The sequence below is a fragment of the Serratia sp. KH_031 genome (assembly GCF_057839655.1).
Map to the genome: position 1 here is coordinate 1 of NZ_CM174496.1, position 57,671 is coordinate 57,671.

The window sequence follows — 57,671 nt, forward strand, 5'->3', positions numbered from 1 at the left end:
GTGTCACTTTCGCTTTGGCAGCAGTGTCTTGCCCGATTGCAGGATGAGTTACCTGCCACAGAATTTAGTATGTGGATACGCCCATTGCAGGCGGAACTGAGTGACAATACCTTGGCGCTGTATGCGCCGAACCGCTTTGTGCTGGACTGGGTTCGCGATAAATATTTAAACAATATCAATGGGCTGCTGAATGATTTCTGTGGCACCGATGCACCGTTGTTGCGATTTGAAGTGGGCAGCAAACCCATCAGCCAAGTCGTGACACAAACCGTGACCGCAAGCCGCAGTGCTGCTCCTGTCGCACCAACTACGCGTACCGCGGCACCTTCGCGCCCTAGTTGGGACAACGCGGCACCGCAACCTGAGCTGTCTTACCGTTCGAACGTAAACCCAAAGCATACTTTTGATAACTTCGTTGAAGGTAAGTCTAACCAACTGGCTCGTGCGGCAGCACGTCAAGTCGCCGATAATCCCGGCGGCGCTTACAATCCACTGTTCCTCTATGGCGGTACCGGTTTGGGTAAAACTCACCTGTTGCACGCGGTGGGGAACGGCATCATGGCGCGTAAAGCCAATGCCAAAGTGGTGTACATGCACTCCGAACGTTTTGTGCAAGACATGGTTAAAGCCTTGCAAAACAACGCCATTGAAGAGTTTAAGCGTTATTACCGTTCCGTTGATGCACTGCTGATCGATGACATCCAATTCTTTGCCAACAAAGAGCGTTCACAGGAAGAGTTTTTTCATACCTTTAACGCGCTGCTGGAAGGCAACCAACAGATCATTTTGACCTCGGATCGCTACCCGAAAGAGATCAACGGTGTGGAAGATCGTCTAAAATCTCGCTTCGGTTGGGGTTTAACGGTCGCGATCGAACCGCCAGAGCTGGAAACTCGCGTGGCGATCCTGATGAAAAAGGCCGACGAGAACGATATCCGTCTGCCGGGCGAAGTGGCGTTCTTTATTGCCAAACGCCTGCGTTCCAACGTGCGTGAGCTGGAAGGCGCACTGAACCGGGTGATCGCCAACGCCAATTTTACCGGCCGTGCCATTACTATTGATTTCGTGCGCGAAGCGCTGCGCGATCTGCTGGCATTGCAGGAAAAGCTGGTCACCATCGATAATATTCAGAAGACGGTGGCCGAGTACTATAAAATTAAAATCGCGGATCTACTGTCCAAGCGGCGTTCTCGCTCCGTAGCCCGGCCGCGCCAAATGGCGATGGCATTGGCTAAAGAGCTCACCAACCACAGCCTGCCAGAAATCGGCGATGCGTTTGGTGGCCGCGACCATACCACGGTGTTGCACGCCTGCCGGAAGATTGAGCAGTTGCGTGAGGAAAGTCACGACATCAAAGAAGATTTCTCCAATTTAATCAGAACATTATCCTCATAGCGCTATGAAATTTATCGTTGAACGTGAGCATCTGCTAAAACCGCTGCAACAGGTAAGCAGCCCGTTGGGTGGCCGCCCAACGCTGCCAATTCTGGGTAATCTGCTGTTGCAGGTAACGGAAGGTTCCCTGCTGCTGACTGGTACCGATCTGGAAATGGAGATGGTGGCGCGAGTTCCCCTGTCTCAACCTCACGAAGCGGGCGCGACTACCGTCCCCGCGCGTAAATTCTTTGATATCTGCCGTGGCCTGCCGGAAGGCGCGGAGATTGCGGTTCAGCTTGAAAGCGAGCGTATGTTGGTGCGTTCTGGCCGCAGCCGTTTCTCGCTGTCCACCTTGCCAGCGGTAGACTTCCCGAACCTCGACGATTGGCAGAGCGAAGTGGAATTCACTTTGCCGCAGGCCACGTTGAAACGTTTGATCGAAGCCACTCAGTTCTCGATGGCTCATCAGGATGTGCGTTATTACTTAAACGGCATGCTGTTCGAAACCGAAGGCGAAGAACTGCGTACCGTGGCTACTGATGGTCACCGTTTAGCGGTCTGTTCAATGCCAATCGGTACACAATTGCCATCCCATTCGGTGATCGTGCCGCGTAAAGGGGTGATGGAACTGGTGCGTCTGTTGGACGGCGGCGATAGCCTGTTGCAATTGCAGATCGGCAGTAACAACATCCGTGCCCATGTGGGTGACTTTATCTTTACTTCTAAGCTGGTCGACGGTCGTTTCCCTGATTATCGCCGCGTATTACCGAAGAATCCGGACAAAACGCTGGAAGCGGGTTGCGATCTGCTCAAACAGGCGTTTGCTCGCGCGGCTATCTTGTCGAACGAGAAGTTCCGCGGTGTGCGCCTGTACGTCAGCCAGAACCAACTCAAGATCACCGCTAACAACCCAGAGCAGGAAGAAGCGGAAGAGATCCTCGATGTCAGTTACGACGGCACCGAAATGGAGATTGGTTTTAACGTCAGCTATGTCTTGGACGTGCTGAATGCATTGAAGTGCGAAGATGTGCGTTTGTTGCTGACTGATTCCACTTCTAGCGTGCAGATCGAAGACGGTGCGAGTCAGGCTGCGGCCTATGTTGTCATGCCGATGCGTCTGTAGTTCATGGCTCTAACGCGTTTACTGATCAAAGACTTCCGCAATATCGAGTCGGCGGATTTGGCACCTGCGCCGGGGTTTAACTTTCTGGTGGGTGCCAACGGTAGCGGCAAGACCAGCGTGTTAGAGGCGGTATATACTCTTGGCCACGGGCGCGCGTTTCGCAGCTTGCAAGCCGGAAGGGTGATCCGCCACGACCAGCCGGAATTTATCCTGCATGGCCGAATCGACAGCGGCGCAGAGCGCGAACTGTCAGTAGGATTAAGTAAGAGCCGTCAGGGGGATAGCAAAGTTCGCATCGATGGTAGTGACGGTCATAAAGTGGCCGAGCTGGCGCAAATGTTACCGATGCAGCTGATTACACCTGAAGGTTTTACCCTACTTAATGGTGGGCCGAAGTTTCGGCGCGCCTTCCTGGACTGGGGATGTTTTCACAACGAACCCGGTTTTTTCACCGCCTGGAGCAACCTGAAACGCTTGCTGAAGCAGCGCAACGCCGCGCTGCGCCAGGTCAGTCGCTACGCGCAGATCCGCGTTTGGGATCAAGAGTTGATCCCATTGGCCGAGCGTATCAGCGAGTGGCGGGCAGCTTACAGCGCAGCGATCGCGGAAGATATCACCGCGACCTGTGCGCAGTTTCTGCCTGAATTTGCCCTTAGTTTCTCTTTCCAGCGCGGCTGGGACAAAGAGAGTGACTACGGCGAGCTACTTGAGCGCCAGTTTGAGCGTGACAGAGCATTAACCTATACCGCGTTAGGGCCGCATAAGGCGGATTTCCGTATTCGTGCCGAAGGTACGCCGGTAGAGGATTTATTATCGCGCGGTCAGCTTAAATTGCTGATGTGCGCATTGCGCTTGGCGCAGGGTGAGTTTCTCACCCGGCAGAGCGGGCGGCGTTGCCTGTATCTGATAGATGATTTTGCCTCTGAGCTAGACACCGACCGTCGTCGGTTGCTGGCCGATCGCCTCAAAGCCACCCAGGCTCAGGTTTTTGTCAGCGCAGTGAGCGCTGAACAAGTCACCGACATGGTGGGTGAAAAGGGCAAGATGTTCCGCGTGGAACAGGGTAAAATAGCGGTTCAACCACAGGACTAAAATGAGCGAGAAACGTTGATGTCGAATTCTTATGACTCCTCAAGTATCAAGGTATTAAAAGGGCTGGATGCGGTGCGTAAGCGCCCGGGCATGTATATCGGTGATACCGATGATGGCACCGGTCTGCACCACATGGTATTCGAGGTTGTGGACAACGCTATCGACGAAGCACTCGCTGGCCACTGTAGTGATATTCAAGTGACCATCCATGCCGATAATTCTGTTTCGGTACAGGATGATGGTCGTGGCATCCCGACCGGTATTCATGACGAGGAAGGGGTCTCTGCGGCGCAGGTCATCATGACCGTATTGCACGCAGGCGGTAAGTTCGACGATAACTCCTATAAAGTTTCTGGTGGCCTGCATGGCGTGGGTGTCTCGGTGGTTAACGCCTTGTCCGAGAAGCTGGAACTGGTGATCCGCCGTGAAGGCAAGGTGCATGAGCAGACCTACAGCCACGGCGAACCACAAGCACCACTGAAAGTGGTTGGTGAAACGGAGCAAACGGGTACCACGGTGCGTTTCTGGCCGAGCTACGCGACATTCACCAACAACACCGAATTTGAATACGATATTCTGGCAAAACGCCTGCGCGAGCTGTCTTTCCTTAACTCCGGCGTGTCCATCCGCCTGAAAGACAAACGCACCGACAAAGAAGACCACTTCCACTACGAAGGCGGTATCAAGGCGTTTGTTGAATACCTGAACAAAAACAAAACCCCGATCCACCCGAACGTGTTCTATTTCTCCACCGTGAAAGATGACATTGGTGTGGAAGTGGCGTTGCAGTGGAACGACGGTTTCCAAGAAAACATCTACTGCTTTACCAACAACATTCCACAGCGTGATGGTGGTACTCACTTGGTCGGTTTCCGTACCGCCATGACCCGTACCCTGAACAGCTACATGGAAAAAGAAGGCTACAGCAAAAAAGCCAAAATCAGTGCCACCGGTGACGATGCGCGTGAAGGTTTGATTGCCGTGGTTTCGGTGAAAGTGCCAGATCCGAAGTTCTCTTCTCAGACTAAAGACAAGTTGGTTTCCTCCGAAGTGAAAACTGCGGTCGAAACGCTGATGAACGAGAAGCTGGTGGATTACCTGTTGGAAAACCCGGGTGATGCCAAAATCGTGGTCGGTAAAATTATTGATGCTGCCCGTGCTCGTGAAGCAGCGCGTAAAGCACGTGAAATGACCCGTCGTAAAGGCGCGTTGGATCTGGCCGGTCTGCCGGGCAAACTGGCTGACTGCCAAGAACGTGATCCTGCACTTTCCGAACTGTACTTAGTGGAAGGGGACTCAGCGGGCGGCTCTGCTAAGCAGGGGCGTAACCGTAAGAACCAGGCGATCCTGCCGCTGAAAGGTAAAATCCTTAACGTGGAAAAGGCGCGTTTCGACAAGATGCTGTCTTCGCAGGAAGTCGCTACCTTGATCACCGCGCTCGGTTGCGGCATTGGCCGTGACGAATATAACCCAGACAAACTGCGTTATCACAGCATCATCATCATGACCGATGCTGACGTCGATGGCTCGCACATCCGTACGCTGCTGTTGACCTTCTTCTATCGTCAGATGCCAGAAATCATCGAACGTGGTCATGTGTTTATTGCCCAGCCACCGTTGTACAAGGTGAAGAAAGGCAAACAAGAACAGTATATTAAAGACGACGAAGCGATGGATCAGTATCAGATATCGATCGCTCTGGACGGCGCGACTCTGCATGCTAATGCCAACGCACCTGCACTGGCGGGTGAACCGCTGGAGAAACTGGTTGCTGAGCACTACAGCGTGCAGAAATTGATTGGCCGTATGGAGCGTCGTTATCCACGCGCGTTGCTCAACAACCTGATTTACCAGCCAACGCTGGCTGAAGGCGACTTGAGCGATCAAACCAAGGTGCAAACTTGGATCGAATCGCTGGTGAAAATGCTCAATGAAAACGAGCAGCACGGCAGCAGCTACGATTTCGTTATCCACGAGAACCGTGAACGTCAGATGTTTGAGCCGATTTTGCGCATCCGTACTCACGGCGTTGATACCGATTATCAGTTGGACTTCGATTTCATCCATGGCGGCGAATATCGCAAGATCTGCCAACTGGGTGAAAAACTGCGTGGCCTGATCGAAGACGACGCTTTCATCGAACGAGGTGAGCGCCGTCAACCTGTTGATAGCTTCGAGCAAGCATTGGAATGGCTGGTGAAAGAGTCACGTCGCGGCTTGGCAATCCAGCGTTATAAAGGCCTGGGTGAAATGAACCCAGAGCAGTTGTGGGAAACCACCATGGACCCTGAAAGCCGCCGCATGTTGCGCGTAATGGTGAAAGATGCCATCGCGGCTGACCAACTGTTCACCACTCTGATGGGCGATGCGGTTGAACCTCGTCGTGCCTTTATCGAAGATAACGCCCTGAAAGCGGCGAACATCGATATCTAACGGCAGCATCTGAAAATGACCAATCCGCACCGGGCAACTCGTGCGGATTTTTTTATGCTTTTTGCCAACAAACATGGCAAGCTGAATCGCGTTAGCATTAAGCAAATTACTGGGAGAAAAGCGCATGGCGATTGAATTGATTGCAATTGATATGGATGGCACGCTGTTAAACCCGCAGCATCAAATCACCCCGGCAGTAAAACAGGCACTTACCGCAGCACGCGCCAAAGGGGTGCATGTGGTGTTGGCGACCGGACGGCCCTACGTCGGTGTGCAGGACTATCTGCGTCAGTTGGATATTCAGGGCGATGGCGATTTCTGCATTACCTATAACGGTGCGCTGGTATTGAAGGCGGCAGACGGTGCTTGCGTGTTGCAGGAAACTCTCGATATTGAAGATTATCTCTACTTCGAAAAATTGGCGCGCGAGTTTGGTGTTCACTTCCAGGCGTTTGATTTCGATACGCTTTACACCCCGAATAAAGACATCGGTAAATACACTATTCATGAAGCCTCTATGACCGGCATCCCGCTGAAATACCGCAGTGTGGAAGAGATGGATCGCAGCATGCGTTTCCCGAAAGTGATGATGGTTGACGAGCCGGAACTGCTCGATAGCGCAATTGCTCGCCTACCTGCAGAAGCGCGTGAGCGTTACACCATCATGAAAAGTGCACCATATTATTTGGAAATTCTGCATCAGCGCGTCGATAAAGGCGCTGGCGTGAAAATGCTGGCCGATCACCTCAACATTCCACGGGAAAACGTAATGGCGCTGGGCGATCAGGCTAACGATACCGCGATGATTGAATATGCTGGCGTTGGTGTGGCGATGGGCAACGCCATTCCAGAGTTGAAGGCTGTGGCGCAGCATATCACGACCACCAATACTGAAGACGGCGTGGCACGAGCGATTGAGAGGTTTGTGCTGAGTGCTTAAAAAATGGAACCCGCGTCATATGACGCGGGTTCACGGCTTAAAACGAGTGCGATAAATTTACATTCCACTCACTGCTATTCAAACCATTCTGCCCAATACTGGTATATCCCCCTCGTACCGATAACATAAAGTTGTATGGCAGTAAGGCACGTACCCCAACTTTGGCGGTGCCATAAACTGCACCTGTATCAACTTGAGTTAGGCTTCCAGAGAGCATTTTGCCGTCATTAGGACGTTCGAAAGCATAGTTTATACCTAACTCGGCATAAGGCATGATCGTTAAATTGTCGTTTAACCCAAATATTCTACTGACTTCGATTGAACTATCAATTTCACCATAATTATAGCTGTTAGCATTTTGATCCAGATTTATGGTTTTACCGCTGTAATCACCGGACATTTGATAGCTTTGATCGCGATAGTGGCTGTAACTGATAGAAACCCGTGGACGAATGAAGGTTTCTTGGTACTGATAACTGCCACTGGTACCTAAACTGGTCGCGTAGGAGTCCGAATGATAATCGCTGGATAAAAACAACAGATCTTGTCGATTACGGCTGCGACCATAAGAAAGAGAACCATCGACTGACCAATGGTCGGAATACTGATAAACCACATAAGGACCTAGGCTGTAACCCTTCGATTTGAATCTCATATCATCGTTGAAAGCCGAACTTCTGCTGTGTTGCAAACTGTATGAAAAGCCTAATAGCAGACCATTATCCAGTGTTTTATCAAGCCCAGTGGTTAAAGAATTACTGGTGCCGGTTAAATCCATGTTATTTCGATGATCACTGATGTCGTAAAACGTCTCATCTACCCAGATATTCCAAGTTTTCTCTTTTATCTGAGAGGCTCGTAATTGATTGCAAATATCATCTAGTTGAGTGGTCTTTTTATTCTTTTCTGCATCCTGACAAAAAGCGATCAAATCTTGTTGATTATATGTGGCCGTTTTTCCAGCAGTTACTGCACCAGTATCCATCGGTAATTGCGTTGATGGTGTAGTTGGGGAATAACCCGGCGGTAATACCCATGTTCCTTGCGGTGGCACAATGCCCGGTAAAGTTTGTGTACCTTGTGGTGGCACAATGCCCGGTAAAGTTTGTGTGCCTTGTGGTGGCACAACGCCCGGTAAAGTTTGTGTGCCTTGTGGTGGTATAACGCCCGGTAAAGTTTGTGTGCCTTGTGGTGGCACAATGCCCGGTAAAGTTTGTGTACCTTGTGGTGGTATAACGCCCGGTAAAGTTTGTGTGCCTTGTGGTGGCACAACGCCCGGTAAAGTTTGTGTGCCTTGTGGTGGCACAATGCCCGGTAAAGTTTGTGTACCTTGTGGTGGTATAACGCCCGGTAAAGTTTGTGTGCCTTGTGGTGGTATAACGCCCGGTAAAGTTTGTGTGCCTTGTGGTGGCACAATGCCCGGTAAAGTTTGTGTGCCTTGTGGTGGCACAACGCCCGGTAAAGTTTGTGTGCCTTGCGGGAATATAGATCTTATGATGGATAACGGGGGAACGCCGCCGCCAGTACCCCCTTGGTTCCCGCCACCATTGCCACTGTTCCCGCCGCCATGATGATGGCCGTTATCACCGCCGCCAGTCCCCCCTTGGTTACCTACGCCATTACCACTGTTTCCACCCCCATGATGATGACCGTTGTCACTACCAGAGCGACCAGATTGTTTCAAATGTTCTGGTAAAGTGAAATTAGGGGGGAACCAAAAACGCCTCGCGCGCTGTTCGGCGGAATCCAACAACTGTTGATTGCTGGTAAGTAAATTATGCGTTCCACCCGAAGTGCTGACTTCTGGTGATACTGTTAAATGTAGTCCTGCTTTGGCCTGTGACCAGTTATCAATAGTCGTGTTATTCACGGGAAAATTAACGGTAAACTCTCCCGGTTTGATGGCAGATAACCAAATTGAATGCTGTAAATCTTTAGTCGTACCAAGAAAAATGATGTTTCCTGTGGGGGAAGTATAAGCATTGCCAGAAAGTAGTGTGGTGATGACTAAAGAAGATACTTTCAAGATGAAAGTTCGATAATGAGGATTTGAGTGGATGTTGTGCACTTTTTATTTATCCTATTGATATTGTTTAATTATTAATTAGATTAAAATGTCATTGTTATAATTTATACAGCAAAGTAGGAAATGAATACTCTTGAGGTAAAGACCTCATGAATTGTTTTTATTTGTTTATTTAATGTTATTTTATTGTTTTATATTAGTTCGTTTTCACTATGTATCAAGTGATTACCACACTGATGTAGTAAATTCAGATGGTATTAGGATAGTTGTATTGAAGTGACAGATGAGTCGAACATTTGACTGTGGCGCGAGTGATTGAGAAGTTTGTGCTGAATGGCTGATTGAACGAAGGCGCAGTTTTGCACTGCGCCCTAAAGATGGCCTATAACGCCGCCAAGATCCCTTTCACAATCTGTACATCCTGAATCGCTAAGCCGGTCAGATCGGCGAGGGTGATTTGCTGTGCATTTTGGCGTACTCGTTCGCTGCGCTGCAAAGCGTTCCCTAACTCGACGATCGGCACAGATGCCAGCAAATTTTGCTGATAAGCACGTGAAGTTTCGCCAAACTCACCGCATTGACTCAATGCATCCACCACAATCGCATCGGCTTTTGCGACTAACTCGGTAGCCAATTCCTGTTTGCCCGCACCATCGGCACCGACTGCGGTGATATGGGTGCCGGGTTGAATATCGGTGGCTTGCAGGATCGGTTCGCGGCTTGGCGTGGTCGTGACGATCAAGCGACAATGTGCGGCTAGCTCAGCGGCGTTTTGCGTGCAATGAACCCGAAAACCTTCAGCGGTCATTTCTTGCTGATAAGCCTGTAAACTTTCGGCATTGCGTCCCCAAACCCAAACTTCACGGCAGTCGGTTAGCGCTTTTAATTGCTGTAACTGCAAACGTGCTTGCATACCGGTGCCGACAATACCGATGGCCTGAATCTCTTCTGGCGCGCACAGTTCGGCAGCAATCCGCCCGGCTAACGCAGTGCGTAGCGCAGTGAGCCAACCTTCGTCTAATAATAGCGCTTGAGGTTCGCCGGTCTGCGCCGAAAAAGCCATCATCAAGCCTTGGTTGCTGGCCAATCCACATTGTGGATTACGGTAAAAACCAGACGAAACTTTCACCACAAACTGTTCATCACCTTCCAACCAAGCGGATTTGATACAGCAATCCCCTTCCGCTTGATTAAACAGGAAATGTTGCACTGGCGGCTGCTGGACCTGCTGTTGTGAATAGGCAATAAAGCCTTTTTTTAGCAGCGTTGTGATTTTATCTGCGTCGAATGCCTGAAGAATTTGTTGTTTATCAATGATTTTCATCGATGATCGCCTTCAGGTATTTTTCCAACACGATGTTTTTTCCGCACAACACGACGGCTACTTTCTTACCCTGAAACTCGGGTGCCAGTCTGATTGCGACAGCCAATGCTACTCCGGCAGCGCCTTCGATAATCCAACGGTCGCTGGTGGCAATCATGCGCATTGCCTGTTTGATCTCTTCTTCGCTCACCAACTCTTTACGGTCGATCACTTGCTGGCACAGTGGGAAGGTGATCGCACCCGGTTCTACGCCACCGGCAGTGCCATCGGACAGGGTATCTTGCTCTTCTACCGGGAAAATGTGTCCCACTTTTAATGCGCTGTACATGCTGGTGGCATTTTTCGGCCAACAGGCGATCACTTGCGTTTTCGGCGACAATTGCTTCAGTACGCTACCAATTCCAGAAATATAGCCACCGCCACCAACGGCAACGAATACGGCATCCAGATCGGGTTGTTGCTCTATCAGCTCCATCCCACAGGTGCCTTGGCCGGCGATCACCTGCTCATCGTTATAAGGAGAGATATAGATTTTATTTTGCTCGCAGGCGGCTCTCTCCCCAGCCAGCTCGGCATTGAGCGCATCGCCCGGAACCAGTTCAACCTTGCCACCCAGAGCGCGAATAGTGTCTAACTTAACCGCCGCCGCTGTAGCGGGTGCATAAACGGTGACGTTAACACCCATCAGTTTGCCAGCCAGTGCCACCGCTTGACCGTGATTACCAGTAGAAGCCGCAATCACGCCGTTTTTACGCTGTTCCGCACTCATTAAGCGCATTTTGTTACTGGCACCGCGAAACTTGAATGAGCCGGTATGCTGCAAATGGTCGCACTTTAGGTACAATTCGCAACCTAATTGCTGCGAAAGCAGTACGCTGCGCTCCAATGGTGTAACGCGAACCTGTGGGCGTAACGCCTGATGGGCGGAAACAATTTCATCAAACAAACTGCTCATACCGACTCCTTAAGACTTTTCAGATAGTTGTAGACCGTCGCGCGGCCGATACCGAGGATTTTTGCTACATAACCCGCCGCATTTTTTCCTTTGAAGGCACCTTCGTGATACAACGCCTCCACCAATGCTCGGCGCCCGGCACCGCTTAAGCTACTGAGTGTCTGTTGCCGCTGTTGTAGCCATTGGTGGATAAAGGCGTTGATGCGCTCCTGCCAATCGTCTTGAAACAGCACGGCGGGTTGTGGCTGCAAACGGTTACCAACAAGAAATAGATCATCCAACGCGGCCTTAGCACTCTCCAGCACCGTAACATCCAAATTGATGCACATCAGGCCGATCGGGTTGTCATGGTCATCCCGCAATACCGCGCTGATCGAGCGCAATTGGCTACCGTCCCAATTACGTTTCAGATAAGGGCCGATCACCCGTAAATCGTAATCTTTCTGCAAATCACTCAGGTTGGAATCTTCTCCGAGTTCGCGCTGTGAACGGTTATTGGCGATATAAACCAAGGTTTGGTTGGCGAGATCGTGGATCGCTACTTCGGCATAAGGGGCAAACAGCATCGCGATGGCATCGGCAATAGCGTGGTATCGAGTCAACATAGTCAGGTTTTAATTTAGACTTAAAAATCCAGTTTGTACTTTTTTGTCTGTCATGTAAACCACTCTCCTGTGAAACGCGTCGGTTGTTCAGCTAAGATGGCGGTTCAGTGTGACAGGAGAGCCGCCATGAACCCTCGGGAAAAACAACTGACTTTCGCCCCTCGCGGCCATCAGTTAACTAATATCAACGTCTGGACGCCAGATAGTCAGTGGCTGGTGTACGACGTTCGCCCGAGTGGCGCCTCTTTTACCGGTTTGACCATCGAACGAGTGAACGCCGTCAGCGGTGAAGTTGAAGTTATTTATCGTGCGCAGCATGGGGCACATGTTGGTGTGGTGACTGTCAGCCCTGACTCCCCTGCGCGATATGCGTTTATTCATGGTCCAGAACACCCTGATAGCGTTTGGCATTACGATTTTCATCACCGGCGAGGTGTGATTGTCAGTGAACCGGATCGCGAATTGGCGATCACGTTGGATGCGATGGATATCACCGCCCCTTATACCCCCGGTGCGTTACGTGGCGGTACGCATGTACATGTATTCAGCCCGGACGGTAGTCGCCTGAGTTTTACCTACAACGACCATGTGATGCATGAACGCGATCCTACTTTGGATTTACGCAATGTCGGCATTGCCGTGCCACTGCATGGTGTGAATCCTCCCAAGCAACATCCGCGTGAATACGACGGCAGCCACTATTGTGTGCTAGTGACCTCCACGACGCCACAACCGCAACCGGGCAGCGATCAGATCAATCGAGCTTATGAAGAGAGTTGGATTGGGCAACATGGCTACCGTAAACCTGACGGTAGTTTGCAACGTTGGGCATTGGCATTTATTGGCGATACGCTTTCTGCGAGCGGCGAAAAAGTGCCAGAAGTGTTTATCGTTGATCTGCCGGAGAATGACGCAGATTACGTTAAGTCGGGAACCTTACCGTTGCAGGGAACCGAAACGTCGCTGCCTGCTCCGCCGTTAGGCGTTAAACAGCGTCGACTCACTTTTGGCCGCGGTTTGGCAAACACGCCTCGTCACTGGTTGCGTAGTTCGCCTGATGGCAGCCAAATTGCTTTCTTGATGAAAGATTCACAGGATGTCGTGCAGCTCTGGACGGTTTCGCCGAACGGCGGAGAACCACGCCAAGTGACGCATGGCGAGCAAAGTATTCAATCGGCATTTAGTTGGCATCCGCAGGGCGGTAAAATTGCGTTGGTGTGCGATAACAGCGTGATGTTGTGTGAGATAGCCAACGGACGAATGCAACGCCTGACACTCCGCACTCCGCAACCCCCTAGCGGTGACGCAGTGGTGTTCTCACCAAACGGTAAACAGGTGGCGTTTATGCGCGAAGTGGACGGTTTTAATCAAATCTTCGTGGTGACGATTTGATGTGATTGGTTGGCGGGGATGATAGTAGCGATGTTGTTCCCCGCTCTGCTAATACCAGTTCGTATCCCTTTCAGTACTTCTAAATGATTTCCCAGTGGAGAACGTAAAACTCCAAGCTTGCCGCGGCGTTTGGCATAGTTAGCTGTAACGGCTTGCGTTTGAAATCACTCTTCACACCTGCAAGTTCAACAAACCACTCAGGAGAAATCCCAGTTAAAGACAATCAGACCACAGTGCCGACAGATGAATTTGTAAACGCCTTGATCGCCACCAGGATGGTAATCTTTCATAAAATGGGACCAGCTCTCTGCGTCTTGCTCATAATAATTCATCCACTGCTGGCGCGTTTGCTCACTAGCTTCGGCAACATCCTCAGAAGTCGCGTCACCATGGTAGACACAGGCATCATTGCAATGCGTTGCCCAGCTTTGCTCTTGCCATGAACTATAACCTGGCGTTTGCTCACAAACCGTTTTGATAATGGGTTCAGCTAATTCCTCACCGTATATCTCATTGAAACTGGCTTGGTATTTTTTGGCTGCGCTACCGTCATGGATACACCACGGGCAAAGAGTGATATCTTCATTTCCGGCCATGTATACAGAGCCGGAGTAACGATAGGGACTTTCCATCTTGCAGCAATCACATATTGAGGTTGTTTTTTCGAACACGCTCTTAACGAATTCGTCACTGAGATAAGTAAATTGCGGTAGCTCTCTTTCCATTGTTGTTCTCCTTAACTTTGTGATGATATTTCGGTTTGTATGTAACCGATTAAAATTATTCTTTCTACACTACCTGCTCTACAGCTATTGGCAAGATAGGTTTATGACACCCAATAAATTCAAAGTTATTGAATATCAGTTACTGATTATAAACCATAGTAAAATCAAGTGGATTTAAAACTTTATTTACTATTTTTGGCTCACCTAAAAAGAAGCCCAGCAAAAGATGCCGGGCTGGTTTGGGAAAGGTACTGCCGTTAGGTTTTTTTGAAACCTGACTTACCATTCTTGGAACGCCATTCTTTGACTTCCTTTATGATAGCTTCTGGCCCTTGCTTTCCACTTTCAGGATAATAGAGCAAATCTGAGCCCGCAGGGTGTTCAGACAACCTCTCAAACTCCATAACAGCATTAATATGAGCGTCTTCGGAAGGGTAAGTATCATTATAAATTCCCTTTACAAAATCCAAAAAATCCTTTTCCGTATAATCTGCAATTGTTTTATCAGTCATTTTATTTACCTCCATTTTTTGAATGAATTTCGACATGTCGTTTAGGTGTTACTGCACGAATATTATCGATATCATAGACGGCGCCACCTTCACTAATAGGTTTTACATGGTGAAGCTCTACCTTTACTCGTTTGCCAGCACGTTCACTCTTTCGAACATACGCCGCACAACCATTCTTCATTGTAGCTACACTACCCGGTTCTAATTGCTTCGCCATCTCTGGGTCTTTCGACATTTCTCGCCAGAAGGCTTGGCTAAACCCAGTAAAACGACTGAATTCCCTGCCGCGCAGCTTATCAGCGATTTGGGTTGGGATAGGTACTCCTATGTCTTTACCTGCACCATCAAGCCATGTCCCAGTGACGTTAGTCCCTCTTCCTTCTACCTTACCCGGTAAATCCCGCCCGCTTTGCAGTAGTATGTACAGCGGTTTCATTCCCGTCTCGGCAGGGAAGATCAGAATTAAATCACGGAAATCTAGGTCATCGGCCATTGGGAATGACTCGATAACCGGTTTTATAACAACGGGTGACCGATTACCCGTATTATCTGGCGCAATCTTCCCTTGCAAAGGTGTGACAAGAGGCGGCAATCCTTTATAGCCCGGTGTTTTATCTGGTGACACCAGTATAGTCCGTGAAGGTATTTCATTTTCTGCCGGAACGGTATAGCCATATAACCCGGTAACCTCATCGCGGGCCGCTTGAATAACTCGAACTGGTGTAGGGGTAGTGGTGCGGACTAGATAAGTTTTAAACGTATTATCACTGAAATACACTCGGCCCCGAACAGGTAAATCCACCGTCCCTTTGGCTGCTGCGGCCACATTCAAGGTTTTATCATCAGGCAGTCTAATGGCATCTGCAGGAATCGCTGACAAGAACATATTGGCCTCGTCACGCCCCGGTACCTTGTCGCTACCTTCACCGGCACTCGGTATGTAAGCCACGGAAGCAATCAACGCCCCCAAACCACTACCAGAGATAACAACACCCGTTAGGTCAGCAAGAGCTGATCTGACTGCAGCCCAAGCCGCAGTGGCTGCAATGTCACCTAATACCAAAGAACCCAAACCAGTCTCGGCAAAAGTGATTGGAGCAGAAGAAACAGCAGCAGCAATAGGAAAACCAGACATTCCAAAGACATTAGGCTGTTCCAATTTAGACATGGCCGCTTCCTTTGCTGCAGCTTTGGATGCAGCTTCAGCGGCGGCTTTCGCTTTTGCCTCTGCGACAGCCTGTGCTTTGGCTGCAACATCTGCCGCTTCTTTTTCATCTGCCAACTTTTTAGCCGCCGCGGCAGCATTTTTGGCATTCAATTGAGCCTGAACTAAGGTGCGTGCCTGATTAATACGTGCAGTGAATGGAGCTATCACTCACCCAGCTCATTCCTCCTGTGATTTCTATTCGCACTTGACCATCAGGACCATACTTTATCGGAGCCGGAACACCAGGGTCATAACGCCAGTAGCCATTACCCCGATCTCCAGCATTTCCACTGGAACTCCCTGAACCCATATTGACGCCCCCAGTTGGTCCGCGTCCACCGCCGCCAAACTGGTTGTTATGGGCATTGTCGGCACCATTTCCACTCATATCCTTTTCCTCACTGTATTTTAATAAAATGCACACAAAAACTGTATGCATATACATAGTAAAGTCGTAATGGAAAGGCCACGAGCATCATGGGTTGTGTGGGAATTGGCACGTAACATAACGGTTATTAGTCTTAGCAAGTCGGATTGCTGTTTTCATTATTTTTAAAACGTTTCACGCTGATGCCTTGAGCAAGCTTTGCCATGTCCTTACATCGAAAGCTACGAATCATAATATATCGATATTCGATACAATAAAGGCGTAAGTACCTTGCTGTAGATTACGGGTAACGATATGAAAATGTTGATTTTTGATGGAGTAAGGCAAAGTTGATGAGAAAAACGTGGCGCTTTTCTCATAATTTTGGTGGGCAATTCCCCGGTGAGTCACAGCGGCTCTCCGGGGTTTTTAATCAATGAGCTAGCGGTTCGCCTTGCCCCGGATTACCGGTGGCGGCTAGGTTCTTTTGCTCTTCACGCATGATGCGCTCTTTCGGCGAGTCGTTGCTCTTATCGCCGTCAGCGCGTAGGTAATCGTAGGGTAGTAGCACGGTGTCCATCACTGCGGATAGCGGTAAATCTAATGCTACTAGCGGTTTCATTACCCATCCGGTGCCATCATCTTTCAGCATTTCTACACTGGTACGGGTGCCAGGGTAGTAGCCCCGATCCGGCCCGGTGTGGTTCATAATGCTGGAGCAACCGCTAGTGACGAAAAGTGCACAGCTGGTTGCCATTATTTTTATCATTCTCATTGTTTGATCCTAGGGTGCTGTGTATCCCCGAATATTTTCCTGGTTTATAACATCCCAACAGGGTTTTTAAAGTACCAACATTACGCTCTGTGGCGGCTATCGCACTTTATGGTGAATAGTGTAAATGCCGGAGTGACAATTTTTTATCATGATAGGTTGAAATAGGCTTATCAACCTCCATTTTATCTACAAGGCCAATTTGAGAATTTGCCGTCAGGGAATTCTGGCTTTTTATCGTCGTTCCATTAACGGAAGACGGAATATTTAAACCTCGCTGAGTGCCTTAGGAGGCTATGTTATGCGCAATTTCGATCTTTCCCCGCTGTATCGTTCCGCTATCGGTTTCGACCGTTTATTCAATGCCTTGGAAGCAGGGCAGAGCCAAGGTAATGGTGGTTACCCTCCGTATAATGTTGAGTTGGTGGATGAAAACCATTATCGCATTGCTATCGCCGTGGCGGGTTTTGCCGAGCAAGAGCTGGAGATCACCAGTCAAGACAACCTGTTGATCGTTCGCGGTGCTCACGAAGCGTCAACTGCCGAAAGAACCTACTTATATCAAGGTATTGCCGAGCGTAACTTCGAGCGAAAATTCCAACTGGCTGAGCATATTCAAATCAAAGGTGCCAAATTGGAAAATGGTTTGTTGTATATCGATATGGAACGCATTGTGCCGGAAACATTAAAACCGCGCCGGATAGAAATTAAATAATTCTTATTTTCGCTGATGATAGCGAAATGTCACCATGCCTGCCGTCAGGGGGCAAATATAAATCTACCTCGCTTCATAGAAGGAGTTAAATATTATGCGTAATTACGACTTATCCCCACTTCTGCGTCAATGGATTGGTTTCGATAAATTAGCCAGTTCAATGGGGGGTCAAGAACCTCAGGGTTTTCCGCCTTACAATATTGAAAAAAGTGACGACAACCACTATCGCATCTCTCTGGCATTGGCTGGATTTAAACAAAGCGAACTGGACATTGAAGTTGAAGGGCCACGTTTGACGGTGACGGGGAAACCGACTCCGCCGGAAAAACAGGTGGAATATCTGCATCAAGGGCTGATATGCAAAGACTTTACCCTAAGCTTCACATTGGCTGAGCATTTACAGGTCTCAGAGGCTAAATTTGAAAATGGCCTGCTGCATATTGATCTGGTGCGTCAGGTGCCAGAAGCCTTGCAGCCACAGCGTATTGCTATCGGCAGTACACCGCAAATAACTGCCTGAAAAAAATAGTTATCTCACGGGGGAAGTCCAAACGGGCTTCCCCCGTTGCATTCTGTGGTACAACCCACAGTCCCCCTAAGATCCTTATGTCAGAATCCCTATTAATGGTAAGTGCTTAGCCCGTCAGTCCGGGTAAAAAGAATCTTAAACTTATAGCAAGGATGTGACCTATGAGCGATATCGCCCTGACTGTCAGCATGTTGGCGTTGGTGGCTGTGCTGGGACTGTGGATCGGTAACTGGAAAGTGTATGGCGTGGGGTTGGGCATCGGTGGTGTGCTGTTTGGTGGCATTATTGTCGGGCATTTCGCTCAGAGTTATCAAATCAACCTTAACGGTGACATGCTGCATTTCATCCAGGAATTTGGTCTGATCCTGTTTGTGTACACCATCGGTATTCAGGTGGGCCCTGGCTTTTTCTCTTCCCTACGCGTTTCAGGTTTGCGGCTTAACGGTTTTGCTATTCTGCTGGTACTGGTTGGCGGCGTGGTGGCGGCAATCATACACAAGCTATTTGCCGTACCGTTGCCGATTATCCTTGGCGTGTTTTCCGGTGCGGTGACCAACACCCCGGCGCTCGGTGCAGGGCAGCAAATTCTGACCGACCTTGGCTCCGATCCGGCGCTGGTGGATCGCATGGGGATGGGTTATGCGATGGCTTACCCGTTCGGTATCTGCGGCATTCTGCTGGTGATGTGGCTGATTCGCCTGTTCTTCCGCATCAATATCGAACAGGAAGCACAGGCGTTTGATAACAGTTTGGGTAATAACCGCGAACTGCTACACACCATGAACGTGGCGGTGCGTAACCCGAATCTGCAAGGAATGGCAATCCAGCATGTTCCGCTGCTCAACAGCGACGACATCATCTGCTCGCGCTTAAAGCGTGGTGATCTCCTAATGGTGCCAGCGCCGCATGAGAAATTGGAGCTGGGTGATTACCTGCATTTGGTCGGTAAACGTGAACAGTTAGAAAATGCCAGACTGGTCATTGGTGAAGAAGTCGATGCGTCGCTGTCGACACGTGGTACGGCTTTACAGGTGGTACGTGCGGTCGTTACCAACGAGAAAGTGTTAGGCAAAAAAATCCGCGAGCTTAACCTGAAACAAAAATATGATGTGGTGGTTTCTCGTCTGAATCGTGCTGGGGTTGAGTTAGTCGCGGGTAGCAATGTAACGCTGCAATTTGGTGACATTCTTAACCTCGTCGGCCGACCAGAGTCAATTGAAGCGGTCGCTGCAATCGTCGGTAACGCCAAGCAAAAACTGCAACAGGTGCAAATGCTGCCGGTGTTTATCGGCATTGGCTTGGGCGTTTTACTGGGTTCTATTCCGCTGTTTGTGCCTGGTTTCCCTGCCGCATTGCGCTTGGGGTTGGCCGGTGGGCCGTTGGTGGTGGCGTTAATCCTTGGGCGTATCGGTAGCATCGGCAAGTTGTATTGGTTTATGCCGCCGAGTGCCAACCTAGCGTTGCGCGAATTGGGGATTGTGTTGTTCTTGGCGGTGGTCGGGTTGAAATCTGGTGGGAACTTTGTCGATACCTTGATTAACGGTGATGGATTGGCATGGATTGGTTATGGTGCGTTAATCACCGCCATTCCACTGCTTACCGTCGGAATTTTGGCGCGGACGGTGGGCAAAATGAACTATCTGACTCTGTCCGGCATGTTGGCCGGTTCGATGACTGATCCACCAGCGTTGGCCTTCGCCAATGGTTTGCACCCTAGTTGCGGCGCAGCAGCGCTGTCTTATGCTACCGTTTACCCGCTGGCGATGTTCCTGCGCATTATGTCGCCACAACTGCTTGCGGTATTGTTCTGGGCAATGTGACTGACCGGGGAGTCATCCCCGGTTTTTATATCAACCTTCCTGATGAGCGCGTTCGATCTCTTGCGCCAAAATTTTCACGCCTTGCTCAATCTTCTCGGGATCTGGCACATAGTTCATGCGCATACATTGGTGCGTATGCGGCCATTCATGTTCTAGTCCGGGGAAGAAGTAATGCCCCGGCACCATCAAGACGCCGCGCTTTTTCAGGCGTTGGTATAGCAATTCGGTGGTGATCGGTAAATCTTTGAACCATAGCCAGAGGAAGATGGCACCTTCTGGTTTGTGGATCAGGCAGCGCTCAGCAGGTAGATAACGGCGGATAATCTCGATGGTATGTTCGACGCGTTGCTTATAGAACGGACGAATTACCTCGTTAGATAAACGCAGCAGGTCGCCTCGCTCAATCATCTCTGTCGCTATTGCTGGCCCAATACTGCCCGGAGACAAGCTAATGATGCCGTTCATATTGGTTAACGCGGTGATGGTCTTTTCATCTGCTACCACAATCCCGCAGCGCGAACCCGGCAGACCCAGTTTGGACAGGCTCATACACAGAATGATATTCGGGTTCCACAGCGGTGTGGCTTCGCTGAAGATAATGCTAGGGAACGGTACGCCATAAGCGTTATCGATCACCAGCGGAATATCGCGTTGCTGCGCGAGTGCGTCTAACTTGATCAACTCTTCGTCGGTGATGACGTTGCCGGTCGGGTTAGTTGGGCGTGATACGCAGATCATACCGATATCGTCACCAATATTCAGGTGTTCGAAATCAACGTGATATTTGAACTGGCCGTCTGGCAGCAGTTCGATATTCGGTTTGGCTGAAACAAAAAGCCCTTCGTCTAAGCCAGCATCGGCATAGCCGATATATTCCGGCGCCAGCGGGAACAGTACGCGACGGCGGCTACCATCGGCATAACGACCGGCGAACAGGTTGAACAAGTAGAAAAACGCGCTCTGACTGCCGTTTGTCAGTGCAATATTCTGCGGCTCGATCTGCCAACCGAGCTCCTCACGTAGCAAATTTGCCAGTGCTTTTAGCAATGCGTCTTTACCTTGCGGGCCGTCATAGTTACACAACGCTTCGGTGAGCTTGCCTTGATCGAGCATTTCTTGGCATAGCTGTTTGAAGTAGCTTTCCATCTCTGGAATTTGTGCTGGATTACCGCCGCCAAGCATGATGGCGCCGGGAGTCCGCAGGCCTTCGTTCAGATCGTCCATTAAACGGGTGATGCCCGCGTAACGGGTAAATTTGTCGCCGAAAAGTGAAAAAGTCATAAGTGTTACAGTGTTGTTATTAGCCAATAGGCGCCCACCATACCCCCTGACAAATCTCGACGCAATCCGACGATAAAACCATCGACGGACATAAATGTTACCCAATCTTTCTTTGTTAGCAGATCATTCCAGAATTAGTGTGAACGATCGCCAACCCACACTACCATTATCTTGTCGTTTTGGTGCTGGCGACTGAAGGTGTAGTACTTCTCTGTTTGTTGCGATAACTGTGTACCTGCACCAACGGCGGGGTGGCGAGCGCGGAACTCACCGAGGCGTTGCCAATGCGTTAGTAGCGGCGCGTTGGTGGCCTGTAATTCATCCCAATTCATATCGGAGCGTGTACCTTGCAGTGGATCGGAGCCTGTTGCGCCGAAAGCACGTCCACTTTCGTCACCGTAATAAATCTGTACTGCTCCAGGAGCCAGCAACAACAAATCAGCTGCTCGTTGCTGTAGTGGTAATGAGCCTTTGGCATCGCTGCTAAAGAACAAACGTGTATCGTGGGACGACAGGTAGCTCAACACGTTGAAATTTTGCAGTTTGTCGGCCATTTGCTGATAGGTGGCGTCGATATTAGAGAAACAACCTAGCGCCTGTGCCGCTTGATCTTGGAAGTCAAAGTTGATCATCGCGTCAAAGCCATTTTGGTAATAATCGCTCTGCATCACGCCATGTCCCCAGGCTTCGCCAGTCATCCAGAACGGCGCATCATCTAACGCTTGTTGTGGATTGGCTGCCTTCCACTCCGCTAGCGCGGTGGTGGCACGCTGTTTTAGCAATGCCAGCGTGGTTTTTTCGACGTGTTTGGCGGTATCAACGCGGAAACCATCAATGCCGAAATCACGCACCCATTGGCTGAGCCAAATTGTCAGGTAGTCGCGGGTGGTGGCACCGGGGATGTCTCGGGCAGCCGTATCGGGTTTGTGACGGTAAAACAGCGGTAAACCGCTGGCGGCAGTGGCTTCAGTTTTGATGTCCGGGAGGAAGGCCAGTGACATGGTTTGATCGTTATAACCCGGCGAATCGTAATCACCGATATCGGTGCGGATCCAGTTTTTACCCCACCACGGTGCCCAACCTGTTTTGTCGCTGAAGTTGATATAATCATTAAAGCTGTGCCAGTTTTGGCTCTTGCCGGGTTGCCAATCACCCCAGTGCTTACCCAACGTTTTTTCCACTTCATCGCCCTGTAAATAGAGCGAGCCGAACTGAAAACTTTGCATATCCGCCAGCGTAGCGTAGCCAACGTGGTTCACCACCACATCAAACAGAATACGAATACCGCGTTGGTGCGCCTGTTCAACCAGTTGGCGCAAATCTTGTTCGTTACCCATATTGGCGTCGAGTTTGGTCCAGTCCAGCGCGTAATAACCGTGATAGGCGTAGTGCGGGAAATCTCCTTTGGTGCCGCCGCCGACCCAACCATGAATTTGCTCCAGTGGCGAGCTTATCCATAGCGCGTTAACGCCAAGCTGTTGCAGATAATCCAGTTTTTGCGTTAACCCAGCCAGATCGCCACCGTGGAAGGTGCCAATTTCTTGCATACCGTCGCTACGACGACCATAGCTGTGATCGTTTGCTGGATTGCCGTTGGCAAAGCGATCGGTCAGGACAAAATAGACCGTGGCATTTTGCCAACTGAACGGCGCTGGTTTATCGGTACTCGCAGATTCCAATAGCAGTAAACCGCCACTGTTTGCTGCGGGTTGTAGCGTGACTTTGCCTAAGCTGACCTTGGCGGTTTGGCCAGAGTAGAAATCGCGTACTGTTTCGCCTTCGCTGAAGGTGTTGCGAACATCAATTGTCACCGGCTTGCCATCCCAACGCTGGCAACTACGGGTAACCGTGCTGGCTTCGGTCGGCGCGTTTTGTTTCAGGCTCAATTGCAGTGTGGGTGTGCCGCTGCGGGTATCGATCCGTACTTGATAATCACCGTCACGAAACAAGCGCCAATTGACCGGCGGGTTATCACCACAAGGTTGCAACGACAGCGTCTGATTCAGTTTTACCGCTTCGATAGGCTGCCAACATTGTTGATCCTGATAGATTTTCAGCGGCAATTGCCCTTTGGGTAAACTCACCTGACTGGTCAAGATGCCACTGGTGGCTTCATTAAACGGCGGAAAACCTTGCAGCGTCCAACTTGCCAGCGCGGAAGTGGGCAGTAATAACAACAGAGGCAGTGTCAGGCGTTTCATGGCTTTCCTTCGGCAACGAGCGGGGGGTATCCAGTTTGCCGAGCGGAGAAAAAATAACCTCATCCCAGAAAAGGGATTTTAAGGAGGAGGATGAAGGAGGAGGAGAGGAATATCTTCTTTTAGGTTGTTTTATCGCCTACACTACAATGTATACATTGTAGTGCGGGGTGAGTTTATGAGCGTCATGTCAGTACGATTATCTGAAGATATTAGTGAGCAACTCGAAGCATTAGCTAAAGCCACGGGCAGAACTAAGTCTTTTCTTGCGGGACAAGCCATCCAAGATTTTCTAAACCGTGAAGCGTGGCAAATTACCGAAATTCAGCAAGCTATTGTTGAGGCAGATAAAGGGGATTTTGTTTCAGACGCGGAAATGGAGGCTCGTTTCAAACGCATGGGAGTGATAAATAGCGATGAAAATTAAATGGCTAAGGAAAGCCGCTGCCAATTTTGATGCTGAATATGATTGGCTTTATGAGGAAAATCCACATGCAGCTAAAGAGTTTGCTAAAGAGGTTTTTCGGCTAGTGAGTTTATTACTTTTAAACCCGGCTTTGGGACGAGCGGGGAGGGTTTTAGGGACAAGGGAAATTGTCATGCAAGCTTTTCCTTATTTGATCCCATACCGGGTGAAAGGTGAAGAAATACAGATACTCAGAGTATTTCACACCCGCAGACGCCCGCCAGAAAAGCATTGGTAATAGCGGGGCATGACACCCCGCATGGAAATATTACAGCGGGCTGAGGGTAATTTCGACGCGGCGGTTCTGCGCCTTGCCTTCAGCGGTGCTGTTTGAAGCGATTGGGTTATCCGGGCCTGCACCAGTACTGCGGATGCGGCCAGCGGACACGCCTTGGGTAATCAGCGAGCTGGCTACACCATCTGCACGTTGTTGTGACAGCTTCATGTTAAGTTCACGGGAACCCGTGCTGTCGGTATAGCCCACCACGTTAACGGCGGTTTTCTCATACTCTTTCAATACCATTGCCACGCCGGTCAGGGTGTTGGCACCGGCTGGTTTCAGGGTGCTGCTGTTGGTATCGAAGGTGACGTTATTTGGCATGTTCAACACGATGTTATCGCCTTGACGAGTCACGCTAACGCCAGTGCCTTTCATTTTGTCACGCAGTTTCGATTCCTGCACATCCATGTAGTAACCAGCGCCACCACCCAATGCAGCACCCGCCGCAGCACCGATCAACGCACCTTTGCCGCGATCGCTCTTAGAAGAGGACAGGACGCCAATCCCGGCACCTAAGGCGGCACCTAAGCCAGCGCCAATCCCGGCTTTACCCGCTTCAGATTCACCGGTGTAAGGGTTAGTAGTACAAGCCGACAGAGCCAGAGTCATAGCCACTGCACCGGCAATAATCGCAACGCGTTTTTTCATGTTTTTTCCTTAAGGCCTCAGGGTAACGAGGTGCCAAATCATCAGTTGTTCAAGGGACGTCGATCCCAGCGCGCTAATATGACGTATTTTTTGCCAGACGGTTCCGCAAAAAGCGTGACAAAGTTTAAGCACGCGTGAATGTCCCTTTCCTGGCGCGCAAATTATCCGGTAAATAAGGGGAAGAAAAGCAGAGTAAGCTGAAAGTTAGCAAGGGAGTTGTATTTTGCATGCTTTGCTGCCTTCCGGTGGCGGGAGGCAGCACGATATCGTGACATTACAGTCGATTTTCATCAAAGGAAGGAATATCTTAGAATGCATTCACCATTTTGTCTCTGATAGCATTCGCTGCCCATATTTATCTACACTTTTTTGCACCGTGTTGTTGCTGAGCGCAGGCCCGGCCGTAGTGATGTAATGCCGATCGTTTAAGAGTACTTGAACGATCCTACCAGTAAGAGACAATCCGGGATCAGCCCTCTGCTCCCGGATTTTTTATGTCTGAACATGATATGGATTTTGTCGTCGATGCTTTTTCTTCTGAGCTGGATGCTTTTTCACGCTCGCTTGACCCCGCTTGGATACACCAAGCGCTGACCGCCTGCCAGAAAGCCAGTATTCGCAGACGTCGCCTGCCTGCTGAACAGGCCGTATGGCTCATCCTTATGATGGGGTTGTTGCGAGACTTATCCATCAAGGACGTCTGTCACCATCTGGATATCGTTCTTCAACCCGATGACACCTACCAAAGCCTCGCACCCAGTGTGTTAACCGCTGCACGCCAACGACTGGGGGAAGCACCGCTTCGCTATCTTTTTCATGCCTGCAATGAAGCATGGCAGCCTGCTGCTCTCGGACCGGCTACTTTCCATGGACTCCGTGTGTTGAGTGTTGATGGGACGCTTTTTCGCACACCGGACTCACCGGATAACGCAGCGGCTTTTGGTTTTATTGACCCCTCCGCGGGCACATTCCCTCAAGTACGTATGGTCGCACTGATGGCAACCCACTCTCATATGTTGCTGGATGCCGCGTTCGGAGGCGTAGCCGAAGGCGAGTTAACGCTGGCTCATCGTCTGATTTCTTCTGCTCCAGACCATACTCTGACACTGTTTGACCGGTGCTATTTCAGCGCCGCTTTTTTCATCGAATGGCAACAGGCGGGACGCTGTACTCACTGGCTGACGCCCGTAAAAAGCAAGCTTCGCTATCAGGTCATCGAACGATACAGCGATTACGACATGCTAATTGAGATGCCGGTTTCTCCACAGGCACGTAAGGCGGCTCCGCATCTACCGGATGTCTGGCGGGCAAGAATGGTGAGCTATGTCAGCGGCGGCGGTAAAGGAAAGATCACCGGATTTCTCACGTCCATGACCGATCCTGCGGCCTATCCGGTAGAAGATTTATTGCGTATTTATTGGGAGCGCTGGGAAATTGAACTGGGTTATGGCGAACTGAAACGGCGACAACTGAAAGGGGAAGTCACCCTGAGGAGCCGCTTTCCAGAGGGCGTAAAGCAAGAATTATGGGGGATACTGATCTCCTACAATCTGCTGAGAAAAGAAATGGTAGATATTGCCGGGGAAGCCGGGGTCATACCGACACGAATAAGCTTTGTCGCTGCGTTAAACATTCTGGTGTCACAGGCTCGGGTGAGTGGTAAAGGTGCCGCAGGGAATATCCCTAATCATCTGAAAGGAATGAGGGAAAATGTAAAAGCGTTTATTCTTCCGGAAAAAAGAAAGCACCGACGATATTCTCGTTCAGTGCTTTATATTCCACCTAAATATCCGTTCAGCTATAAGTCACGTGAGGCTTAAGTGAACGGCATTAGGCCGTAGTGATGCGGTTTTTTTGGGGGGGTAACCGCGTTTAGCCCTGAGACAAATAACTGTGAGTATTCTCCTGATACTCTCTGTTCAGGGTTGCTGCTGGTTTCAAGATCAACATAGGTATAGCTCGATGGATTATCACGATTAAATGACCAGATACCGATAAACTTCAAAGGGTTGATTTTCGCAAATCGAGCTAACGTATTGACATCGTCCAGCTTAAACATACTTAAGTCATCATTGAGGCCAATCATTGGAGTGATGGCCACTTTAGCCAAACGCTGGGCTTCACTAAGCTCAGGGTAAAGTGGTGCGAGTTGGGCACTAATACTCAACGCTGCATCTACCGCAGCCTTACCCATATCGGTATCTGTGCCAAAATAATAATCCATTGCCATACCATTTACGCTGAAATCAAAACCCTCTTTTTTAGCGAGTTCAAGGATCTCTACACTTTGTGGATTCAAACCCGTAGGCAATGTAGCAAGAGTAAAACTGATGGCGACATGAGGTTTACGGATGGCGACATTTTTTAGTGCAGTGCAAATTTTCACGGCATCATAGAGACCATTCTCCAAGTCAAAATCCAGTCCTTTTGCATCATACATTTCAATAGTAGAGAGATAAATCTCCTCGAGCTCCGTGATACTGAAATGGGTCGAGATATCAGAATTGCTTGCACCACCGAATGAAATAATCACTGACCGGCCAACACTATTGAGCTCTTCGGCCAGAGGAAGAGCCCACTCTAACGGCATAGCGGAACTGGCCGCCCAACATGGGGTTTTTGATACTGGTTCAAGCGTTAGAAAACCAAAAACCAACCCATCAACTTTCCATTGGATCACTCGTTCGTAATAAATCGGATTGGGCCTTCCTTGTGGGTAGTTTTGCCAGTCACTCCAAAGAGCATTAATAGTAACGTCAATAAATGGAGTATATAAAGTAGACATGATATTACCTCGCGAATATAAGAACATTTTTCAGGTGGTTGAGTTTATGGCGTGTTTTTGAATAATGAGTGCTCGGTTTTTTATTTAGATATGATGCTAATCATTCTGGTTGAATTCGTTGTTTTATCAAATTAATTGTTTTTTATTTTATTGTTGAATTACAATTTGTTATCTCATGTAAAGTTATTTAATTGAGGATCCTGTCACTTATTACAGGATATAATGAGGATTATTTTTTTATTAAGCATTGTTCGTAAACGTGAGGGGTTTATTTCGAAAGATGACTCAGTGAGTATCATTAATTTGATTCAAAAGGACGGGGGTAACGCTCGGTATTAACAAGGTATTCTGTCAAACTACCAGAATAACAAAATACCTGAGGTTGCCGAGTGAAGGGCTCAACGTGACCAATTCAAGATCAACGTATGTGCTTGAGTCTCCTGATTGAACAAACGTTCAACCTGATGAAATCCTGATTTGCGATAAAAAGCACAGGCACGCAGGTTGTCTTCGTACACTTCCAGACTCAACCAGCGGTAGCGCTGCTGCACATGCTGCATTAACGCCAGTCCAACGCCCTTGCCATAGTAAGCTTGCTCGACAAACAACGCGCCGATAAAACGTTCATCCAACACGCTGATAAAACCAGCGATCTCACCCTGATGCCAATAAACCCAAGTTAACGCCCGTGGCAGATAGCTTTCGCGCACCAGTTGGGCGCTTTGTTGCCAATAGTCAGCGCTGATAAAAGGGTGTGCCAGCGTGGTACTGGTTTGCCACAGTTTCATCAACGGCTCAAGATCGGCAGCGGTACTGGCGCGGATCACGCCTTGTGCTGCTTTGGGTGGCAGAAACATCCTGTCAGATGATCGTTCACCAAGCCGCTGGCCTGCATAAAGGCATAACAGATGGTGGAACCGATAAACTTGAAGCCGCGTTTTTTCAATGCTTTGGACATCGCATCCGACGTTTCTGTTTTTGCGGGAACCTGCCCCAGTTCTTGCCAGCGGTTCAGTTGGGGTTTGCCGTCGACAAAGGCCCAGATAAAGGTGACAAAATTCTCACCGGCGGCTTCCATCGCTAGATACGCTTTGGCATTGCCAATGATGGCTTCTATCTTGCCGCGGTGACGGATAATACCGCTGTCTTGCAGCAGTCGTTCGACGTCTTGTTCAGTCATCGCGGCGACTTTTTGCGGATCAAAATTATGGAAAGCGTGGCGATAGTTTTCGCGTTTTTTTAGCACGGTGATCCAAGAAAGCCCGGCTTGCTGACCTTCCAGACACAGCATTTCAAACAGCTCGCGTGTATCGGTGGTGGGAGTTCCCCATTCCTGATCGTGATACTCCAGATACAACGGATCGGCAGTGACCCAACCGCAACGTTCTTTGCTCATTACCTCATCTCCTTGTGCTGTATTTATTTACAGTAATCATCACTCGAAATGCCACACATGGCAAGCTTCTGATGGTTTCCTCACCGATTAGCTTGACGTGACAAGAAAGCAGGCAATAGTTATTACATGACCCGCAAAAAAATGGGTCAATGATAAAAATGTAGCTTCTTTCATTTGCTGGCTCTCAGGAGTCGACCCATGCCTCTAAAAATTCTTCGTGCGCCGCGTCCTGCGGTGCTGGCAGTGGTTTTAGTATTTTGTATCACTTTACCGGCATCGGCTTATGACCAACTGTATGTTTTTGGCGATAGCCTGAGCGACACCGGTAACAATGGCCGATTCACTTACGATAGCAACCAACATTTACTGTACGACGAAATACTAGCGCAACGGATTGGTGCGGCGTTGGTGGCCTCGGACAATGGTGGATACAACTATGCGGCGGGGGGCGGTACGGCGGTACCTGCGCTGAACCCGGCGGATAATACTCAGCAGCAACTGCAAAATTATCTTGGGCAGATGAATGGCCGTGCCGACGGCGACGGTCTGTATATTCACTGGATTGGCGGTAACGATCTGGCGGCGGCGGCGATGAACCCGACAACTGCGGCGGGCGTGACATACAACAGTGCGGCCGCTGCAGCAGCGCAAGTACGTTCACTGCTGAGTGCCGGGGCAGGAACGGTGATCGTCCCAACGGTGCCGAATATTGGTTCTACGCCGCAACTGATGGAATTAATTATCCAGCAGGCGTTAGGCCCTGTGCAGGGCGCGGCGACTTTGGCGGCTTATGCCACGTTGAATTCGTTGGCAACGCCGGACAGCACCACGCGACAACAAGTCATACACCAAGCTTTGACCTCAGCGGCGGCGTTGGGTGATGCGAATCCTCAAGTACAACAGGCGATTGCCGAACAGTTGATCGCTGCCTACGACAGCTTGAGCGCTCAGGCCGGGCAACTCACCGATTTATACAATCAAACTGAAGATAGCCTATTGGCACAGGGTGGCGGCAATATCGTGCGCGTTGATGTGAATAAACTCTTCAATGAAGTCATTACTCATCCAGCGCAGTTTGGTTTCACCAATACCGCCGGGATGGCCTGCCCACCGGGAGTTTCGGCGGCGGTATGCAGCTCCACCATGCCGGGGTTCGACAGCAGTCAGTCTTTCCTGTTTGCCGATCATTTCCACCCAAGCCCACAGGCTCATGCGCTGGTGGCTGATTATATTCAGTCGGTGCTTGATGGCCCGGCACAGGCGGTGGCGCTCAACCAGGCTACGGCGGCGATGGCGCGTGATAGCCGTACGACGCTGGATAGCCGTTTCCAACAATTGCGTACCAATGATAATCCGCAAGGCTCGCTCGGTGTGTTCGGTGGCTATGCTGGGCAACATTATGATTATTCAGCTAATATTTCCGCTGGTGATGGTAATGCCACGACTCACAATCTGACTATCGGTGTGGATTACCAATTAACCGACGATTGGCTGATTGGTGGCTTGATTTCGGCTTCAAATGACGATCAACAACCTTCCAGCCGTTATGAATATACCGGGCGTGGCCTGTTGTTCTCGGCGTTTACGGCATTGAGCGTGTTTGAACAGGGTTGGGTGAATGCCGATCTGCATTTCACCACTATGGATTACGACGATATTCAACGCAGCATGCAACTCGGTGGGCTGACACGAACTGAAAGCGGTTCGACCGACGGTAAACAATGGGGGGCGCGCGTGACCGCCGGCTATGATTTTCCGATCACCACCTATTTAACCACCGGGCCAATGGCGCAATTTGCTTGGGATTACAGCAACGTGTCTGGCTATAGCGAAGACGGTGACGACAGCACCGCCATGCGCTTTAACGATCAAACCTACCATTCGCAAATTGGTGCACTGGGTTGGCGGTTGGATACCAACTTCGGCGTATTTAATCCTTACGCGGAAGTGAGCTATCAGCATCAGTTTGGTGATGACGTTTACCGTGCCGGTGGTGGGTTGAAATCCAGTCAAACCAGTTTCACCCGTGACACTGCCAATCAGGATAAAAATTGGGTCGATGTGACACTTGGGGCGAACATGCCGCTGACCGATCAGGTGGCGGCGTTTGCTACCGTCTCGCAAACCGGTGGTTTAAGTAGCGGTGAGCAAACGATGTATAACGTCGGTGTCAGCGCCAGATTTTAATAAAAGAGGGAGGTAAATAATCTATCGAATGAGAAAGTACAGTGCCAAACTGTACTTTAGTACAACTGTTATTTATAGCTAAAAATCTTTACTATTGTTAAACAATAAAAAAGTATTTAGAAAGCATAAAAAAACTGATCCTATATAAGGATCAGGTGGCTATTTAGCCAACACCAGGGAAATTTTATTTAATCCATTATTATATAGTTAAAGAGTTTTTGTCAATTTGTTTTCATCACAACTATAAGTTTGTGGGAGTGAGGTTTTTTAAGCTTCATTCGCGGACTGTTGCTTTTCTTATGTAGTTCCACTCGTTGTTTACTCCATGTTAAATAGTTTGATAATAATCACCAGGTGAAATAATTTGCATGATTTTTTGCTTGCCAAGAAATTCGACCCTATTTATTTTATCTAGTGTGGTGATCATTTATTAGAGTTGAGATGTGTTTTTTGAATGATTGAAATCAACTAACTTGAGTTATGTAATTGTATTAATGTAAGTATTGTTAATGAATTTTTGATTTTACAAGGAAAGTCTTATGCGCTAAATAATTCGAGTTGCATCAAGGCGGCAAGTAAGCGATTCGGGTGAGTGCACGCAGCCAACAAAGATGTAGCTTGAAGTATGACGAGTATATATGTCTAATCCATTTTACTGGATAAACATTGTGACGATAATGTAGAGGGGAAATAAAAAGTAATAAAGAAAAACTTCAGATGCTTTTGATGACAATGCATGAGAGGCTTGTTTCTCATTATCAAGAGATAAATAGTACTACCGATTTTGATAAAATGAATAATCGAGATTTATTTTCAACGCGTGAGAATGAAATTATTTACTGGGCAAGTATGGGTAAGTCCTATCAGGAAATTGCACTTATCTTGGGGGGTAAAACTTACCACCGTAAAATATCATATTGGCAATGCAGTTAAAAAACTGGGGGTTACCAATGCCAAACATGCTATTAGATTAAGTGTTGAACTGAAATTGATTAGACCTGTCTTCCCTGAGGTGAAGTGAGATTTGTCACCGCTCAGCCCCCATGTGTAGAGTGTTAGCTAGCCATTTTTATCGAAGATTGATACATGTTGCTTGATTCGGGCTGTATATCTTACGGTCAACGGGTATACTGGCGCATTCCGTTTAAATCCACTTGTATCGCGTGCGAATCTAACATGCAAAAGTTTGATACCAAGACCTTTCAAGGCCTGATCCTGACATTACAGGACTACTGGGCGCGCCAAGGCTGCACCATTGTTCAACCATTGGACATGGAAGTCGGCGCGGGCACCTCTCACCCGATGACTTGCCTACGCGCACTTGGCCCAGAGCCGATTGCCGCTGCCTATGTGCAACCCTCTCGCCGTCCGACCGATGGCCGTTACGGTGAAAACCCTAACCGTTTGCAACACTATTACCAGTTCCAGGTGATCATTAAGCCATCGCCGGACAACATTCAGGAACTGTACCTCGGTTCGCTGAAGGAGCTGGGACTCGATCCAACCATCCACGATATTCGCTTCGTCGAAGACAACTGGGAAAACCCAACGCTGGGTGCCTGGGGGCTGGGTTGGGAAGTGTGGCTGAACGGCATGGAAGTCACGCAGTTCACCTATTTCCAACAGGTTGGTGGTCTGGAATGTAAGCCGGTTACCGGTGAGATCACTTACGGTCTGGAGCGCTTGGCGATGTACATCCAAGGCGTGGACAGCGTATACGATCTGGTGTGGAGCAAGGGCCCGCTGGGTGTGACCACTTACGGTGACGTGTTCCATCAGAACGAAGTGGAGCAGTCCACTTACAACTTCGAATACGCCGACGTGGACTTCCTGTTCACCTGCTTCGAGCAGTATGAGAAAGAAGCGCAGCACTTGCTAGCGCTGGAAAATCCATTGCCGCTGCCAGCTTACGAACGCATTCTCAAAGCGGGTCATACCTTCAACTTATTGGATGCTCGCAAGGCGATTTCGGTCACCGAGCGCCAGCGCTACATTTTGCGCATCCGTACGCTGACTAAAGCCGTTGCCGAAGCTTACTACGCTTCCCGTGAAGCGCTGGGCTTCCCTATGTGCAACAAGAAGAACGAGAACTAAGAGGCAGCCATGACTCAACAGACTTTCCTGGTGGAAATCGGCACGGAAGAGCTGCCGCCGAAGGCTCTTCGTTCATTGGCCGAAGCTTTCGCCGCCAACTTTACCGCTGAACTGGATAACGCCGGTTTGGCACACGGTGTTGTTAACTGGTTCGCGGCACCACGTCGTTTGGCGTTGAAAATCGCTAACCTGAGCGCAGCACAGGCCGATCGTGAAGTAGAAAAACGTGGCCCAGCCATTGCTCAGGCGTTCGACGCTGAAGGCAAACCGAGCAAAGCGGCCGAAGGTTGGGCACGCGGTTGCGGTATCACCGTTGATCAAGCCGAGCGCTTGGCGACCGACAAAGGTGAATGGCTGCTGTATCGCGCTCATGTAAAAGGCCAATCGGCACAAGAGCTGCTGGCTGGCATGGTGAGCACCGCACTGGCTAAATTACCGATCCCTAAACTGATGCGTTGGGGTGATAAAGAAACTCAGTTCGTGCGTCCGGTTCATACCGTGACTATGCTGCTCGGTGATGAATTGATCCCTGGCACCGTACTGGGTATCGATTCTGCTCGAACCATTCGTGGTCATCGCTTTATGGGCGAGCCTGAATTCACTATCGACAATGCCGATCAATATCCGCAGATCCTGCTGGAGCGTGGCAAAGTGGTGGCGGATTACGAACAGCGTAAAGCCCTGATCAAATGCGACGCAGAAGCCGCTGCATTGAAGATTGGCGGCAAAGCCGATCTGAGCGAAAGCTTGCTGGAAGAAGTGGCGTCATTGGTCGAATGGCCAGTGGTGCTGACCGCCAAATTTGAAGAGAAATTCTTGGCAGTGCCAGCAGAAGCGCTGGTGTACACCATGAAGGGCGACCAGAAGTACTTCCCGGTTTACGACACCGCAGGTAACTTGCTGCCGAACTTCATCTTCGTTGCTAACATCGATTCGAAAGATCCGCAGCAAATCATTTCCGGTAACGAAAAGGTAGTGCGTCCGCGCCTGGCTGATGCTGAGTTCTTCTTCAATACCGACCGCAAAAAGCGTTTGGAAGACAATCTACCGCGTCTGGAAACCGTGCTGTTCCAACAGCAACTGGGTACTTTGCGTGACAAAACCGATCGTATCCAAGCGCTGGCTGGCTGGGTGGCTGGGCAGATTGGTGCCGATGTTAATCACGCTACACGTGCGGGTTTGCTGTCGAAATGTGACCTGATGACCAACATGGTGTTCGAATTCACCGACACTCAAGGCGTGATGGGCATGCACTATGCGCGTCATGACGGCGAAGCAGAAGATGTGGCAGTTGCGCTGAATGAACAATATCAACCACGCTTTGCCGGTGATGATTTGCCGCAATCGTTGGTGGCTTGTTCACTGGCGATCGCTGACAAGATGGATACTCTGGCCGGTATCTTCGGCATTGGGCAACATCCGAAAGGTGATAAAGACCCATTCGCTCTGCGCCGTGCGGCGTTGGGTGTATTGCGTATCATTGTCGAGAAGAACCTGTCGTTGGACTTGCAAACCCTGACTGAAGAAGCGGTGCGTTTGTACGGTAGCAAGCTGACTAACACCAAGGTTGTTGATGAAGTGGTTGAGTTTATGCTCGGTCGTTTCCGCGCTTGGTATCAGGAAGAAGGCCATGCTGTCGATACCATTCAAGCGGTGCTGGCCCGTCGTCCAACCAAGCCGGCAGACTTCGATGCTCGCGTTAAAGCGGTGACTCACTTCCGTACTCTGGAAGCGGCGGCTACCCTGGCAGCGGCCAACAAACGTGTTTCCAACATTTTGGCGAAATCTACTGATACGCTGAATGATCGTGTTCATGCTTCGGTACTGAAAGAAGCGGCTGAAATCCAATTGGCAACGCATTTAGTTGTGCTGCGCGATAAGTTGGAGCCGTTCTTTGCCGAAGGCCGCTATCAGGAAGCGTTGGTAGAACTGGCCGCATTGCGCGAACCAGTAGATGCGTTCTTTGATAACGTGATGGTCATGGCTGAGGACGACGCGGTGCGCGTCAACCGCCTGACACTACTGAATAAACTGCGTGAACTGTTCCTGCAAGTGGCAGATATTTCGCTGCTGCAATAAGTGGTAAATATGCTCATCAAGGCGCCTACGGGCGCCTTAGTTTTTTTCGGTTAATAGCTCGGGAGACCGATGCCCTTTGCCATTCATAATGCTGTAAAGCTGAGCTAATGAGTGTATGCCAAACTTGTTATAGATTTTTTGGCGATAGCCGCTGATCGTTTTATCACTCAACACTAAGAGATCAGACATTTCCCGGTTTGATTTGCCTAATAGTATGTAATATAAAACCTTAGCTTCTTGGCGAGTGAGGCCGTAGTTATCAAAATAGTGCAGCCATAGAACGTCATTGGGCATATAATTTGTGCGAGCATAACTGATTAGCTCTGCACTATGATTGAGCAACGTTTTCAGCCCTTTAATACAGTTGTGATTGCGTAATACGCTCCAAGAAAGATGGTGTATTAGAACGGTATCAACAGCACTAATCGGTTCGTTGATAATGGTAATAATTCGAAGATCCTTCATAGAATTCTTGGTATCGTTCAACCTTTCCAGACAATTTGGGATTAACGCGGTGTAATCAATAATAACGAGGCTGGGTTGGTGTATTTTTAAAAAATGAAGCAGCCCGTCAAGAGTGTGGAAATGAGACAAGCGTAACAATTTGTCTGGCGTTCTCTGGAGGTTGATTTTTTCGATCAACGTCATCAAGCCGATATCAAAAAATGTGGACAGACTTAATGTGGCCACAATTGTCATAGTTATCCTTAAGTAAAAGCAAACACCTAATCCATTAGTCAATGTGCATCTTATCAATTCAACCTGGTTAAGTAAGTAGGAATATATTTATAAAATAGAGAAAATTCCTAATTTCATCATGATAATACCTCGAGTGATGCACCTCCCATTTATCATCTGTTCCCCATTGATAATCCATTAGTTTAGTGTGAATTGGGAATTATCTTGCTTAAGTAATATTCATCCTATTTCTTTAGTGATTTGTTCGGGATTAGTATAAGCACTGAGATTTTAACTTTTTTGATGGTAATAACAACCGTTAGACAAAGGTGATAGTCGTGTGCTCATCACACTATTCTATGTGCTCAATCTGAGCATGTATTTATTTGTTGAATATAAGATAACTCTAGTTATTTCTTGAGAAGCAAAAAAAACTTATAGCATAAATCATAAATATACATTTATTGGATTGATTTTCTATTTATGGAAATCTAATGAATGTTGTTTTTAACACCATTAAAACAATGTAATCAAATAGAATATGGAGAGAGTGGAATGAACAGGATATTCAAGGTTATTTGGAACCCTTCTTTGTGGCGCTTTGATGTCGTATCTGAGTTATCTCGGGGGAAAGTCAAATCTCAGTTAGGCGGCGAAAAGGGTAGTCCAACTATTACCGCAATATTTAAGTTCAGCTCGTTAAGTCTTTGTCTGTTGACGGCGATGATTGCTACACCAGCAATGGCGGCTGCCGTTAACCCATTTTCAGCGAATGATGGTGGGGCTCAGCAAATTTTTAGCAGTGGTGGTAATGAAACACTGACCGGCAGTTTTGCCAGTATCGCGGACGATGGCACTTACACTAACCGCAACTTGATTGAAGTCGATAATGGCAGCACGTTAACGGTGAACGTCGGCACGATAAAGGAAACTTGGCAAGCTTCCGATAGTAATAACGTCAAGATAAAATTAGCAACGACTGATGCAGCAAATCCAGCCTCTGTCTTCAAGGTGTCATCCGCCAGCGGCGCCACAAAAAAAACGGATTTGGAATATATATCCAAAACCCAAGTGACGTTGGGTGATGCTAACGACAGTACGTTCATTCTTGCGGATGGTAAAAGTTCACTGATAAACGTTAACACCAATGCAGAAATTCGGATGCTGGACAGCAATGCTTCTGCTATTCAGTTGAAAAATGGCGCCACATTGGTGAATACCGGGGTTATCAGTACTGACGGAAGTACGGGTTCCAGTTTGTTGTCGATCAAAGGCGAAGGGCTGCTGGCTAATGCTGGGCAAATCAATGTTGGTCAAAACTCAATCAATACTATTGGGATCGATGCTGACGGTGCTGATGTTCAGCTGATACAGGGCGGTACGGTTACTATTGAAGGCAGTAATAACACGGGCTTATTAGTAAAAAACGGTGCCAGTAAGAACTCTGCCAGTAATAACGGCACTATTAATCTGAATGGCACTAACTCCGTTGGTATTAAAGTCGAACAAGGGAGCCTCGTTGCTCATAACGGTGTTATTAACGTCAAACAAGGTACGAATACCGGGATATGGCTTGAGGGCACAGATACTAAAGCTGATATGACTGGGGGCATCAACCTCGGTGGTGATGGCGCTACGGGAGTGTATTTACTCAGTGGCAGCGGGATTGAGCTGAGCGGCAATAGCTATGTCACGTTTGTTAACGGTGTAAATCAAGTCGGGTATCACGCTAGCGGTGAAGGCACGAAGATCAAATCAGGATCTTACGAGCAACAAGATATTGCGACGGAGGGTTCCACACTGTTCAAAGTCGACGGGAAAGCGTCGTTTGAGGGGAAAGCAGAGGAAGGCAACGATCTGCTGCTATCTGGCAAAAACACCACCGGTTTATTGCTTGAGGGAACGGGCAGTACAGCAAACATCGGCAATATGTCGCTTACGCTGACTGGAGAAGGCTCTACCGGCATTATTGCAAAAGATGGAGCCAAGGTAACGGTTGATGCAGGGAATATCCTGACGGCCACGTCACCATCCGAAAGCAGTTGGATGCGTTTAGACACGGCTGAATTGGAAAATAACGGCACCATCAATGTGAATGGCATGACCATCACCATTGAAGGTGGTAAATCTACGGTGAGTGGCCTAGGGACATTGACCACCGAAGGTAGCGAGGCTGCTTATCGTGTCGCGTCTGGTGGTTCACTGGCATTGACGGGGTTTGGCACGATTCAAACTTCCGGTGGAACTCACGGTATTTTACTTGATGATGGTGCGACTGGGCTGTCGATTACCGATGCCACGTTGAATATTTTGGATTTAGGCACTGGCATTGAAAACGCTGCTGAATTAGCCGATATCAAGCTGGAGAATGCCAGAATCACGGTAGAGGATGGGTCTGCAATCCGCTCAGGAACACAGTTGGCAGCGGGTAGCTCCGGTACCATCAATGTCGAAGGTAGCGGCAACGGTTTGCTGTTCAGTAAATTGTCTGGGCTGACTGATAATGTGCTGTCGATGGTGGACGCACAGCAGTTGGTGATTAACGTCAATGGCGCGGGTGGTACCGGGATTAATACCAACTCGTCAGGGGACATCAGCACGGGAATTACCGTCAACGTTAATCATCAACAAGGTGGTTCTGCACTGAGTGTGAACGGAACTAGCCGAAATATTGTGCAATCTGGCATGTTGACCTCGGCTTCAACGACTGCGCCAGTAGTGGATATTGATAACGGCCATGTGAGCAGTTTCCTGAATAAAGGGCGTATCACCGCCGCCAACAGTAGCGCTGAAGCGGTATACAACAACAGCGGCTCGGGTGTCGCATTTACCAACTCGGCCGGAGCGGTCATTGTCGGTAAAGTCAATTTGCTGGCGGGAGATAATACCGTCACGCTGATAACTGGCAGCCAAGGTAATGATTTTATTACCGGAGCAGGCAATGACACCTTCTTGCTAAAAAATGTCACTGCGCAAGAAAGTCGTCTATTCAGTTCGTTGCAAAGTGGTACTGGCAATAACAGCTTGGTGTTTGACCATACGACTTGGGCGCTGAATGACGCGGCGACCATGCAAGGTTTTACCAACCTCGAGTTATCTAATGCCTCTACCTTTACCCTGAACGACACGCTAGCTACCTTTGGTCAGGCTCTGACGGATATTGCTATTGATAGCGGCAGCTTGCTGAAGGTGAAAAATACTTCAGCCCTGACGCTAAACAGTAAGCTGAGTGGTGCCGGGATCATGCAGGTTGATACCAGCGGTGAATCATTTGGTTTCACTGACAATGGTTCGGTGAATACTTTCACCGGAACGCTGGCGTTGGGGAATAGCCAATACGCATTATCAGATCTGAATACAGTCGCTTTGCGACAGGCAACTCTGCGCTTGGATGATCTGTCTTCTGTGACGGTGGGCAGTGGTGAGCAGCAATTAGGTGGGCTGATTTTCAACGGCGGTACGATTAACTTTGGTAGCGTCACTCCGGGTGAAATCACTGTCCAAAACCGGATTCAAACCACAAATAGCCTAGATATCCGTGGTAATGGCACGGTGCGGGTAGATGTGCAGGATGTACTGAACGGTAAACCGATGCCTGATGGTCGCCTGTCGTTATTGGCGCAAGATGATGCTGATGCGCGTTTGAAACTGATTGGCACGAGCGGCGGTGTGCTCGGTAGCGGCGGTAATTTGGTATTACAGGATCTTGCGGGTAATGTCATTACCGACGCAGTGTCAGCGAACATTACTCAAAACGGCACTGCAGTCGCGCAAGGCACTTGGGATTATCGCCTCGCGAAAGGCACTGATGGCTTGTATGTGAACTATGGCCTGACGCAAATTGCTCTGCAAGGGAAAACGGGCGTCGATGCATTGCTGTTAGACAGCAATGGTGCAACTGGGGCAGCAGCCGATCTGAGTGCTCGAATTACCGGGAGTGGCGATCTAGCGATTGATACCGGTAATGGCAATCAACTCTCCTTATCTAATATGGGCAATGATTATTTAGGGAACACACAGGTCCGCAGCGGTACGTTGCAGATGGGTAATGACAATGTGTTGGGGCAAACGCAGACGTTGGCGTTAGCAGCACAGAGTAGTTTCGACCTCAATGGTTACAAGCAGACGATAGAAAACTTGCAGGCAGAAACGGATAGCCAAGTACTGTTCGGCGGTGGTTCATTGACCTTAAATCAAGGTGGTGATACCTCCGGACTGTTGAGCGGTAGTGGTACGTTGGTGCTGAATGGTGGGACATTGAATGTTAACGGTGCCAATTCCGATCTCATGGTGAATACCACCCTGTCTGCGGGAGCCACTGCTATTTTGGATGATGTCACCGGCTTAGGTATTGGTAACATCGATAACGCTGGCTCACTGGTATTGAATAATGCCACCGGTTATTTCAGTAATGCGATGAGTAATAACGGGAAAGTTTCACTCTCTCAGGGCAGTGACGTCTTCGTTAATGGCGATAACCAGGCATTTAGCGGCATATTCCAAATTGATCAAAATGCGGGAATGACGGTCAGCCAAGCCAATCAATTGGGTGGTGCAGCGGTAGAAAATAACGGTCTGCTGACGATTGATAATGCTACGGTCTGGGCGCTGACGAATGCGGTTAGCGGTACTGGTGATGTGGTGAAAACCGGTGCAGGTATGTTGTCAGTGAATGACAGCGCAAGCTGGACGGGAAGCACCGATATTCAGCAAGGTACATTGCTGCTAGGAAGTAGCAGCCAGCCAGTGACCTTGGCGAGCCGTCAGGTCAACGTGGGTTCTAGCGCGACTTTGGCAGGTTATGGTGGTGTTGCCGGTAATGTAGATAACCAAGGCCTGTTCATTGTGGGCTCTCCTGGTGCGAATGGCCTGCTGCGTGCGGGAAATGAGATATCCACCTTCAGTATTGGTGGGAATTTGGTGAACAGTGGTCAAGTTGTCGTGGGGGGAACCCGCGCGGGTAATCAGTTGGTTGTCGCTGGTAACTACGACGGTCTAGCAGGCAGCACACTACTGTTTAACTCCGTGTTGGGTGATGACACTTCCGCGACCGACAAGATGATTGTACAGGGGGCAACATCTGGCTCCAGCCGTGTTAGCGTGGCTAACTTGGGTGGTAGTGGTGCGCAAACACTGAACGGTATTGAATTGATCCACGTTGATGGCAACTCTGCCGGTGAATTTGCGCAAAATGGGCGTATCGTCGCTGGTCTGTATGATTATGAGTTGGCTCGAGGTGCTGGGGCGAATAACAACAACTGGTATTTAACGTCTTCGTTAACCAATCCGACACCAACACCGACGCCTGATCCAGATCCGACACCAACGCCTGATCCAGATCCGGTACCAACGCCTACCCCGGATCCAACGCCAACTCCGACGGATGCGCCAATTATTCGTCCAGAAGCGGGGAGCTACATTAGTAACTTGGCTGCGGCCAATACTATGTTTATCACCCGCCTACACGATCGCTTGGGTGAGACGCAATATACCGACGTATTGACCGGCGAGAAGAAGGTCACCAGTCTGTGGTTGCGTAATGTGGGTGGCCACAACCGTTTCAACGACACCAGTGGGCAGTTGAAAACGCAAAGTAATCGCTACGTATTGCAAATGGGCGGAGATCTGGCGCAGTGGAGCAGTGACAGCCTAGACCGCTGGCATCTGGGTATGATGGCCGGATATGCCAACAACCAGAGCAACACGCATTCGAGAGCGCGCGGTTACCGTTCAGATGGCACCGTGAATGGTTACAGCGTGGGTCTGTACGGCACTTGGTATGCCAATAATGAAGACAAGAGCGGTGCGTATTTGGATAGTTGGGCGCAATACAACTGGTTTAAGAACCGGGTAAACGGCCAAGATCAAGCAGGTGAAAAGTATAATTCCGACGGTTTCACCGCATCGGTAGAAGCGGGCTATACGTGGAAACTGGGTGAGAAAGAGCGTGCAGCTTACTTTATCCAACCTAAGGCACAGGCTATCTGGATGGGGGTGAAGGCTGACGATCATCAAGAAGCTAACGGCACTTACGTGCGTGGCGAAGGTGACGGTAACCTGATGACGCGTTTGGGACTGCGGGCTTATATGAAAGGACATCATCTTAAAGATGAAGGCAAAGACCGCGAATTTGAACCTTTTGTTGAAATGAACTGGATCCACAACACTCGCAATATTGGGGTGAACATGGACGGCGTATCTACCTATCAAGCTGGTGCGGGCAATATTGGCGAGCTGAAATTAGGAGTAGAAGGCCAGATCAACAATAACCTGAATTTGTGGGGTAATGTGGGTCAACAAATTGGTGATCAAGGCTATAGCGATACCAGTGCCATGCTGGGGGTGAAATACCTGTTCTAATAGGGTTACTGCCAGTTAGCAAATAGTGCTCAAATATCCGGGGGTTATTGATAACTTCCGGATATTTTTTTGTGCTTTATAAAGGGGACAATAACTGTTGACCACAACAAACATCGTCATCGGGCTGAGAATGATTGATCATTGGCAGTTCTCGTAGCACCATGACGAAGCCTTTTACCGCTGAATGTGCTTTGCAGGGTGAATGGCGTAGTGAGTTGATCTATCCTTATGAAGCAAGGAACGCATAAGACGGCAGGGAATCTGATGAAAAAGTATGTTTATAACAGGAGTTACGTCACATGGCAGTAGGGATCCAGAGCAAAGGCCTGATGCGTTGGTTGGCCCCAGTGTTGGCATTGTTGGTGGTTATGCAATTGACAGCCTGCGGCGATAAAGAGCCAGAACAACGCAAGGCGTTCATTGATTACTTACAGAATACCGTCATGCGCAGCGGCGTGAAGATCCCGACGTTGAGCGAAGATCAGAAGCAGAAATTCGGCAACTATGCGGGCGATTACGCGATTTTGGTCAGCTTCTCACAGCAACTGTCCAAGTCTGTCGATTCCAGCCTGACACCGGCGTTGGATCAGGTTAATCAGATCCGTACTGCGCAAGATTACATGAGCAAGCGCGATATGCTGCAACAGTCGGTAGGGGCGCTGAACCTGCTCGGTCAGCAGATCCAGTCGGCCAAGTCGCAGGCGGATACCGCACGTGCAGCGCTTAAGCAACCTGACTCGCTAAAAGCAGTTTATAACCAAGCGTATGACAAGATTGTCACCGCACCGGCTAATGCGCTGATGCCAACCATCCCAACTGCGGCCAGCTTTATCCAAGATCTGGTACAGGTGGGGGATTTCCTACAGACGCAGGGTAATCAGGTCAGCTTCAACAATGGTGGCGTGCAGTTCCGTACCCCGCAACAGGTGGCGCAGTACAACACCATGATGTCGAACTTGGTAGCGAAGCAACAGGATTTGTTGAACGCACAGAAAACCGTGCTGAGCGTTATGCAGTAAGTCTTATTGCCGGGGTAAATGTATGCCCCGGCAACCCTCTCTCTTTTCCCATCTGTACTACACTTTCAATAATTATTACTGCCCATAATGACTCCAAAACCTGATGTCATTTTCTTTCATTCATCACGATGTTGTTTTATCTGATCTGGCAATAGCTTCCCGCGGTGGTGAGTCGCTACAGGGAAATCGTCGCTCGGCTGACGGTTAGATAAAATACTTTGTGATTAATATCACATAATAAAAACAAACATCGCATTTTAAAGTGTGATTAACATCACAATTAATCGTGTTTTAAGCACCGTTTATTGGTTTTGTACTTTTTTTACACACTTAAAGTGTGATTGTTATCACCATAAATACCCCGTTGGTATAGCACTGTTAGTGATCATGATCACAAAATTTCAGCGAAGTTCGCATGCTAAAAGGAGCGTGCTAGAGTCCATCACAACAGCAATCACATAGCTGGAACGCTACAACAACGATCGCGCGCTGTTATTTGTTTGCGCGTAAACCGATTAGCTTGGCGCATAACATTATTTTGACGAATAACAGTTTTGACGGACAACAACAGGGGTGCGTTTTATGTTTTCACCAGACATTAAGGTTAAAGTTCAAAACTTTGGCCGTTTCCTAAGTAACATGGTGATGCCGAATATTGGCGCTTTTATCGCCTGGGGTATCATCACCGCGTTATTCATTCCTACCGGCTGGCTGCCAAACGAAACCTTAGGCAAGTTGGTTGGCCCAATGATCACCTACCTGCTGCCACTACTGATCGGTTATACCGGCGGTAAATTAGTGGGGGGCGATCGTGGTGGTGTGGTCGGTGCTATCACCACCATGGGTGTGATCGTCGGTGCAGATATGCCGATGTTCCTCGGTTCGATGATTGCAGGCCCATTGGGCGGCTGGGCGATCAAGCATTTTGACCGCTGGGTAGATGGCAAAATCAAAAGCGGCTTTGAGATGTTGGTCAACAACTTCTCTGCCGGTATCATCGGTATGCTGTTGGCGATTCTGGCTTTCCTAGGCATTGGTCCGCTGGTGGAAGCCATCTCCAAAGTGCTGGCGGCGGGTGTGCATGTCATGGTGGTGAATAACCTGCTGCCATTGGCGTCGATCTTCGTCGAACCCGCCAAAATTTTGTTCCTGAATAACGCCATTAACCACGGTATTTTCTCACCGCTGGGCATCCAGCAAGCGACTGAAACCGGTAAATCGATCTTCTTCCTGATCGAAGCCAACCCAGGCCCAGGTTTGGGCGTGCTGATGGCGTATATGTTCTTTGGTCGTGGTAGTGCCAAGCAGTCTGCGGGCGGTGCAGCGATCATCCACTTCTTCGGTGGTATCCACGAAATTTACTTCCCTTATGTGCTGATGAACCCGCGCCTGATTCTGGCGGTGATTCTGGGTGGCATGACCGGGGTATTCACATTGACGATGCTGAACGGCGGTCTGGTTTCTCCGGCTTCTCCGGGCTCCATTCTGGCAGTGCTGGCGATGACGCCAAAAGGCGCTTACTTCGCCAATATCGCGGCGGTGTGTGCGGCGTTTGCGGTGTCCTTCGTGGTCTCGGCCTTCCTGCTGAAAACTTCAAAAGTGAAAGAAGAGGACGATCTGGAAGAAGCGACTCGCCGTATGCACGATATGAAATCTGAAGCGAAAGGCGGCAAGTCAGCGGCGAATGCGATGGTTGATGGCGACCTGACTACCGTGCGTAAAATCATCGTAGCTTGTGATGCGGGTATGGGTTCTAGCGCCATGGGTGCTGGTGTGCTGCGTAAGAAAGTGGCGGATGCTGGGCTGAAAAACATTTCTGTCACTAACAGCGCCATTAACAGTCTGCCGGACGACGTGGATCTGGTGATCACGCACCGCGATCTGACCGAGCGGGCGATGCGTCATGCACCGCAGGCGCAGCACATCTCGCTGACCAACTTCCTCGACAGCAAGTTGTATAGCGATCTGACTGACCGTTTGCTGGCGGCCAATAAAACCACCGAGAACCAACAGAAGGTGATCGAAACCTTGGACGACAGTTTCGAAGCCACCGAACAAACCCTGTTCAAACTGGGTGAAAGTAACGTGTTCCTTGGCTTGCAGGCGACTGACAAAGAGCAAGTGATTCGCTTTGCCGGTGAGCAGTTAGTGAAAGGCGGTTATGTTGAGCCTGAATATGTTCCGGCGATGCTGGAGCGTGAAAAGTTGACCTCTACTTATCTGGGCGAATCTATCGCTGTGCCGCACGGTACTATCGAAGCCAAAGACCGCGTACTGCGTACCGGCGTCGTATTCTGCCAGTATCCGCAGGGCGTGCGCTTCGGTGATGAAAAAGACGAAGTGGCGCGTTTGGTGATTGGTATCGCAGCGCGTAACAACGAGCATATTCAGGTCATTACCAGCCTGACCAACGCATTGGATGACGACACCGTCATCGAACGGCTGGCAAATACCACCAGTGTGCAGGAAGTGTTGGATCTGCTTGGCGGCAAAAAAGCGTAATTCCCCCTAGGGCGCAGCATGGACTGCGCCCTTTGTTATTTTTATAAGGTTATGATTATGAAAGCATTACACTTCGGAGCCGGTAACATTGGTCGTGGCTTTATCGGTAAGCTGTTGGCCGATGCTCATGCCGAACTGACTTTTGCCGACGTCAACCAAACCGTGCTGGATGCCATGAACCAGCGCCATAGCTACCAGGTGAAAGTGGTTGGCGAGCAGGAGCAGATTGAGACAGTCAATAACATCAACGCGGTTAACAGTACTAGCGACGATGTTGTGAAGTTGATTGCGACGGTGGATATGGTGACTACCGCGGTGGGCCCTACCGTGATGAAAATCATCGCGCCGACTATCGCCAAAGGGTTGATGCTGCGTCACCAGCAAAGTAATACCCAGCCATTGAATATCATTGCCTGTGAGAACATGGTGCGTGGGACTAGCCAGTTGAAGCAGCATGTGTTTGATGCATTGCCGCAGAATGAGCAGGAATGGGTTGAGCAACACGTTGGTTTTGTTGACTCCGCCGTTGACCGTATTGTGCCGCCAGCGGAAGCAGGCACTACCGATCCGTTAGCGGTGACGGTCGAAACCTTCAGCGAGTGGATTGTTGATCAAACGCAATTCAAAGGTACACCGCCAGTTATTGCCGGTATGGAATTGACTGATAACCTAATGGCGTTTGTTGAGCGTAAGTTGTTCACGCTAAACACAGGGCATGCGATCACCGCTTACCTCGGTCAACAGGCTAAATTGGGCACTATTCGTGAAGCTATTCTGAATGCAGAAATTCGTAAAGTAGTGAAAGGCGCGATGGAAGAAAGCGGTGCGGTGCTGATTAAACGTTACGGTTTTGATCCCGTGAAGCACGCAGCTTACATCAACAAAATCCTCACTCGCTTCGAAAACCCGTACCTGAAAGACGATGTAGAGCGCGTCGGCCGTCAGCCGTTACGTAAACTGAGCGCTGGCGATCGTTTGATCAAGCCGTTGTTGGGTACGCTGGAATATGGTTTGCCACACGTCAACCTGATTAAAGGGATCGCGGCAGCCATGAGTTATCGTAGCGAGCAAGACCCACAGGCGCAGGAACTGGTGGAGTTACTGGAGAACGTCGGACCGGAAGCTGCGCTGGCGCAAATTTCTGGCTTACCAGCAGATAGTAAGGTTGTGGAGGATGCCGTTGCTGTGTATAACGCCAAGTAGTTTTATATGTTGAATCAACGGGCGCATATTGCTGCGCCCCTGCAACCCAACGGCACCCCTCACGCCATTCGAAAAGCGATAATGATCGAGACCCAAGCATTTGAAAACAAGGTTCTGGAACGACTGAACGCGGGCAAGACGGTGCGCAGTTTTCTGATCGCAGCGGTCGATCTACTGACAGAAGCGCTCAACGTACTGGTGATCCAAGTGTTCCGTAAAGACGATTACGCGGTGAAGTATGCCGTTGAACCGTTATTGTCTGGAGCTGGGCCGCTAGGTGAACTTTCGGTGCGTCTCAAGCTGATGTATGGCTTGGGGGTGATTTCTCGTCACGAATATGAAGATGCTGAGCTGCTGATGGCGATGCGTGAGGAATTGAATCACGACGGCAATGAATACCGCTTTGTTGATGATGAAATCCTAGGGCCATTTGGCGAACTACACTGTGTGGCGGCATTGCCACCAGTACCGACCTTCCTGCAACCCGGCGAAGCGGAAGAATCTTTGATTGCCATGCAGCGTCAGCGTTACCAGCAAATGGTACGCTCCACCATGGTGCTGTCGGTCACCGAGTTGATTGCTGGGATCGGCGCCAAGCAAGCATCTAGGTTATCCCCTCTCGGATAAGCATCCGTCGCCGCATTTTGCTACACTAGCCACTACATTTTTTAGCAATAAAGCGAAACCCCATGAAAGAGAAAGAAAAGGCAGAAATTAAGCGCCTTAGCGACCTGCTGGACGCACTGAACCACAAAGATGCCACTGTCATTCAGCAAGGCAACCAAGATCTGATCGCTCAGCACACCAAAGAAAAAGAGAAGTTAGCGGCAGAAATCGAGCGCTTGAAAGGCGTGCGCGTTGAGAAACTGAGTAAAGAAGCGCAGAAGCTGGCTGAGTTGCCGTTCAACCGCGAGATCACCAAAAAAGAGCAGGCTGATATGGGGGCTTTGAAGAAAAGCGCACGCGGCTTGGTGGTGGTGCACCCGATGACGGCTTTAGGCCGTGAAATGGGCCTGAAAGTCGTCACTGGTTACGCGAAAAAAGCGTTCTAAATCCGGTTATTTCCCCAGCAGGCGGCGATTGAGATCTTCGATCCTGCCGCTGGTGATGCGCGTCAGCATCGTTTTGCTCCAGCTGGCGGAAAGCCCAGCCGCCGCTAGTAAACGGCGATACTGCTCTTCATCAAACGGCATATGCCAAGCGATGCTAATAGCTTCGGCTACCGACACCTCACTACTGCGCACCACCAATTCCAATGGTTGATCGCCACTGACTTTTCCGCCAGACACCACGCGATACAGCCAGCCACAACGCCCGCTATCCTGCATCAATACCGAAATATCTTCGATATCAAAATGGAAGTTGAGTTTGTAGCAAGGAGAACGTGGTTGAGTGACCTGAATCAATGCTTCGCCCCAACGATAAATATCACCCATAAACACGTTGTGCTCGGTCAGACCGAGTGTGGAAATATTTTCGCCGAAGGCCGGGGCGCAGAATTGTTCTGCCTGCTGCGGGAACTGCTCGCGCCAGCGATCATAGTGTTCACGCGGATAGTGGCACAAAGCGCGATCTGGCCCACCGTGATAACTTTTTTCTGCCTGTTCATCACCTTCTAGACCAAGTAGTGCGAGCTGGAGTGCGCCATCCACTTGGCGCTTGCCGATAGCGCTGGGGCGACCACCTTCGTAGGATTGGATTGTGCCGATATAAACGTCAGGATGATGCATGTGCTGTGCCTCCGTTCAGTTGCGTCAGAGGATAAGGATATCCTGAGTTGGAGGAGAGAAACAGAATAAGAAACACCCACCCGAAAAGTATCAGGTGGGTGTTGGATTAGAACGAGGGATTAAAATGTCGTCCAGTTGTCATTGTCAGCGGTGATCGCTGGAACTGATTTTTTCACCAGGGCCGTTTTCTGCATCACGATTTTTCCCACCGTCGGAGCGTTGTTTTCTGCCAGTCGGAATACCGAGACACTTTGCAGCAGCATTACAGCCTGTTCTTCCAGCGATGTGGCGGCAGTGGCGGATTCTTCTACCAAGGCGGCGTTTTGCTGCGTGGTATTGTCCATTTCGACAATCGCTTGACCAATTTGGGCGATACCGCGTGTTTGCTCGTCAGAAGCTGTGGCGATCTCCGCCATGATGTCGCGCACATGAGTCACCGCGCGGACAATCTGCTCCATGGTTTGCCCGGTATTTTCTACTAATGAGGTCCCCGTTTGAACTCGGCTGACCGATTCGCTGATTAACCCTTCAATTTCCTTCGCGGCTTCGGCACTGCGCTGTGCCAGATTACGTACCTCGCTGGCGACCACTGAGAAGCCGCGCCCTTGTTCACCCGCGCGTGCGGCTTCGACCGCCGCATTCAGCGCCAGAATATTGGTTTGGAAAGCAATACCGTTGATCAAGGTGGTAATTTCGGCGATCCGCTGCGAACTGCTGGAAATATCACGCATAGTGGCCACCACACTACCGACCAATTGACCGCCTTGCCGCGCAGTTTGCGAAGCCTCGGTCGCCAGTTGATTGGCGTGATGGGCGTTGTCGGAGTTTTGTTTTACCGTCGCGGTCAGTTGTTCCATGCTGGCGGCGGTTTCTTCTACCGCTGCTGCCTGTTGTTCGGTACGAGATGACAAATCAGCATTACCGGCGGCGATTTCCCCCGCAGCAGTCGAGACTTGGTTGACCCCCATTTGGATCTTTTCGATCATCTCGCGCAGGTTTTGGCTCATGGCAGCGATGGCATTCAATAATTTGCCCAACTCGTCGCGACGATGGCTGGTCTGCACCTGACGTAGATCGCCAGTGGCGATACGCTGCGCGATCTCCAATGTATTGTGCAATGGGCGGGTGATTTGCAACGTGATGCGCCAAGAAATCAGCAAACCTGCGAAGATGGCAATCAGCGCCGTCACGCCCATTTGGACTTGTGCACTATTGATATTGTTATGCGTTTCCGCCAATTCCTGTTTCAGTAGGTTGCTGACCAAATCACCCAATTCGGTTGCTATCACGTCCATCTGTTTGGCATATAGCTGTTCTTTTTCATAGGCGGGCATGTAAGCGGCGATGCGGTTTTTATAATCATCCAGCGCCGTCAGCAGAGGTTGTAATAGCGGTTTTTGCGCTTCGGATATGCGTTGGCTGAGTGCATGGGCCGCGCTGCGTGCATCGTCAATGGCGGTGATCAACGGGGTTTCGGCATCACGATTTAAGCTCAGTAACAGGCCACGTGCACCGTAGCGAATTTGAGTCAGCTTTTGGTTTAACTGGATAAACTCCAGTTGCAGGTTGCCTTCGGTCAATTGGCGTTCAACTTGGTTTAGGTTGTCCTGCACTTCGGACATATTCCAGCTTTCACGCACCGCATTTTTTTCTGTGACCGCTTTGGCAAAGACATTTTGCTGTTGTTGGTATTCACCAATCAATGCCCCGATACGTTCTAAGTTGGTGTAGCTCTGTGGTTGCCAGCCGAGGTTTTTGTTTTGTTCGATCAGCTTCGCCGCATTGTCGATAACCATACGGTTATCTTTCTGATATTGCAGGTCGTAAGTTTGACCATACATGGCGCGATTGTACTTGGCCTGATTGATTTGATCGTTCAACTGATAGCTGAAATCGACACGGTTGGTGCGAGATTCAATGAGGTTGAGATAGTGGATACCGGTACCAGCGAGGATCGCCACTAACAACAGCATCAAAAAAAATCCCAACCCCAGCTTCTTTCCCACAGTGAAATGAATAAATTTTTCCGTAATTGCCTTTAGTGCCGCCATCGTTTTTTCCTCTGTCGTGGCTTGCGTTATCTGTACAAACAATCGGCAGAATGGAAAAAAACTTTAATTAATTTGAGATAAAAAATGCCCGCAAATTTGCGGGCATTGAATTTTCGGGCATTATTTGGAGAAGCGGAAGATTACTTCTTCGCGGCAAAGCGTGCCGCAGCTTCGTCCCAGTTCACCACGTTCCAGAAAGCTTTGATGTAGTCTGGGCGGCGGTTTTGGAATTTCAGGTAGTAAGCGTGTTCCCACACGTCCAGACCGACGATTGGGAAGCCTGAAGCCCCTGCAACTGCGTCACCCATCAGCGGGCTGTCTTGGTTGGCAGTGGAAACTACCGCTAATTTATCGCCTTTCAGCACCAGCCATGCCCAGCCTGAACCAAAGCGAGTGGCGGCGGCTTTCTCGAACTCTTCTTGGAATTTCTCAACGCTACCGAAATCGCGTTCGATAGCGGCTTTCAGCTCGCCAGCCAACGTGGTGCCGGTTTTCAGGCCCTTCCAGAACAGGCTGTGGTTGGCGTGGCCACCCGCGTTGTTACGCATGAAAACGCGTTTTTCAGCCGGGACTTTGTCCAGATTCTGGATCAGTTCTTCTACGCTCAGTGAAGCCAGCTCTGGATAAGCTTCCAGCACGGTGTTGGCGTTATTGACGTAGGTTTGATGGTGTTTGGTGTGATGGATTTCCATCGTCTGCTTGTCAAAATGCGGCTCTAGTGCGTCGTAAGCGTATGGTAATGCTGGCAGTGAATAACTCATGTTCATCGTCTCCAGTAATGTTGAGCGGCGCAATAGTTGGGCACCGCGTAAGCAGTTGGATCATTATAGTTATTTAAATGATATTGAAAATGATTATCAATGCCTTGGTATTTGTGTGGTTTTTGAGCGGCTATTTTTAATCAGCAGTTTGATATGCATAGATGAAGCAGGGTGCTTGATTATTTTTCCATCATCTAGCATGCTTATGCGCATAGCTTTGCGCATAGGAACCCGTACCATGAATACCATTACTTCTCCCCGTAACAGCACCAAAAGAAGCACCAACGTGTACCTGACGGCTGCACTGGTCGATAAAGCCCGTAGTATGAACATGAACTTGTCGGCAACGCTGGATAGCCTTCTGGCACAAGCTATAGAAGCTAAAAAGGATGAGCAGGAAAAAGAGAAAGAAGATATGCAAGCTATGAACAAATTCATGGCAAAAGCGGGAATGCTTACAGATGATGATTTCTTTGGGAGTCTGTAATGCCGAAGCAATTTGATGTGTATTGTAATCCATCGACCAAAACCAATAAACTTTGGCCGTTTTATCTTATTCTCCAGAATGATTATTTTGATGATTTAACAACAAGGATTGTTGTTCCTCTGGTATCGAAACGTGACATTACCCTCAACAAGCAAAGAATAACCCCTCAGGTGGTCATTAATAATGACGGCTTCTATATATTCACACCAGCAGTCACGTTTCTGGATGCAAAAAAAATCAATAAAAAAGATTTTGTATGCAATGTGGCCTCATCTAGAAATGAAATCATCTCCGCCCTTGATGCTATCATCACGAACACCTGAACCCTGACGAGTAACGGACTGGGCGAGATCGGCCTGGAGCGCTAACTCAGCCGCCCAGGATGAGTAAACACCGTAGCCCTGCCCGGTTTACTGAACCCGACCAGCGTCAAATTACTGCGTTCGGCAATTTCCACCGCTAAAGATGTCGCCGCTGAAACCACGAACAGAATTTCCACCCCGCACATTGCTGCTTTTTGCACCATCTCATAGCTGGCACGGCTGGAAGTTAATACCGCGCCATGTTGCCAACCCTGTTTAGCGCGCACGCCGAGTAGTTTATCCAGAGCCACATGGCGACCGACATCCTCACACCCACCCAGCATTTCACCTTGTGGTGACAGCCAAGCCGCGGCATGAGTGCAACCGGTCAGTTGGCCGACTTCTTGCACTTCTCGCAGTTGCTTCAATGCAAAGTCGAGATTATCGAGGGAAAAGGTCTGCGTGAAAGGTAACGCAGTGACCGGGCGGAAAATATCAGCCAGTTGTTCAATACCGCACACACCACAGCCGGTGCGGCCTGCCATCGCGCGGCGACGTTCTTTCAACCCAGAGAAACGACGGCTGGAAAGCTCAATTTCCACCTCCAATCCGTTGCAGCCCTGATTAATATCTATACTGTAGATGTCGCGTGGTGAATCGATAATCCCTTCAGACAGGGAAAAACCGACGGCAAACGCTGCCAGATCCTTGGGAGTGCACATCATCACTACGTGAGAGATGCCGTTATAGACCAAGGCAACCGGCACTTCTTCCGCTAGCCAGTCTGGTTGTGCGTGACTAAGTTGTCCACGTTGATAGACCTCAGCTTGGGTGACACCTGTGAGCTGAGTCGCATTTACCGCTTGCTTGTGGTCTATATTGTTCACTTTGCGGGTACCTGTTTGTAACAACCATAAAATCAGTATGGTAATATAGTTGCTGTCGTTACTAAAATTCCTATTCGCCGCGGTACGGTGAAAGCGAATAAGTAGACAAAACAATGTTGTTCATTTTAGCGCTTCACGCTTCACTGGGGAAAGCGCTTTCAAATAATCAATGTGACAATCGCGATAGAGAAAGGAGACCTCCATGCAGGTCAGCAGAAGGCAGTTCTTTAAGATCTGCGCTGGCGGTATGGCGGGTACAACGGTAGCTGCACTTGGCTTTACCCCAACGGCAGTACTCGCGGCGAATCGGCAGTATAAACTGCTACGCGCACGCGAAACCCGAAATACCTGCACGTATTGTTCCGTCGGCTGTGGACTGTTGATGTACAGTCTGGGCGATGGCGCTAAGAACGCCAAAGAAAGCATCTTCCATATTGAAGGGGACCCGGATCATCCGGTCAACCGTGGTGCTTTATGCCCGAAAGGCGCAGGGCTGGTGGATTTCATCCACAGCGAAGGTCGCTTAAAATATCCAGAGTATCGCGCACCAGGCTCCGATAAATGGCAAAAACTCAGTTGGGATGATGCCTTTACCCGTATCGCCAAACTGATGAAAGAAGACCGCGATGCCAACTTCGTCAAAACCAACGATCAGGGCGTTACCGTCAACCGTTGGCTGACCACTGGCATGTTGTGTGCTTCCGCTTCCAGTAACGAAACCGGTTATTTAACCCAGAAATTTAGTCGCGCTCTCGGCATGTTAGCCGTAGATAACCAAGCACGTGTCTGACACGGACCAACGGTAGCAAGTCTTGCTCCAACATTTGGTCGCGGTGCGATGACCAACCACTGGGTTGATATCAAGAACGCGAACTTAGTTATCGTCATGGGCGGTAATGCGGCAGAAGCGCATCCAGTGGGATTCCGCTGGGCGATGGAAGCCAAAATTCATAACAAAGCCAAGCTGATCGTTATCGATCCGCGCTTTACCCGTACCGCAGCGGTGGCGGATTTTTACACGCCGATCCGCCCGGGCACCGACATCGCTTTCCTGTCGGGGGTACTGCTGTATCTGATCACCAACAACAAAATCAACCGCGAATACGTTGAAGCCTACACCAACGCCAGCCTGCTGGTGCGGGAAGACTTTACCTTTGAAGACGGCCTGTTCAGCGGCTACGACGAACAGAATCGCAAGTACGACAAAACCACTTGGAATTACCAGCTCGACGAGAACGGTTTCGCCAAGCGCGATACCACATTGAGCGACCCGCGTTGCGTGTGGAACATGCTGAAACAGCACGTTAGCCGCTACACACCGGAAGTGGTAACCAACATCTGTGGGACGCCAACCGACGACTTCATTAAAGTCTGTGAATACATTGCAGAAACCAGCGCGCACGACAGAACAGCTTCGTTCCTGTATGCATTGGGTTGGACGCAACACTCGGTCGGCGCGCAGAACATCCGTACTATGGCGATGATCCAGTTGCTGCTCGGCAACATGGGCATGGCGGGTGGTGGCGTCAACGCGCTGCGTGGTCACTCCAACATTCAGGGGCTGACGGATCTTGGTTTGCTGTCACAAAGCCTGCCGGGTTATATGACACTGCCTTCCGAGAAACAACCGGATCTGGACACCTACCTAAAAGCCAACACGCCGAAAGCGTTGTTGCCGGGGCAGGTGAACTACTGGAGTAACTACCCGAAATTCTTCGTCAGCATGATGAAGAGCTTCTACGGCGACAAAGCACAGAAAGAAAACAGCTGGGGCTTTGACTGGTTACCGAAGTGGGATAAAGGTTACGACGTCTTGCAATACTTCGAAATGATGTCGCAGGGCAAGGTCAATGGCTACTTCTGCCAAGGCTTTAACCCGGTCGCGTCGTTCCCAGACAAGAACAAAGTGGTGGCTTCACTCTCCAAACTGAAGTTCTTGGTGACTATCGATCCGCTGAATACCGAAACGGCCAACTTCTGGCAGAACCATGGCGAATTCAACGACGTCGATCCGTCCAAAATCCAAACCGAAGTGTTCCGCCTGCCGTCCACCTGTTTTGCTGAGGAAAACGGTTCCATCGTCAACTCTGGTCGCTGGCTGCAATGGCACTGGAAAGGTGCGGACGCCCCAGGCGATGCGTTGGGTGATGGTGAAATTCTGGCGGGTATCTTCCTGCGCTTGCGTGAAATGTATCAGCGTGACGGTGGAGCGGTGCCGGAACAGGTACTGAGCATGTCTTGGGATTACCTGACGCCAGAAAACCCGAACACCGAAGAAGTCGCTAAAGAAAACAACGGTAAAGCGCTGACCGATCTGCTCGATGCTGAAGGCAAAGTGCTGGTGAAAAAAGGTGAACAACTCAGTTCGTTCGCGCAACTGCGTGACGATGGTTCTACCGCCAGCGGCTGTTGGATCTTCGCCGGTAGCTGGACACCAGCGGGCAACCAGATGGCACTGCGCGATAACGCTGATCCTTCAGGCCTCGGCAACACGCTTGGCTGGGCTTGGGCGTGGCCGCTTAACCGTCGCATTCTGTACAACCGTGCTTCTGCCGATCCTTCAGGTAAACCGTGGGATGCCAAACGCCAATTGCTGAAGTGGGATGGAGCCAAGTGGGGCGGGGTTGATATCCCGGACTACAGCGCCGCCGCACCAGACAGCGACGTTGGGCCATTCATCATGCAGCCGGAAGGCATGGGGCGTCTATTTGCTATCGACAAAATGGCAGAAGGGCCGTTCCCAGAGCACTACGAGCCGTTTGAAACGCCACTTGGCACCAACCCGCTGCACCCGAACGTGGTGTCTAACCCAGCGGCGCGTGTGTTCAAGGACGATCTGGCCGCGATGGGTAAATCCGATAAATTCCCCTACGTCGGTACCACCTATCGCCTGACCGAGCACTTCCACTACTGGACTAAGCACGCGTTGCTCAACGCGATTATGCAACCGGAACAGTTTGTGGAAATTGGCGAGAAACTGGCGGAGAAAAAAGGCATCAAGCAGGGTGATACAGTGAAAGTCAGCTCCAACCGTGGCTTTATCAAAGCCAAGGCGGTGGTGACTAAGCGTATTCGTACCTTGCAGGTCAACGGGCAAGACGTGGACACCATCGGCATCCCGATCCACTGGGGTTACGAAGGGGTGGCGAAGAAAGGTTTTCTCGCCAACACGCTGACGCCGTTTGTCGGTGACGCCAATACGCAAACGCCAGAGTTCAAGGCGTTCTTGGTCAATGTGGAAAAGGTGTAACGGAGCCTCATTATGTCAATGCAATCTCAAGACATTATTAAGCGGTCGGCGACCAACCCTTTGACTCCGCCGCCACAGGCGCGCGATCACCAGGAGGAAGTGGCAAAACTGATCGACGTCACCACCTGTATCGGCTGTAAAGCCTGTCAGGTGGCGTGTTCGGAATGGAACGACATCCGTGATGATGTCGGGCATAACGTCGGGGTGTACGACAACCCCGCCGATCTGACCGCCAAATCCTGGACGGTGATGCGTTTCTCCGAGGTCGAAGAAAACGGCAAACTGGAGTGGTTGATCCGCAAAGACGGCTGTATGCACTGCGCCGATCCGGGCTGTTTGAAGGCTTGCCCTTCATCCGGCGCGATCATTCAGTACGCTAACGGCATCGTCGATTTCCAGTCCGAGCACTGCATCGGTTGTGGCTATTGCATCGCCGGTTGTCCGTTTGATGTGCCGCGTATGAACAAGGACGACAACCGGGTGTACAAATGTACCCTGTGCGTCGACCGCGTCAGCGTCGGTCAAGAGCCAGCCTGTGTGAAAACGTGCCCGACCGGTGCAATTCATTTCGGCACTAAAGCGGCCATGAAGGATCTGGCTGCGGAACGCGTCAGCGAACTGAACACGCGCGGTTATCAGAACGCAGGGCTGTACGATCCGGCAGGCGTTGGCGGCACACACGTGATGTACGTGTTGCACCATGCCGATAAGCCAGATTTGTATCATGGTCTGCCGAAAGATCCGCATATCAGCGTGGCGGTAAACTTCTGGAAAGGCGTATTGAAACCGCTGTCTGCGGCGGGCTTCATTGCCACCTTTGCCGGCCTGATCTATCACTATATCGGGATGGGACCCAACACCGTTGATGACGACGATGAGGAAGATTCGACAGGAGGGAGTCATGAAAAATAAGATGATAGTACGCACTAAGTTTATTGAGCGTGCTTGCCATTGGACCGTGGTGATTTGCTTCTTCTTGGTTTCCCTTTCCGGGATCGCCATGTTCTTCCCGTCGCTACAATGGTTGACTGAAACCTTTGGTACACCGCAGTTAGGGCGCATTTTGCATCCGTTCTTCGGCGTAATGATCTTCATCTTCTTGATGTTCATGTT

The 57,671-nt window shown here is 49.8% G+C and carries 45 protein-coding genes and 1 pseudogene (1 of these 46 running past the window's edge); 27 read left to right on the forward strand and 19 right to left on the reverse strand.

From position 1 onward, the window contains the following. The 5 genes from dnaA to yidA all read left to right on the forward strand — a co-directional run bounded on the left by dnaA (nt 1) and on the right by yidA (nt 6,965). Nucleotides 1-1,395 carry a chromosomal replication initiator protein DnaA gene (dnaA, locus tag AC3ISQ_RS00005; protein ID WP_489349919.1) on the forward strand — a complete coding sequence of 465 codons (1,395 nt, stop codon included), beginning with the start codon at nt 1-3 and terminating at the stop codon, nt 1,393-1,395. 4 nt (nt 1,396-1,399) lie between these two features. Next, nucleotides 1,400-2,500: a DNA polymerase III subunit beta gene (gene dnaN, locus AC3ISQ_RS00010; protein WP_489349921.1), complete on the forward strand. Its 1,101-nt coding sequence runs from the start codon at nt 1,400-1,402 to the stop codon at nt 2,498-2,500. Nucleotides 2,501-2,503: 3 nt separating this feature from the next. Then, nucleotides 2,504-3,592 (forward strand): DNA replication/repair protein RecF, encoded by a 1,089-nt coding sequence (recF, locus tag AC3ISQ_RS00015; protein WP_489349923.1) that lies wholly within the window; start codon nt 2,504-2,506, stop codon nt 3,590-3,592. 18 nt (nt 3,593-3,610) lie between these two features. Then, nucleotides 3,611-6,025 carry a DNA topoisomerase (ATP-hydrolyzing) subunit B gene (gene gyrB / locus AC3ISQ_RS00020; protein WP_489349925.1) on the forward strand — a complete coding sequence of 805 codons (2,415 nt, stop codon included), beginning with the start codon at nt 3,611-3,613 and terminating at the stop codon, nt 6,023-6,025. 124 nt (nt 6,026-6,149) lie between these two features. Beyond that, a complete protein-coding gene (gene yidA / locus AC3ISQ_RS00025; RefSeq protein WP_489349927.1) occupies nt 6,150-6,965 on the forward strand; it encodes a sugar-phosphatase in 816 nt (271 codons plus the stop codon). Nucleotides 6,966-7,002: 37 nt separating this feature from the next. On the opposite strand, the gene AC3ISQ_RS00030 is transcribed toward yidA, so the two are convergent. From AC3ISQ_RS00030 to AC3ISQ_RS00045, 4 genes are all read right to left on the reverse strand, one after another. Continuing rightward, nucleotides 7,003-8,991 carry an autotransporter outer membrane beta-barrel domain-containing protein gene (locus AC3ISQ_RS00030; RefSeq protein WP_489349929.1) on the reverse strand — a complete coding sequence of 663 codons (1,989 nt, stop codon included), beginning with the start codon at nt 8,989-8,991 and terminating at the stop codon, nt 7,003-7,005. Nucleotides 8,992-9,373: 382 nt separating this feature from the next. Further along, nucleotides 9,374-10,315 (reverse strand): ornithine cyclodeaminase family protein, encoded by a 942-nt coding sequence (locus AC3ISQ_RS00035; protein WP_489349931.1) that lies wholly within the window; start codon nt 10,313-10,315, stop codon nt 9,374-9,376. After that, a complete protein-coding gene (locus tag AC3ISQ_RS00040; RefSeq protein WP_489349933.1) occupies nt 10,302-11,270 on the reverse strand; it encodes a threonine/serine dehydratase in 969 nt (322 codons plus the stop codon). The genes AC3ISQ_RS00035 and AC3ISQ_RS00040 overlap by 14 nt, the downstream gene beginning before the upstream one ends. Beyond that, nucleotides 11,267-11,875 carry a helix-turn-helix transcriptional regulator gene (locus AC3ISQ_RS00045; RefSeq protein WP_489349935.1) on the reverse strand — a complete coding sequence of 203 codons (609 nt, stop codon included), beginning with the start codon at nt 11,873-11,875 and terminating at the stop codon, nt 11,267-11,269. Before AC3ISQ_RS00045 ends, AC3ISQ_RS00040 begins: the two co-directional genes overlap by 4 nt. A gap of 126 nt (nt 11,876-12,001) precedes the next feature. Here AC3ISQ_RS00045 and AC3ISQ_RS00050 point away from each other — a divergent pair, with 126 nt between their 5' ends. Continuing rightward, nucleotides 12,002-13,267, forward strand: a complete 1,266-nt coding sequence (locus tag AC3ISQ_RS00050; RefSeq protein ID WP_489349937.1) for a YidR family protein — start codon at nt 12,002-12,004, stop codon at nt 13,265-13,267. A 197-nt stretch (nt 13,268-13,464) separates the two neighbouring features. On the opposite strand, the gene AC3ISQ_RS00055 is transcribed toward AC3ISQ_RS00050, so the two are convergent. The 4 genes from AC3ISQ_RS00055 to AC3ISQ_RS00070 form a co-directional block, all read right to left on the reverse strand. Beyond that, nucleotides 13,465-13,992 carry a CbrC family protein gene (locus AC3ISQ_RS00055; protein ID WP_489349939.1) on the reverse strand — a complete coding sequence of 176 codons (528 nt, stop codon included), beginning with the start codon at nt 13,990-13,992 and terminating at the stop codon, nt 13,465-13,467. A 257-nt stretch (nt 13,993-14,249) separates the two neighbouring features. After that, nucleotides 14,250-14,504 (reverse strand): bacteriocin immunity protein, encoded by a 255-nt coding sequence (locus AC3ISQ_RS00060; RefSeq protein WP_489349941.1) that lies wholly within the window; start codon nt 14,502-14,504, stop codon nt 14,250-14,252. Between the two features lies 1 nt (nt 14,505). Next, nucleotides 14,506-15,879 (reverse strand): S-type pyocin domain-containing protein, encoded by a 1,374-nt coding sequence (locus AC3ISQ_RS00065; RefSeq protein WP_489349943.1) that lies wholly within the window; start codon nt 15,877-15,879, stop codon nt 14,506-14,508. Between the two features lie 632 nt (nt 15,880-16,511). Continuing rightward, complete coding sequence (locus tag AC3ISQ_RS00070) at nt 16,512-16,853, reverse strand: YceK/YidQ family lipoprotein (RefSeq protein ID WP_489349945.1); 342 nt, start codon at nt 16,851-16,853, stop codon at nt 16,512-16,514. Between the two features lie 298 nt (nt 16,854-17,151). On the opposite strand from AC3ISQ_RS00070, the gene ibpA reads away from it, so the two are divergent. The 3 genes from ibpA (at nt 17,152) to AC3ISQ_RS00085 (ending at nt 19,914) form a co-directional block, all read left to right on the forward strand. Further along, nucleotides 17,152-17,565, forward strand: coding sequence for a small heat shock chaperone IbpA (gene ibpA / locus AC3ISQ_RS00075; protein ID WP_489349947.1), 414 nt, complete (start codon nt 17,152-17,154; stop codon nt 17,563-17,565). A gap of 94 nt (nt 17,566-17,659) precedes the next feature. After that, nucleotides 17,660-18,085 carry a small heat shock chaperone IbpB gene (ibpB, locus tag AC3ISQ_RS00080; protein ID WP_489349949.1) on the forward strand — a complete coding sequence of 142 codons (426 nt, stop codon included), beginning with the start codon at nt 17,660-17,662 and terminating at the stop codon, nt 18,083-18,085. 170 nt (nt 18,086-18,255) lie between these two features. Further along, nucleotides 18,256-19,914 (forward strand): putative transporter, encoded by a 1,659-nt coding sequence (locus tag AC3ISQ_RS00085; protein ID WP_489349950.1) that lies wholly within the window; start codon nt 18,256-18,258, stop codon nt 19,912-19,914. Nucleotides 19,915-19,944: 30 nt separating this feature from the next. Here the strand turns inward: AC3ISQ_RS00085 and AC3ISQ_RS00090 are convergent, their stop codons facing one another. Both AC3ISQ_RS00090 and AC3ISQ_RS00095 read right to left on the reverse strand, forming a co-directional pair. Further along, the gene (locus AC3ISQ_RS00090; protein WP_489349952.1) at nt 19,945-21,195 is read right to left on the reverse strand and encodes a valine--pyruvate transaminase; all 1,251 of its coding nucleotides are present in this window, start codon (nt 21,193-21,195) and stop codon (nt 19,945-19,947) included. A gap of 134 nt (nt 21,196-21,329) precedes the next feature. After that, complete coding sequence (locus tag AC3ISQ_RS00095) at nt 21,330-23,396, reverse strand: alpha-amylase (protein WP_489349954.1); 2,067 nt, start codon at nt 23,394-23,396, stop codon at nt 21,330-21,332. Nucleotides 23,397-23,571: 175 nt separating this feature from the next. Here AC3ISQ_RS00095 and AC3ISQ_RS00100 point away from each other — a divergent pair, with 175 nt between their 5' ends. Further along, nucleotides 23,572-23,820 carry a CopG family ribbon-helix-helix protein gene (locus AC3ISQ_RS00100; RefSeq protein ID WP_489349956.1) on the forward strand — a complete coding sequence of 83 codons (249 nt, stop codon included), beginning with the start codon at nt 23,572-23,574 and terminating at the stop codon, nt 23,818-23,820. Then, on the forward strand, nt 23,810-24,097 hold the full coding sequence (locus AC3ISQ_RS00105; protein ID WP_489349958.1) for a type II toxin-antitoxin system RelE/ParE family toxin: 288 nt from the start codon (nt 23,810-23,812) through the stop codon (nt 24,095-24,097). Before AC3ISQ_RS00100 ends, AC3ISQ_RS00105 begins: the two co-directional genes overlap by 11 nt. Nucleotides 24,098-24,127: 30 nt before the next feature. On the opposite strand, the gene AC3ISQ_RS00110 is transcribed toward AC3ISQ_RS00105, so the two are convergent. Next, nucleotides 24,128-24,787, reverse strand: a complete 660-nt coding sequence (locus tag AC3ISQ_RS00110; RefSeq protein ID WP_489349959.1) for an OmpA family lipoprotein — start codon at nt 24,785-24,787, stop codon at nt 24,128-24,130. Nucleotides 24,788-25,281: 494 nt separating this feature from the next. Here AC3ISQ_RS00110 and AC3ISQ_RS00115 point away from each other — a divergent pair, with 494 nt between their 5' ends. Then, complete coding sequence (locus AC3ISQ_RS00115; protein ID WP_489349961.1) at nt 25,282-26,607, forward strand: IS4 family transposase; 1,326 nt, start codon at nt 25,282-25,284, stop codon at nt 26,605-26,607. On the opposite strand, the gene AC3ISQ_RS00120 is transcribed toward AC3ISQ_RS00115, so the two are convergent. The 3 genes from AC3ISQ_RS00120 to AC3ISQ_RS00130 form a co-directional block, all read right to left on the reverse strand. Further along, nucleotides 26,604-27,572 (reverse strand): glycoside hydrolase family 18 protein, encoded by a 969-nt coding sequence (locus AC3ISQ_RS00120; protein ID WP_489349963.1) that lies wholly within the window; start codon nt 27,570-27,572, stop codon nt 26,604-26,606. The genes AC3ISQ_RS00115 and AC3ISQ_RS00120 overlap by 4 nt on opposite strands. Before the next feature lie 398 nt (nt 27,573-27,970). Beyond that, entirely contained in the window at nt 27,971-28,429 is a 459-nt protein-coding gene (locus AC3ISQ_RS00125; RefSeq protein WP_489349965.1) for an N-acetyltransferase, read from the reverse strand. Then, complete coding sequence (locus tag AC3ISQ_RS00130) at nt 28,396-28,968, reverse strand: DNA-3-methyladenine glycosylase I (protein WP_489349967.1); 573 nt, start codon at nt 28,966-28,968, stop codon at nt 28,396-28,398. The genes AC3ISQ_RS00125 and AC3ISQ_RS00130 overlap by 34 nt, the downstream gene beginning before the upstream one ends. Before the next feature lie 198 nt (nt 28,969-29,166). Between AC3ISQ_RS00130 and AC3ISQ_RS00135 the strand changes: the two genes are divergently transcribed. The 4 genes and pseudogenes from AC3ISQ_RS00135 to glyS all read left to right on the forward strand — a co-directional run bounded on the left by AC3ISQ_RS00135 (nt 29,167) and on the right by glyS (nt 35,328). Further along, entirely contained in the window at nt 29,167-31,155 is a 1,989-nt protein-coding gene (locus AC3ISQ_RS00135; RefSeq protein ID WP_489349969.1) for an autotransporter outer membrane beta-barrel domain-containing protein, read from the forward strand. A gap of 690 nt (nt 31,156-31,845) precedes the next feature. Next, nucleotides 31,846-32,176, forward strand: a pseudogene (locus AC3ISQ_RS00140) (helix-turn-helix transcriptional regulator); the annotation flags it as partial. 155 nt (nt 32,177-32,331) lie between these two features. After that, complete coding sequence (glyQ, locus tag AC3ISQ_RS00145; protein ID WP_489349971.1) at nt 32,332-33,249, forward strand: glycine--tRNA ligase subunit alpha; 918 nt, start codon at nt 32,332-32,334, stop codon at nt 33,247-33,249. A gap of 9 nt (nt 33,250-33,258) precedes the next feature. Further along, nucleotides 33,259-35,328 carry a glycine--tRNA ligase subunit beta gene (gene glyS / locus AC3ISQ_RS00150; protein WP_489349973.1) on the forward strand — a complete coding sequence of 690 codons (2,070 nt, stop codon included), beginning with the start codon at nt 33,259-33,261 and terminating at the stop codon, nt 35,326-35,328. A 36-nt stretch (nt 35,329-35,364) separates the two neighbouring features. On the opposite strand, the gene AC3ISQ_RS00155 is transcribed toward glyS, so the two are convergent. Continuing rightward, complete coding sequence (locus AC3ISQ_RS00155; protein ID WP_489349975.1) at nt 35,365-36,027, reverse strand: helix-turn-helix transcriptional regulator; 663 nt, start codon at nt 36,025-36,027, stop codon at nt 35,365-35,367. A gap of 534 nt (nt 36,028-36,561) precedes the next feature. Between AC3ISQ_RS00155 and AC3ISQ_RS00160 the strand changes: the two genes are divergently transcribed. The 6 genes from AC3ISQ_RS00160 (at nt 36,562) to AC3ISQ_RS00185 (ending at nt 48,142) form a co-directional block, all read left to right on the forward strand. Next, complete coding sequence (locus tag AC3ISQ_RS00160; protein ID WP_489349976.1) at nt 36,562-42,366, forward strand: autotransporter outer membrane beta-barrel domain-containing protein; 5,805 nt, start codon at nt 36,562-36,564, stop codon at nt 42,364-42,366. Nucleotides 42,367-42,665: 299 nt separating this feature from the next. Then, nucleotides 42,666-43,385 (forward strand): DUF3053 domain-containing protein, encoded by a 720-nt coding sequence (locus AC3ISQ_RS00165; RefSeq protein ID WP_489349978.1) that lies wholly within the window; start codon nt 42,666-42,668, stop codon nt 43,383-43,385. 582 nt (nt 43,386-43,967) lie between these two features. Then, entirely contained in the window at nt 43,968-45,887 is a 1,920-nt protein-coding gene (locus AC3ISQ_RS00170; RefSeq protein WP_489349980.1) for a PTS mannitol transporter subunit IICBA, read from the forward strand. 57 nt (nt 45,888-45,944) lie between these two features. Further along, on the forward strand, nt 45,945-47,090 hold the full coding sequence (locus tag AC3ISQ_RS00175) for a mannitol-1-phosphate 5-dehydrogenase (RefSeq protein ID WP_489349982.1): 1,146 nt from the start codon (nt 45,945-45,947) through the stop codon (nt 47,088-47,090). Nucleotides 47,091-47,171: 81 nt separating this feature from the next. Further along, a complete protein-coding gene (locus AC3ISQ_RS00180) occupies nt 47,172-47,717 on the forward strand; it encodes an MltR family transcriptional regulator (RefSeq protein WP_489353441.1) in 546 nt (181 codons plus the stop codon). Between the two features lie 62 nt (nt 47,718-47,779). Beyond that, nucleotides 47,780-48,142, forward strand: a complete 363-nt coding sequence (locus tag AC3ISQ_RS00185) for a YibL family ribosome-associated protein (protein ID WP_489349984.1) — start codon at nt 47,780-47,782, stop codon at nt 48,140-48,142. Between the two features lie 6 nt (nt 48,143-48,148). Here AC3ISQ_RS00185 and yiiM read toward each other — a convergent pair whose 3' ends face one another. The 3 genes from yiiM to sodA form a co-directional block, all read right to left on the reverse strand. Continuing rightward, a complete protein-coding gene (yiiM, locus tag AC3ISQ_RS00190) occupies nt 48,149-48,820 on the reverse strand; it encodes a 6-hydroxyaminopurine reductase (protein WP_489349986.1) in 672 nt (223 codons plus the stop codon). A 119-nt stretch (nt 48,821-48,939) separates the two neighbouring features. Further along, the gene (locus AC3ISQ_RS00195) at nt 48,940-50,871 is read right to left on the reverse strand and encodes a methyl-accepting chemotaxis protein (protein ID WP_489349988.1); all 1,932 of its coding nucleotides are present in this window, start codon (nt 50,869-50,871) and stop codon (nt 48,940-48,942) included. Nucleotides 50,872-51,011: 140 nt separating this feature from the next. Next, nucleotides 51,012-51,632: a superoxide dismutase [Mn] gene (sodA, locus tag AC3ISQ_RS00200; RefSeq protein WP_489349990.1), complete on the reverse strand. Its 621-nt coding sequence runs from the start codon at nt 51,630-51,632 to the stop codon at nt 51,012-51,014. A gap of 238 nt (nt 51,633-51,870) precedes the next feature. On the opposite strand from sodA, the gene AC3ISQ_RS00205 reads away from it, so the two are divergent. Together AC3ISQ_RS00205 and AC3ISQ_RS00210 are read left to right on the forward strand one after the other, a co-directional pair. Then, nucleotides 51,871-52,119 (forward strand): type II toxin-antitoxin system CcdA family antitoxin, encoded by a 249-nt coding sequence (locus AC3ISQ_RS00205; RefSeq protein WP_489353443.1) that lies wholly within the window; start codon nt 51,871-51,873, stop codon nt 52,117-52,119. After that, nucleotides 52,119-52,442: a CcdB family protein gene (locus tag AC3ISQ_RS00210; RefSeq protein WP_489349992.1), complete on the forward strand. Its 324-nt coding sequence runs from the start codon at nt 52,119-52,121 to the stop codon at nt 52,440-52,442. The genes AC3ISQ_RS00205 and AC3ISQ_RS00210 overlap by 1 nt, the downstream gene beginning before the upstream one ends. A gap of 41 nt (nt 52,443-52,483) precedes the next feature. Here the strand turns inward: AC3ISQ_RS00210 and fdhD are convergent, their stop codons facing one another. Further along, complete coding sequence (gene fdhD / locus AC3ISQ_RS00215) at nt 52,484-53,299, reverse strand: formate dehydrogenase accessory sulfurtransferase FdhD (protein ID WP_489353445.1); 816 nt, start codon at nt 53,297-53,299, stop codon at nt 52,484-52,486. A gap of 211 nt (nt 53,300-53,510) precedes the next feature. Here fdhD and fdnG point away from each other — a divergent pair, with 211 nt between their 5' ends. The 3 genes in view from fdnG to fdnI are tightly spaced (at most 12 nt apart) and all read left to right on the forward strand, a layout consistent with a single transcriptional unit that may run on beyond the window. Beyond that, the gene (fdnG, locus tag AC3ISQ_RS00220; RefSeq protein WP_489349993.1) at nt 53,511-56,558 is read left to right on the forward strand and encodes a formate dehydrogenase-N subunit alpha; all 3,048 of its coding nucleotides are present in this window, start codon (nt 53,511-53,513) and stop codon (nt 56,556-56,558) included. A gap of 12 nt (nt 56,559-56,570) precedes the next feature. After that, nucleotides 56,571-57,470, forward strand: a complete 900-nt coding sequence (fdxH, locus tag AC3ISQ_RS00225; protein ID WP_489349995.1) for a formate dehydrogenase subunit beta — start codon at nt 56,571-56,573, stop codon at nt 57,468-57,470. Further along, nucleotides 57,460-57,671, forward strand: the 5' portion of a protein-coding gene (gene fdnI / locus AC3ISQ_RS00230; protein ID WP_489349997.1) for a formate dehydrogenase-N subunit gamma. 427 nt of this gene lie beyond the right edge of the window; only the first 212 of its 639 coding nucleotides appear in the window; the start codon lies at nt 57,460-57,462; the stop codon falls past the right edge of the window. Before fdxH ends, fdnI begins: the two co-directional genes overlap by 11 nt.

What these genes read in the sequence shown, in the direction of transcription:
- gyrB (WP_489349925.1), top strand. Translation starts at nt 3,611, where the DNA reads ATGTCGAATTCTTATGACTCCTCAAGTATCAAGGTATTAAAAGGGCTG.
- glyS (WP_489349973.1), top strand. Translation starts at nt 33,259, where the DNA reads ATGACTCAACAGACTTTCCTGGTGGAAATCGGCACGGAAGAGCTGCCG.
- AC3ISQ_RS00170 (WP_489349980.1), top strand. Translation starts at nt 43,968, where the DNA reads ATGTTTTCACCAGACATTAAGGTTAAAGTTCAAAACTTTGGCCGTTTC.
- AC3ISQ_RS00050 (WP_489349937.1), top strand. Translation starts at nt 12,002, where the DNA reads ATGAACCCTCGGGAAAAACAACTGACTTTCGCCCCTCGCGGCCATCAG.
- AC3ISQ_RS00085 (WP_489349950.1), top strand. Translation starts at nt 18,256, where the DNA reads ATGAGCGATATCGCCCTGACTGTCAGCATGTTGGCGTTGGTGGCTGTG.
- AC3ISQ_RS00160 (WP_489349976.1), top strand. Translation starts at nt 36,562, where the DNA reads ATGAACAGGATATTCAAGGTTATTTGGAACCCTTCTTTGTGGCGCTTT.
- AC3ISQ_RS00195 (WP_489349988.1), bottom strand. Translation starts at nt 50,871, where the DNA reads ATGGCGGCACTAAAGGCAATTACGGAAAAATTTATTCATTTCACTGTG.
- AC3ISQ_RS00125 (WP_489349965.1), bottom strand. Translation starts at nt 28,429, where the DNA reads ATGTTTCTGCCACCCAAAGCAGCACAAGGCGTGATCCGCGCCAGTACC.
- AC3ISQ_RS00175 (WP_489349982.1), top strand. Translation starts at nt 45,945, where the DNA reads ATGAAAGCATTACACTTCGGAGCCGGTAACATTGGTCGTGGCTTTATC.
- AC3ISQ_RS00180 (WP_489353441.1), top strand. Translation starts at nt 47,172, where the DNA reads ATGATCGAGACCCAAGCATTTGAAAACAAGGTTCTGGAACGACTGAAC.
- AC3ISQ_RS00205 (WP_489353443.1), top strand. Translation starts at nt 51,871, where the DNA reads ATGAATACCATTACTTCTCCCCGTAACAGCACCAAAAGAAGCACCAAC.
- glyQ (WP_489349971.1), top strand. Translation starts at nt 32,332, where the DNA reads ATGCAAAAGTTTGATACCAAGACCTTTCAAGGCCTGATCCTGACATTA.
- AC3ISQ_RS00045 (WP_489349935.1), bottom strand. Translation starts at nt 11,875, where the DNA reads ATGTTGACTCGATACCACGCTATTGCCGATGCCATCGCGATGCTGTTT.
- AC3ISQ_RS00105 (WP_489349958.1), top strand. Translation starts at nt 23,810, where the DNA reads ATGAAAATTAAATGGCTAAGGAAAGCCGCTGCCAATTTTGATGCTGAA.
- AC3ISQ_RS00130 (WP_489349967.1), bottom strand. Translation starts at nt 28,968, where the DNA reads ATGAGCAAAGAACGTTGCGGTTGGGTCACTGCCGATCCGTTGTATCTG.
- dnaN (WP_489349921.1), top strand. Translation starts at nt 1,400, where the DNA reads ATGAAATTTATCGTTGAACGTGAGCATCTGCTAAAACCGCTGCAACAG.
- AC3ISQ_RS00095 (WP_489349954.1), bottom strand. Translation starts at nt 23,396, where the DNA reads ATGAAACGCCTGACACTGCCTCTGTTGTTATTACTGCCCACTTCCGCG.
- yidA (WP_489349927.1), top strand. Translation starts at nt 6,150, where the DNA reads ATGGCGATTGAATTGATTGCAATTGATATGGATGGCACGCTGTTAAAC.
- AC3ISQ_RS00135 (WP_489349969.1), top strand. Translation starts at nt 29,167, where the DNA reads ATGCCTCTAAAAATTCTTCGTGCGCCGCGTCCTGCGGTGCTGGCAGTG.
- AC3ISQ_RS00155 (WP_489349975.1), bottom strand. Translation starts at nt 36,027, where the DNA reads ATGACAATTGTGGCCACATTAAGTCTGTCCACATTTTTTGATATCGGC.
- fdxH (WP_489349995.1), top strand. Translation starts at nt 56,571, where the DNA reads ATGTCAATGCAATCTCAAGACATTATTAAGCGGTCGGCGACCAACCCT.
- AC3ISQ_RS00100 (WP_489349956.1), top strand. Translation starts at nt 23,572, where the DNA reads ATGAGCGTCATGTCAGTACGATTATCTGAAGATATTAGTGAGCAACTC.
- AC3ISQ_RS00055 (WP_489349939.1), bottom strand. Translation starts at nt 13,992, where the DNA reads ATGGAAAGAGAGCTACCGCAATTTACTTATCTCAGTGACGAATTCGTT.
- AC3ISQ_RS00120 (WP_489349963.1), bottom strand. Translation starts at nt 27,572, where the DNA reads ATGTCTACTTTATATACTCCATTTATTGACGTTACTATTAATGCTCTT.
- AC3ISQ_RS00060 (WP_489349941.1), bottom strand. Translation starts at nt 14,504, where the DNA reads ATGACTGATAAAACAATTGCAGATTATACGGAAAAGGATTTTTTGGAT.
- yiiM (WP_489349986.1), bottom strand. Translation starts at nt 48,820, where the DNA reads ATGCATCATCCTGACGTTTATATCGGCACAATCCAATCCTACGAAGGT.
- AC3ISQ_RS00035 (WP_489349931.1), bottom strand. Translation starts at nt 10,315, where the DNA reads ATGAAAATCATTGATAAACAACAAATTCTTCAGGCATTCGACGCAGAT.
- ibpB (WP_489349949.1), top strand. Translation starts at nt 17,660, where the DNA reads ATGCGTAATTACGACTTATCCCCACTTCTGCGTCAATGGATTGGTTTC.
- AC3ISQ_RS00165 (WP_489349978.1), top strand. Translation starts at nt 42,666, where the DNA reads ATGGCAGTAGGGATCCAGAGCAAAGGCCTGATGCGTTGGTTGGCCCCA.
- sodA (WP_489349990.1), bottom strand. Translation starts at nt 51,632, where the DNA reads ATGAGTTATTCACTGCCAGCATTACCATACGCTTACGACGCACTAGAG.
- AC3ISQ_RS00040 (WP_489349933.1), bottom strand. Translation starts at nt 11,270, where the DNA reads ATGAGCAGTTTGTTTGATGAAATTGTTTCCGCCCATCAGGCGTTACGC.
- AC3ISQ_RS00090 (WP_489349952.1), bottom strand. Translation starts at nt 21,195, where the DNA reads ATGACTTTTTCACTTTTCGGCGACAAATTTACCCGTTACGCGGGCATC.
- AC3ISQ_RS00070 (WP_489349945.1), bottom strand. Translation starts at nt 16,853, where the DNA reads ATGAGAATGATAAAAATAATGGCAACCAGCTGTGCACTTTTCGTCACT.
- AC3ISQ_RS00115 (WP_489349961.1), top strand. Translation starts at nt 25,282, where the DNA reads ATGTCTGAACATGATATGGATTTTGTCGTCGATGCTTTTTCTTCTGAG.
- recF (WP_489349923.1), top strand. Translation starts at nt 2,504, where the DNA reads ATGGCTCTAACGCGTTTACTGATCAAAGACTTCCGCAATATCGAGTCG.
- ibpA (WP_489349947.1), top strand. Translation starts at nt 17,152, where the DNA reads ATGCGCAATTTCGATCTTTCCCCGCTGTATCGTTCCGCTATCGGTTTC.
- AC3ISQ_RS00210 (WP_489349992.1), top strand. Translation starts at nt 52,119, where the DNA reads ATGCCGAAGCAATTTGATGTGTATTGTAATCCATCGACCAAAACCAAT.
- AC3ISQ_RS00110 (WP_489349959.1), bottom strand. Translation starts at nt 24,787, where the DNA reads ATGAAAAAACGCGTTGCGATTATTGCCGGTGCAGTGGCTATGACTCTG.
- AC3ISQ_RS00185 (WP_489349984.1), top strand. Translation starts at nt 47,780, where the DNA reads ATGAAAGAGAAAGAAAAGGCAGAAATTAAGCGCCTTAGCGACCTGCTG.